Here is a 57,671-nt window from a genome sequence, read left to right on the forward strand (position 1 = left end):
TTTCCTCCGGGCTTTTCCCTTCGGTCTTGCGTTTCCGACTCTATCAGACTCTTTCGTGTCCGATTCCCGGTCGAAGCGGGCCCCCTGCAGAGCAGAAGAATTTTTACTGCGCTTTCCAGTTCTTCGCTTTCGCGTTTCCCTTTCCGGCGAGTCCGACTCTATCAGATCCTTTCGGGCCTGATTCCCAGTCAGTGGGGTTTGTCTTCCCGGCTGTTGGGCCGTTCCGACGTCCAAACTCTAGCGGATTTTCCCGGCGACTCATAATCGAGTCTTCGAAATCAATTTCGGCATGCCGAAATTTCTCCGAGTGGGAGATCGTGCTGAGTTTTGGTTGCCGCATTCGCGGCGGGATCGGTTGTCGCAGAACCGTTCCGGCTCCGTGACAACTCGAAGAACCTTACGGATCGAGGAGTGGGGTGTCAACCCAGCCAGGTCAAGCCGTTTTCCCACGTGTCGGACAGGGGTTCAGCCCAGGTCCGTGAGGCGGCCGCCGGCGTCCGGCTGGGCGTGTTCCACGCGGCGCAGGAGGCGGATCAGCATGTCGCCGAGGACGCCGCGCTCGTCGCCCGTGAGGTCCTGGAGCAGGTCCTCCTCGAAGTCGGAGGCCATGCGCATCGCCTCCAGCCACTTCGTACGGCCCTCGTCGGTCAGCTCGACGATCACGCGCACCCGGTTGTTCTCGTCCCGGTCGCGGGTGACCAGACCCTCGCCCGCCATGCGGTCGATGCGGTGGGTCATCGCCGCCGGGGTGAGACCGAGGCGCTTGGCCAGCTCTCCCGGGCCCAGGCGGTACGGGGAGCCGGCCAGGACCAGGGTCTTGAGGACCTCCCACTCGGCGTTGCTGATGCCGAGGGCGGCGACCTGGCGTCCGTACGCCACGTTCATACGGCGGTTCAGTCGGCCCAGGGCCGAGACGACCTGCTCGACCTGGGGGTCCAGGTCACGAAACTCGCGCTGATAGGCGGCGATCTGCTCGTCGAGGCTCGGCTCCTGGGGGCCGGGCTGCTCGGTGGTGTCAGACATGGCGGGCAGTATCGCACGCCCTCCAAAGCCGTCGAAGTCCTTCGGTCTGTATTGTTGAGCTTCTAACTTTAGTGCTAAAGTCTTCGGGTTCGAGTCGTTCGGATGGCTCGGTACATCGCTTCGAGACCTTGAGGTAGGTGAGTGTGACCAGGGAGATGGGTGCAGCACTGCGGCGGATCCAGCTGGGGAGCGCGCTGAGCGCGTTCGGGCTGGGGTTCACCGTTCCGTATCTGTACGTCTATGTGGCGCAGGTACGGGATCTGGGTGCCGGTACGGCCGGAGTCGTCCTGGCGGTCTTCGCTATGGCAGCGCTCGCCGTTCTGCCGTTCACCGGGCGTGCCATCGACCGGCGCGGGCCGCTGCCCGTACTCGTCGTCGCCTCTGTCGTCGCTTCCCTGGGCGCGGCCGCCCTCGGCCTGTCGTCGGATGTGACCGCCGCCGTGCTGTCGGCCGCTGTCCTCGGCGCAGGTACGGCGGTCATGCAGCCGGCGCTCGCCACCATGCTCGTGTGGTGCTCCAGCACCGCCACCCGTACACGTGCCTTCGCCATGCAGTTCTTCCTGCAGAATCTCGGGCTCGGCATCGGCGGGCTGGTCGGCGGGCAGATCGTCGACACGAACCGGCCGGAGACCTTCACCCTGCTGTTCCTCATCGAGGCCGCGATGTTCATCGTGCTCGGTGTCATCGCCTCCACGGTGCGGCTGTCCCGTACGCCTGCCTTCTCCGACGCCAGGCCCACCGACGGGTCCAAGGCGCCCGGCGGGCTGCGGGCGCTGCTCTCGCACCGGGCCATGATGCAGCTGTGCGTGCTGGGCTTCGTGCTGTTCTTCGCCTGCTACGGACAGTTCGAGTCCGGGCTCGCGGCATACGGCACCGAGGCCGCCGGGATCCAGCCCTCGACGCTCGGTATCGCGCTGGCCGCCAACACCGCCGTCATCGTCGTGGCGCAGTTCGTCGTGCTGCGTCTGGTGGAGCGCCGCAGGCGCAGCCGGGTCATCGCCTCGGTCGGTCTGATCTGGGCGTTCGCATGGATCGTGGCGGGGTACGCGGGGCTCGGGCACGGCAGCCAGACCATGGCGACGGCCGCGATGATCTCCACGTACGCGCTGTTCGGGCTCGGTGAGTCGATGCTGTCGCCGACCGTGGCGCCGCTGGTCGCCGATCTGGCGCCGGAGTCGATGGTCGGGCAGTACAACTCCGCGTTCGCCCTGTGCAAGCAGCTCGCGCTGGCGGTCGGTCCGGCCGTGGGCGGGCCGATGGGGGCGACGCTGCACGGGCCGTACATCGTGACGTTCGTGCTGTTCTCGCTGGGTATCACGGTGCTGGCGCTGCGGCTCGGCCGGCAGCTCACTCCCGTACAGGACCAGCCTTCGATCGAGACGGTGCCGTCCAGGGTGGTGGCCGTGTCACTGCCGGAGGCCGAGCCCGTGACCGCCTCCGCCGTCACCACTCGCTGAGGCAGCAGGGGCAGCAGGGGTGAGTAGGGGTGAGTAGGGGTGAGTAGGGGTGAGTAGGGGTCCTGCTTTCGGCAGGGCCCCTACTGCTACTGCGGCAGGGCGAACTCGCACCAGACCGCTTTGCCGCCGCCTGGTGTGCGACGGCTGCCCCATGACGTGGCGATCGTCGCGACGATGGAGATGCCGCGGCCCGCTTCGTCCGCCGGATCGGCACGCCGGCGGCGCGGCATGTGGTCGTCGCCGTCGGTCACCTCGATGATCAGGCGGCGGTCGGTGCGGCGCAGACCCAGACGCATCGGCGGGGTGCCGTGCTTGAGGGAGTTCGCGACGAGTTCGCCGGCGGCCAGTACGCCCAGGTCGCAGAGCTCGACCGGGAAACGCCACGACGTCAGGACGCCGGTCGCGAACGCGCGGGCGCGCGGGGCCGCCTCGATGCCACCGAGGAGATCGAGCGAGGCATTGTGGAACAGCTCCGCGTTCGCTCCCGTGCGGGCGGGGTGCTGGACCACCAGCACCGCCACGTCGTCGTCGTGTTCGGCGGTGACGCCGAGGGAGCGGATGAGGCGGTCGCAGACCACCTGCGGTGAGCCCTTGGCACCGGACAGGGCGCGTTCCAGGGCGGCGACCCCTTCGTCGATGTCCTCGCTGCGGCGTTCGACGAGACCGTCGGTGTAGAGGACGGCGGTGGAGCCGGGCGGCAGGTCGATCGTGCCCGAGGTGTGGATCCAGCCGCCGGTGCCGAGCGGCGGTCCTGTCGGGTCCTCGGCGCGGTGGACCGTACCGTCCTCGTCGCACACCAGGATCGGGAGGTGACCTGCGGAGGCGTAGACGAGCCGCCCCTCGTTCGGATCGTGGACCGCGTAGGCGCAGGTGGCGATCTGGCTGGCGTCGATCTCGGCGGCGAGACCGTCGAGGAGCTGGAGCACCTCGTGCGGCGGGAGGTCGAGGCGGGCGTAGGCGCGCACGGCCGTGCGGAGCTGGCCCATGACGGCGGCGGCGCGCACCCCACGGCCCATCACGTCGCCGATGACCAGGGCGGTGCGGCCCGCGCCGAGGGTGATGACGTCGTACCAGTCACCGCCGACCGCGGCGTCCGTGCCGCCGGGCTGGTAGGTGGCGGCGATCCGCAGGTCGTCGGGCTGCTCCAGCTCCTGCGGGAGCAGGGAGCGCTGGAGGGTGACGGCCGTTTCGCGGTGGCGGCGCTCGCTGGCGCGGAGCCGTTCGGCCGCTTCGGCGTGGTCGGTGACATCGGCGGCGTACACGAGCACTCCGCCTTCGCTGCCCTTGCTCCTGTTCTTGTTGCTCCTGCTGCTCCTGTTGCCCTTGTTCTGTTTCTTGTTCCTGTCCCCGTCGCCGTCGTCGCCGCCGCCGTCGGTTTCGCCGTCGCTGTCCCTGTGCACCGGGGTGCAGGTCACGGTGTACGAATTGCCGCTGCGGACCTTGCGGGACTTGACCGTACGGGGCGTGCCGCTGCGCAGGACCTGGTCCATGAGGGGCAGCAGGCTGAGCTCGGTGAGCTCGGGCATGGCCTCGGCGGCGGTTGCGCCGGCCGGGCGGGGTCCGAAGGCGGCGGCGTAGGCGTCGTTGACGTACGCGATCCGGTGGTCGGGGCCGTACACCAGGGCCACCAGGGCGGGCAGCTGGCCGAGGATGTCCCTGGCGGAGAGATCCTCCAGGGCGGGGCCGCGGTCCCTGGGAGGTTCGCCGTGTGTGCCGTCGTGTGTGCTGTCGTGCATGCCGTCGTGTGTGTCGCCGCTTCTGTCGCCAGGCGTGTCACTGCGCGTGTCGCCGTCCGGCGGGCAGGGCCCGGTCTCGGGCTGTGCGTACTCGGCGCGGGCCGAGGGCACGGAACTGCGGTCGTCCCGTGCGGCGGCGCGGCGCTGCGTTCCGGGTAGGCGGGCGCTCCAACGCGTGAAGTTCACGGAATTTCTGGCCTCGTGTGTCGGTCTGGTCCGCTCGGGCGGGCTGCTCACTGTCGGTCGCTGCCGGCCGGGTCACTCTGTGCAGGTGTGGGCCCACCCATGGTCACACGTCCAGTGTGACGGACCGTACTGACAGTTGTCGGTACGGCCGGGCTCCGGGCGGGTGCGCAGGCGGGCCGACGGGTGGTCAGCCGCCGTTCCTCGGCGGGCCGTCGGGCCCTGGCGGGTGGCCCGGTCCCGGCGAGCCGTCGGTGTTCGGCGGGCCGGTCGGCCTGGGACGTCTGCCTCCTGCGGCGAGTTGAAATTCGGCGCGCGGGTGTTCCAGCGAACCGAGGGAGACGATCTCGCGCTTGAAGAGCCCGGCGAGGGTCCATTCGGCAAGGACACGGGCCTTCCGGTTGAACGTCGGGACACGGCTGAGGTGGTACGTACGGTGCATCAGCCAGGCCGGGTAGCCCTTGAGTTTACGACCGTAGACGTGGGCGACGCCCTTGTGGAGCCCGAGTGAGGCGACGGAGCCCGCGTAGCTGTGCCGGTACTCCTTGAGGGGTTCGCCGCTGATCGACGCGAGGACGTTCTCGGCGAGGACCTTGGCCTGGCGCACGGCGTGCTGGGCGTTGGGGGCCGTCTCCTTGCCCGTTTCCGCAGCGGTCAGGTCGGGTACGGCCGCGGCGTCCCCGGCGGCCCAGGCGTGCTCGACCCCTTCGACGGTGAGTTCCGCCGTGCATGCGAGCCTGCCGCGCTCGTTGAGCGGCAGGTCGGTGGCGGCGAGGATCGGCGCGGGTTTGACGCCCGCGGTCCACACGAGGGTGCGGGTCGGGAAGCGGGAGCCGTCGCTCAGGACGGCGATCCGGTCCTCGCAGGACTCCAGCCGGGTGTCGAGGCGTACGTCGATATTGCGGTCGCGCAGTTCACGGATCGCGTAGGTGCCCATGGCGTCGCCGACCTCGGGAAGGATGCGGCCGGACGCCTCCACGAGAATCCATTTCAGGTCCTCCGCCTTGATGTTGTGGTAGTACCGCGAGGTGTAGCGGGCCATGTCCTCCAGCTCGGCGAGGGCCTCGACGCCCGCGTATCCGCCGCCGACGAAGACGAAGGTGAGGGCGGCGTCGCGGATGGCCGGGTCGCGGGTGGCGGAGGCGATGTCCATCTGCTCGATGACATGGTTGCGCAGGCCGATGGCCTCCTCGATGGTCTTGAAGCCGATGCCGTGGTCGGCGAGGCCGGGGACCGGGAGGGTGCGCGAGACGGAGCCGGGTGCGAGGACGAGTTCGTCGTACGGGATCTCGACGGCGCCGGTGCCGTCCTCCCCCGTGGCGAGGGTGGTGACGGTCGCCGTGCGCTTGGCGTGGTCGATACGCTGCGCCTCGCCGATCACGATCTTGCAGTGCGCCAGGACCCGGCGGAGCGGCACGACGACATGGCGCGGTGAGATCGAACCGGCGGCCGCCTCAGGCAGAAAGGGCTGATACGTCATATAAGGCTCGGGCGTGACGACGACGATCTCGGCCTCACCGCTTCTGAGTCTCTGCTTCAGCTTCCGCTGGAGACGCAGCGCTGTGTACATCCCGACGTAGCCGCCGCCGACGACGAGAATGCGCACGCCCGGCGGGGGGCCGGGGGGTGTTCCCCCGGAATCTGAAGCCATCACCACCCCATGACGCAACGTGCTCAAGGGTTTGTCCACAGCCCCGGCAAATTGTGTGACCGGAGGTTCTGGACCGGCCACTGCTGCTGATCGCGGCGACGAAACGGAAGCTGCGCAGGTCAGGGGTTGGAGTGGGGGTGGCGGGCGGGGGCCGAATCAGTGACCAACCGGTCCTTGCGCCGATCGGGGGGCGCTCCGTGCGGAACTACCCCCTTCTGAATTGACCCGGGCTCAACTATGTTCGTATGTCGTCGGGGAGGCGGGTCGGGACCATGATCCACTCTCTGGCTTAAACGGCGGGAAGTCTCCGGGGGGAGACGTCATAACCGGGGGAACAGTTATGCACATTCAGGATTCTCATTGGCAGACTGCTGCGGCAGTCACGTCCCATTCGTCCGACGGAAACGGGCGAAACGGAGCAGTGGGGACAGCGGACACGGTGGGTCCGGTGGGCACGGTCGCGGCAGCCGAAACAGGCGGCACGGCCGGAACAGCCGGGGCGGCCGCAGAGAACGGGCGCTCGGCTCCGCTTCGCGTGGACGCACAGCGCAATCTGGAGCATGTGCTGCGAGCCGCACGCGAGGTGTTCGGCGAGCTGGGATACGGGGCTCCGATGGAGGACGTGGCGCGTCGCGCCAGAGTCGGAGTCGGCACGGTGTACCGGCGGTTCCCGAGCAAGGACGTGCTGGTGCGGCGGATAGCCGAGGAGGAGACCTCCCGGCTGACGGACCAGGCGCGGACCGCGCTGGGCCAGGAGGAAGAGCCGTGGTCGGCGCTGTCGCGCTTCCTGCGGACGTCCGTGGCCTCGGGCGCGGGGCGGTTGCTGCCGCCGCAAGTACTGCGGGTCGGAGTCGACGCCGATGCCGATGCCGACGACTCGAGCGCGGTCGGCGAGTCGGGGGCCATAGCGGCTTCCGTATCGGGCTCGGGCCCTGGCAGTGCTCGGGACGAGACGCGAGTGCCTCAACAGCGGCAGGGCGCGGGTCAGGCCGACCTCCGGCCGGCCGACGGGCGTTCCGCCACGGAGACCGCCATCGAGGACGACGACACGGGAGCCGGCGAACTGCTGGAGGTCGTCGGCCGACTGGTGGACCGGGCGCGGGCAGCCGGTGAGCTGCGCCGAGATGTGACGGTGGCGGATGTGCTGCTGGTCATCGCGACGGCGGCGCCTTCGCTGCCTGACGCGGCTCAGCAGGCCGCGGCTTCGAGCCGGCTGCTGGACATCCTGCTGGAGGGGCTGCGCTCACGAACGGTCGTGTGAACGGGGTGCGCGGCGGCAGGGTGCGGTGAGCGGGATGCGCGTGCGTGCTGGCGCGAGAGCGCGCTGGCGCTGGCGCGAGAGCGCGCTGGCGCGAGAGCGCGCTGGCGCCTGAGCGCGCTGGCGCCTGAGCGCGGTGGCGCCTGAGGGCGCTGGTGCGCGGTAGCGCCTGAGGGCGCTGGTGCGCGGGCGTGTTGCGCGTGCGCGCTGGCGCTCCGGGGTGGATGGCGGGGTGAGCGGTCGGATCGGGTCGGGTGGCTGAGGTGAGCGGTCGGCGTGATTGGCCTGGCGTGAATGGGTTGGTCGTTGAGCAGTCGGCGTGGCCCGTTTCGGTGGGTCCCGCTCGGCAGCTCATCGTCACTCGTCCCCACTCGTCCGCCCCTCGCGTTCCACTTCCGCATCCGGCTTCCGCGTCTGTCCCTCTCGCTTCCGGCCTCCGCGTCCGCCCTCTCGACAGGGCCCCGACCGGGCGGCTCCGTCTGCCCGCCGACCGGCTCTCTGCGGCGCCGGCCCGGCTCTCCTCCGGCACTTTGGCCGGCACTCGGGCGCCGCTTGAATGGCTCTTGATCGGTGTTTGTCCAGCCCTTGATCGGCGCTCGATCGACGCTTGATCGGCTCTCGTCGGCGGGGCTGCTGCCCGTTGTCTGCAAACCACCCGTGCAGAAAAGCTCAATGAGCCTTCCCGAATGGGTGGCCGGTAGTGCTCACATTCGGGAAAACGCCCCGGATGAGTGGTTGCTGGGGCTGAAGGTTCGACGTGATTGCGCCATGTGGCACTCTTGCCCGATGTTCGGGTCCGACAGCGCATACGGGGGCTTCCGCGATGAGCGGTGACGGGCAGCAGGGAGAGTCGTTCGACGACGTCTCCGCCGTGGATGGTGTGCCGCAGGCCGGTTGGCTGTCCTCCCGGCAGGTACCGAGTCAGGCCGGACCCGGGCGGTCGGGTGGTGACGCCGAGGGCGGCACCGTCCTGCCCGGTCCGTGGCCGGCCCCCATCGAGGCCGGTGTCGAGCCCGTCGAAGCCGGCGCCGCGGTGCCGATGCAGCGGAAGGGCGGCAGCACCACCGCCGATGCCTCCGGTTCCTCGTTCTCCGACGCCGCGCTGATCAGACTGATGCGGGACGGCGACGATCTCGCGTACGAGGAGCTGTTCCGGCGGCACTCGGACGCGGTGCGCCGCTACGCGCGGACCTGCTGCCGGGACGCGCACACCGCCGACGACCTGACGGCCGAGGTCTTCGCCCGCACACTGCAGGCGGTACGGAGAGGCAAGGGGCCCGAGGAGGCGGTGCGGGCCTACCTCATGACGGCTGTCCGGCATGTCGGAGCCGCCTGGACCAAGACCGCGAAGCGGGAGCAATTGGTCGATGACTTCGCGGTGTTCGCCGCCCAGGCATCCCAGTCCTCCCAGATGTCGGACGCGGACACGCTCGACCTCGGCGCCGATGTGCTGGCGATGCACGACGCCGAGCAGTCGATGGCGATGCAGGCGTTCCGCAGTCTGCCGGAGCGCTGGCAGGCGGTGCTGTGGCACACCACCGTCGAGCAGGAGTCGCCCAGCGAGATCGCCCCGCTGTTCGGGCTGACCGCCAATGCCACGGCGGTTCTGGCCAGCCGTGCCCGCGAAGGGCTCAAGCAGGCCTACCTGCAGGCGCATGTGAACCAGGCGCTCACCTCGGGCGGCGACTGCGCGCGCTACGCCGACCGCCTCGGCGCATATGCCCGGGGTGGACTCCGGATGCGGGCCGAGCGCGGGTTGCGGGGACATCTGGACGAGTGCGTGAAGTGCCGGCTCGCCGCGGGCGAACTGGCCCATGTCAACGCCGGGATTCCTGCACTGCTTCCGGTCGCGGTCATCGGCTGGTTCGCCGCCGGGTACGCGCTCAAGGCTGCCGGAATCGTCGCCGGTGGCGCGGCGGGAGCCGCGGGCGCGGGTGCCGCCGCGGCGGGGACCGGGGGAAGCTCGTCCGGGGGTGCGGCCGGGGGTGCCGCGGTCTCGGAAGGGCTCGGCGCCCCGGCGAAGGCCGGTATCGCGGCGGCGGTCGCCGTGGCCGTGACGGCCGGACTGGCCTGGGCACTGGTCGGCGACGACCAGCCGAAGCCCGAGGCCAGGCATGAGGCCAAGCCGGCTGCCGTTGCGCCCGCGGTGCCGACGCCCGCACCGCCGAAGCCGACACCGCCGCCGAAGCCCGATGCACCGGCCCCGCCCGCGCCACCTGCCCCGTCCCCGACTCCCCCGCCGAAGCCGACGGCTACGCCTACGCCGACTCCGACGCCGACGCCCACCCCCAAGCCGACACCGCCCCCCAAGCCGTCGACGCCTCCCGCGAAACCGAAACCGCCCGCCCCGACCCCGCCGCCTCCGCCGCCCGCGCCGACCGTCTACCGGGTCAGCGAGCTGAGCTACTCGTTGATGGGTGACCACACCAAGCCGGAGGTGGTGATCGGTGAGAGCAACTGGGTATGGCAGCGTTCCAACCTGTCGATCGGCGGCACGCAGTACGCGCACGGGGTGACCGTCCACAGCAAGTCCTCGGTCACCATCCAGCTGAACCGGCAGTGCACGCGTTACGAGGCCATGGCCGGGGTCGACGACATGACGATGGGGCTGGGCTCGGTGCGCTTCTCCGTCTTCAACGGTGACGGGACGCGGCTGTGGCAGTCCCCGGTGGTGAACGGCGACGACCCTGCCGTACCCGTCCGGGTCGGAATCACCGGTCAGGAAAGGATCCGGCTCGTCGTCGAGCGGGTACAGCCGGGCGGCGGCGTGGCCCTCGCCGACTGGGCGGATTCGACCATCAGCTGTCGGTGAGCGGGCCCGGGGCGATGTCGTCGGGTGCTGTCACCGAGCTTCCGGGGCTTCCGGGAGTTCTGCGGAGATGCGGGTCAGGAGCTCGATGACGTCGTCGACCGTCAGCATGCGGCCTGCCGCGCGCTCCGACTCGTACAGCTGAGGTCCCAGTTCCTCGCGCGCCTGCCGCTCGGCCTCGTCCACCTCGACCTGTTGCGCCTTGTTTCTGGGGCTGGACAGGCGCCAGCCATCGGCCGCCGCCAGGATCCGTACGGCAGCTCCGTGGCGGCCCACCTTCGGCAGTACGGTCGCAACCCCGTCCGCCAGATGTCCGGTGACGAGCTCGGCGCACTGGGCGTCACGCGCCGCGCGGAGTGCGAGCGTCAGACCGCGTACCCCGGCCACCGGGCCGCCCTCGGGCCCCGGCTCGTGCACGGCGATCCGGGCGGCCAGCCCCTCGACCACCGCGGTGAAGTGCGACGGCGGGCTGCCGAGTCCGCCCGAGACCCCCGCCTCCGTGACCAGCCGTCGCGCCTCCGCGATCTCGCCGCGGTCCAGGGCCATGGTGGCGCGCAGGAAGTAGGCGTAGGCGCGGGCGTCGTACACCTGGTAGCGCTCCGCCCCGGTCTCCGACTCGGCCAGAGTCCGCTCGAAGCCCGCCATGTCTCCGGTCCGGTAGGCGAGTTCGGCGAGGCGGGCCAGAAGGAACGGTTCCTCGGCGTGCGCCCCGACCTCACGGGCGAGCAGCAGCGCCTCCTCGTACGCCGCACGGGCCTCCTCGTACCGGCCACGCATCATGCCGGCCTCCGCGGCCGCGCCCGCGACCTGTGCACGCACCCAGCGGTCGCCGACGCGGCGGCTCAGCTCGCGCAGCTCGGCGAGATCGTCGTCGACCCCGGGCATGCCGCCGGGCATGTCGATGACCATGTGGGTGCGGAACATCAGCGTGACGCCGTACTCCCAGGCGCCGCCGTGAATACGGGCGTTGGCGACCGCCGCGCCGATCATCTCGTGCGCCTCGGCGGTGGTGCGGCTCACGAACAAGGTCATCGGCCAGAGCAGTCCGGGGAAACGGGCGGACTGCGGACCGGAGGACATGAACGCGTCGGCCACCCGGCCCATCAGGGCCCGGCGACGGTCATCACCGCGGATGTCGTCGGCCGGGCGGCTCTCCACGGCAAGGAAGTACCGCAGTATCTCCAGATGCATGCGCGGCCAGAAGCGGGGGTCACTGCCGTCGGTCGGTTCCGGTCCCAGCGCCACGGCCCGCTCGGCCCAGGTGAGGCCCTCGGGACGGAAGTTCCGCAGAAACCAGAACCACCCCATGCCGAGAACCAGGCGCACCGCGTCCGGTTCGGAAGGGCTGGTGACGATGGTGCGGTGGAGGACCGCCCGGATGTTGTCGAGGTCCGTCTCCAGGCGTGCGATCCAGGGGAGCTGGTCGCCGGAGCGAAGGCGGGGCTCGGCCTCCTCGACCAGCGCGACGAAGTACGCGGTGTGCGCGCTCGCGGCGGCGGCGCGGACGTCCGGGGTCTCGGCCGCGCGCTCGGTGGCGTACTCATGGATGGTCTCCAGGAGGCGGTAGCGCATCTCACCGGAGGCGGTCGGGGTGGCGACCACGAGGGACTTGTCCACGAGAGCGCCGATCAGGTCGGCAGTGGAGTGCCGGGCGGGGGCCTCGGTGCTCGGGGCCTCGGTGGCAGGGGCTGCTCCAGCCGTGGTGACGGCTTCTGCGGCGGGCAGGTCCCAGCCGCCCGCGAAGACGGAGACCTGCCGCAGAACCGCGCGTTCGTCCTCGTCGAGCAGGTCCCAGGACCAGTCGACGACGGCGCGCAGCGTCTGCTGACGCGGCAGTACGGTACGGGCTCCGCCGGTCAGCAGACGAAACCGGTCGTCGAGCCGGTCCGCGATCTGGCGCGGGCTGAGCAGCCGCAACCGGGCAGCGGCGAGTTCGATGGCGAGCGGCTGCCCGTCGAGCCGCCGGCAGATCTCGGCGACGGCATCCGGATCGTGTGCGGCCTCCTGCTCGGGGTCGAAGTCGGGACGTACGGCGCGGGCGCGCTCAGCGAACAGCCGGTGGGCGGGGTCGGCCGGGAGCGGGCCGACCGGGCGTACGCATTCGCCGGGGACGCCGAGCGGTTCGCGGCTGGTGGCGAGGATGCGCAGCTGCGGACAGTGGGTGAGCAGGGTCTCGGTGAGGGCGGCGGCCGCGTCGATGACGTGTTCGCAGTTGTCCAGGATGAGCAGGAAGGGGCGAATGCGGGAACAGTGCGCCAGGTGCTCGACGAGGAAGTCGGTCGGGTCGGTGCGCAGCGGCTGCACGTCGCGGTTGTTGTCCCGGAGGAGGGTTGTCTCACGCAGGCCGAGAGCGGAGAGTACGGCTCCGGGGACGTCTACGGGGTCGTCCACAGGGGCGAGTCCGGCGATCCAGGCGTCCGTGGGGGCCGAGACCACCTGGCCTCCCTGGGCGGCGGCCTCCTCGGCGAGACGGGTCTTGCCGGAGCCGCCGGGGCCGGTGAGGGTGACCAGACGAAATCGGGTCAGATCGGCACGGATGGAGCGCAGTTCGGGCTCACGGCCGACGAATGAGGTGAGCCGGGGGCGGAGGTTGCCTCTGGGTGTGTTGGGTGATCCTGATGCAGCTGGTGTGGCCGGTGCGGCTGCTTTTGATGACGCGCTCGACGCAGGAGTGAGCAACTCCCGGTGAAGTGAGATCAGTTCCGGTCCGGGATCGGTGCCGAGGCCGTCGGCAAGGGCGTGGCGAGCGTCCTCGTACGCGGCCAGCGCGTCGGCCTGGCGGCCTTCGGCGCGCAGGGCGCGGATCAGCTGGGCCCGGAAGCGTTCGTCGTACGGGTGGGCGGCGGTCAGCTCCTTGAGCTCCGGTACGAGGGCGCGCGGGCCGGCAGCGGGCCCCTCGCCGACACCGGCACCGGCACCCGCACCGGCACCCGCACCGGTCGCAGCACCCCGCAGATCGGCCTCGATCCGGCGTTCCAGCGCGGCCAGGCGGTGGGCCTCCGGACGCAGGCCGTGACCGTGGTCCGGCAGGTCGGCCAGGGCCGGACCGCGCCACAGGGAGAGCGCGGTACGGAGCGTGCGGGCGGCCGCCGCGGGGTCGCCCGCGTCGAGCTCGTCGGCCCCCTGCCGGGACAGCCGCTCGAACACATGCAGGTCGACCTCGTCGGGCGCCGCCTCCAGGCGGTAGCCGCCGTGGGTGCTCGTGATCGCATCCCTGCCCAGCACCCGGCGCAGCCGGCCCACGAGGGCCTGGAGCGCGGCGGGAGCATCGTTCGGGGGATCACCGGCCCAGACGTCGTCGACGAGATCGGCGACGGGGACGGGTCGGCCCGTACGCAGGGCGAGGGCGGCGAGGAGGGCGCGCAGCCGCGTACCGCCCACGGGCAGCGCACTGCCGCTCTCGTCTCGCGCCTCGGTGACGCCCAGGATCAGGTACCGCACCCGGCCATTCTGTCCCGCGGGGCGGCCGGAAGCAGGCGCCCCCGACAACGGACACGCAACGGCGGGTACGCAGCAGTGGGTGAAGGCCGGCCCCAGGACCCCACCGGCCCCGCCCCACCCGTACCTACGGCTGCAGTGTCCGCCTCGCCGGGACGACTCCGCCCGCGACCGCACGCTGGCGGGGTGCCGCCGTGCCCGTCCAGCAGGTGCCGCGCCGCGAGACGAGGCGGCGGAGCCAGAGTTCCGTGGACGCCAGGTGCGCCAGGCCGTCCAGCGGGAGCGGTTCGCCCTCCGAGGCCGCGCGCAGGGCCTTCCGTACGACGCGGGCCTCGACCAGGCCCGCGTCCGCGAGCAGCGGTGCGTCGAAGAGGGCGATCAGATCGGGGAGGGCGGCGCGCAGGCCCGTGCGGGCGGTCGCGTTCGAGGTGGCGAGGGAGGGGGTGCCCCAGCCGGGCGGCAGCTCGTGGATGCCCGCGCCCGCGAGCACCCGGCGCAGGATCGCGGCGCGGGCGCCCGGCTGGACCCGGAGCGATTCGGGGAGCGCGCGGGCGGCGCGTACGACCTGATTGTCGAGGAACGGGGCGTGCAGCCGCTGGCTGCGGTTCTCCGCGGCCTGCTCCAGGATCCGGTGGTCGGCGGCGTATCGGGCGAGGGCCGCCCGGGCGCGGGCTTCGCCCGGGCGCTGGACGGAGGTGGGGCGGATCGCCGCCTCCTGCAGACGAACCGATACTTCGGCGAGCGCCTCCCCCGTCAGCCAGCGTGCGGCGGGCCCCGGCCGCGACCAGGCGAGGGCGGCGAGCGAGGCGTCGGCGGGCGTGTCGAGGTCGGGGGTGTGGCGGTTGGCGTCCGGCAGCCGGTCGGCCGCCGTCTCCAGGCCGGTGCGGTACGACGTACGGGACAGGCGGCGGGCCGCGCGGTAGACGGTCAGCGGGACGAAGAGGGAGTGCGCGGTCGGGCCCTCGGCCTTGGCGAGCGCGGCGACCGGGCGCAGCAGATGGCGTCGGCGCCGGTCCAGCAGCAGGTCGGCGAGGCGGGCCGGGTGGGCGTCGAGCACCTGCCGGGCTCCGCCGCCGACGAAGTGGTCGGCGCTGCCCGAGGCGAGGCGGCGGCGGTGGCGCTCGGCGACGACGAGGGACGGGGCGGGCTCATCGGTGAGCGGGCCGCCGCCCAGGTCGGCGTAGGGCAGGGCCTCTTCCCCGGCGGCGACGACGACATGGTGCAGGCGCGGGTTGGCGGCGATGACGCGGGCGCGTTCGAGTTCGTCCTCGTGTCCGCGTGTGGTGAGGTCGTTGAAGGTGACGGCGAGCAGCCGCTCCCCCGCTCCCGTGCCGTGGCCGAGGAGGGTGCCGGGCAGGCCCGGCAGTCCGGCGGCGAGCAGCGCGAGGGTGGCGGAGGCGCTGCCTCCGGAGAGGTCGGCGCCGATGCCGGGTACGGGTGCGCCGCGGGCGGCACGTCGTTCGGCGGGCCCCATGCCGGGGACCGGTCCGGGGTCGGGCGGCAGGGTTTCGGGCGCGTGGCGCGGGGCCAGCAGTCTGGCGCGTACGGCTTCGACCAGTGCGTCGCGCACCCCGTCGACGGCGCTGACCGGGTCGAGTTGGGGCGCGGCGACGGCGAGGGAGGCCACCGCCTCGTACCCGGTGATCTCGCGCGAGCCTTCGCGGAGGATGAGCGCGTGCCCCGGCGGGATGCGCTTCACTCCCGCGTACGGGGTGCCGTCGCGCAGCGCCTCCGGTGTTTCGGGGCAGGCGAGCAGGGCGGCCAGGTGGCCGATGTCCAGCTGGGCTTCGATGAGATCGGCGAGCGGGAGTGCGGCGGTGGCGTACGCCGTACCGGCGGCCCACGGCGTGTAGAAGACCGGGCGGGCTCCGGCGAGGTCCCCGATGACGGTGATCCGGCGGCCGACCTGGACGACGGTCGTGTAGCTGCCGGGCCAGGAGGTGAGATGGCGCAGGGCTCCGCCGCGGGCGGCGAGAAGGCCGGCGCGCAGCTGTTCGTCGGTGGCGCTGCAGCAGCCGAGAACGGCCATCCGGGCGGTGGGCGCGCCTTCGGCGGTCTCGACCGTGCTGATACGGATCTCGTCGGGGCGCCAGTCGCCGACGGCCCAGAGCGGATCGGGGTCGCCCCACAGGAGTTGGGATCCGACGGGGTGCATCGTGCGCCCCTCGTCACTGGCGCCGACCGCACCGGCCGTGCCGAAACTTGCGGCGATACTGCTCCACCCCACCAACCAACGCATCGCCGCCTCCACAGGCTGTGGACAAAACGGCGCAGCAGGAAAGTACCGGGAGAACTGCGGTAACGCGCGGCGCCGTTGCGAACATGCTGCCACGACAAAGGCGCGCAGGAGGGGCTACGGACGGCGCACGTCGGAAGCGCATGCGCCCCTGGCAAAGGCCGGACCGGGACGGACGGCGGCCGGGCACGGACGGACGGACGTCGGGCGGCAACCGGGCGGCGGGCTTCCCGCGGGCCGACCGACTCGCGACCCGCACGAGGCGGCTCATGCGCCAACGGGCCTACGGACTGGGCGCGTTGCCTTCCCCGTACGGGCGAGATCTACCGGCCGAAATCCAGCCACACCCCGAACCGCCCACGGACCGGTGGCGGACGGCCTCCGAACGGTCGACGGAATGTCCGCGAATCGGTCCGCCCAACCTCGGTCGACCGACGACATTCGGCCATTCTCAGAGCGCGTCGCAACCCGGCGACAGGGAACTCGGTGCATCAGAAGTCCCTTTTCGCCCCACTTCATTCCCCGATTCTTCGCGAATCCCTCCTGGAATCCTCCGCCGGCCGCAGGAGATCGCCACCGGGGTGTCGGGCGGCCCCGGCACGGGCCCCGCATCCGGCCCCGTACCGGTGTCCACGCACAGTCCGGGAGGTGTCGTTCACCTCCCGGACCGGTCCGCCGCCTGCGGGGAATGAGGCGGCAGTGTCCCCCAGCCCACTGAGTCCAATGCAGTGGGCCGACCCACGCAGCAACCATGGAAGCTCTTCCGAAACGGCCGTACGAGAGCGCACGGCCGGGCGCACGGCCACACACCAGGAGCACGTACGGGACTCGGCGGGCGGTGTCGCCGCCACGTGCGAACGGTGCCTCCGGGAGCGCACGAACGGGGCGTCGAGCGGGGTCCCGGGCCGGGTCCGAACCGGGTTGCGGGCCGATGCGCGTGGCGACCGGAGCGGCACCGCGGAGCCGCCCGCGTCCACACGGACAACAATCCCGCCATACGGACGTCTGCCCCTTAACGGTAGGGATGCGGCGAACTACGCTGGGTTTACTGAGGTTCTCGGCAGGAGGCATATTCCTCGGGGCTCGGCCATATGCGTGTGCGGCCGGAGTGCCGGGGGTCGTCCCTGGGGAGGACACGGTACGAATGCCGCGCGCCGCAACGGTGACGCGGCTGCCGTCTGTGTGTCGAGGGGTGGCGCATGTCCAGGGAGCAACGCGGACCGAACGAGAAGCTCGGAACCGTTCTCGCCCTCGCGGGAATCAGCAACGCCGGGCTCGCCCGGCGGGTCAACGACCTCGGGGCGCAGCGCGGTCTGACACTCCGGTACGACAAGACCTCGGTGGCCCGGTGGGTCTCCAAGGGCATGGTGCCGCAGGGTGCCGCGCCCCATCTCATCGCGGCGGCGATCGGCGCCAAACTCGGCCGGCCCGTCCCGCTGCACGAGATCGGGCTCGCGGACGCCGATCCGGCGCCGGAGGTCGGGCTGGCCTTCCCGCGCGATGTGGCCGAGGCGGTCCGTTCGGCGACCGAGCTGTACCGGCTGGATCTGGCCGGGCGGCGGGCGGGCGGCGGCGGAATCTGGCAGTCGCTCGCGGGCTCGTTCTCGGTGAGTGCGTACGCGACGCCCGCGTCCCGCTGGCTGATATCCCCCGCCGACCCGTCGGTGGCACGCGATTCGACAGCCGCCGAGGCGGCCATCCTCGGCACCCAGGGCGCAAGGGGCGCACGCCCCGGTGCAGGGGCGCAGAAGGTGCCGGACGCGGCGGGCGCAGCGGTGCGGAAGAGCGCGGAGGCGGAGTCCGGTGCGCCGGGCGTGGCGGGCACATCCGGCACGGCGGGCACGGCAAGCACATCCGGCACGGCGGGGGCCCTGGCCGCTCAGGGACCGCTGGGGGCACAGCCGGCACCCGGAGCGCAGACGGCGCCTGGAGCGCAGACGGCGCCTGGAGCGCAGGCGACGCTGGGAACCCTGGGAGCTCCGGGGACACAGCGGACACCGTCCATCCCCGCCCAGCCGGGCCCGGAGACCGCATCCGTATCCACACCTACGCCCACCAGCGCGACCTCGAACGACATCTCCCCACTGCGGGTCGGCCACAGCGATGTCGCCAAGCTGCGCGAGGCGGCCCAGGACGCCCGCCGCTGGGACTCCAAGTACGGCGGCGGGGACTGGCGTTCCTCCATGGTCCCCGAGTGCTTACGCGTGGACGCCGCGCCACTGCTGCTCGGTTCGTACAGCGACGAGGTGGGCCGGGCGCTCTTCGGCGCAGCGGCCGAACTGACCAGACTCGCCGGGTGGATGGCCTTCGACACCGGCCAGCAGGAGGCCGCGCAGCGCTACTACATCCAGGCGCTGCGGCTCGCGCGGGCCGCGGCCGACGTACCTCTCGGCGGCTATGTCCTCGCCTCGATGTCGCTGCAGGCGACCTACCGCGGCTTCGCCGACGAGGGGGTCGACCTCGCGCAGGCCGCCGTCGAACGCAACCGGGGGCTCGCCACGGCCCGCACCATGAGCTTCTTCCGCCTCGTGGAGGCGCGCGCCCATGCCAAGGCGAGCGACGCACCGGCCGCAGGGGCCGCGCTGAAGGCCGCCGAGGGCTGGCTGGAGCGGTCCAGGGGCGGCGATGCGGACCCGTCGTGGCTGGGCTTCTACTCGTACGACAGGTTCGCGGCCGATGCCGCGGAGTGCCACCTCGACCTGAAAGCGCCCCGGCAGGTGCGGCGCTTCACCGAGCAGGCCCTGTCCAGACCCACCGAGGAATTCGTCCGCTCGCACGGGCTGCGGCTCGTGGTGTCGGCGGTGGCCGAGCTGGAGTCGGGGAATCTGGACGCGGCCTGCGCGGCGGGCACCCGGGCGGTGGAGGTGGCGGGCCGCATCTCCTCGGCGCGGACCACGGAGTACGTACGGGATCTGCTGCACCGGCTCGAACCGTACGGGCACGAGCCGCGCGTCGCCGAGCTGCGCGAAAGGGCCCGTCCGCTGCTGGTGGCGCCCGCGTAGCCGTACCGGGCGGACCGCGCTGCACGACCCACCGCAACCTCCTCACAGCGTCGCCACGGCGTCCATGCGGCATACAAACGGTGTCCGAACGGCATCCGGGCGCCGCCAGGCGTAAGGATTCGGCGCCACGCTGGGCTTCGCTGGTTTGAGTGCGTTGTCAGTGGGTCAGTGCACTATCGGGGTGGGAGGTGGCGTGATGATGACGCACGCGGCGTACGACTGCGATGTGCTGGTGATCGGCGGCGGGATCGTCGGCCTGTCGACGGCGTATGCGATCACGCGCACCGCTCCGGGCACCCGGGTGACGGTGCTCGAGAAGGAGTGGGGCCCCGCCCGGCACCAGACCGGGCGCAACAGCGGAGTGATCCACAGCGGCATCTACTACCGCCCCGGCTCGCTCAAGGCCCGTTACGCGGTGCGCGGCGCCGCCGAAATGGTCGACTTCTGCGCCGAGCACGGCATCGCGCACGCGGTGACCGGCAAGCTGATCGTCGCGACCGAGCGGTCCGAGCTGCCCCGGCTGCACGCACTGGTCCAGCGCGGCCGGCAGCACGGACTGCCGGTGCGCGAGCTGGGGCCCGCCCAGATCACGGAGTACGAGCCGCAGGTGCACGGGCTCGCCGCGATCCGCGTCGGGACGACCGGGGTGTGCGACTTCGGGGCGGTCGCGGCACGGTTCGCCGCCGAGGTGACCGGGGCGGGCGGAGTGATCCGTTACGGGGCGGAGGTCACCGCGATCGACCGGCGCCCCTGGGGTGTGGCGGTGCGTACGGCGGACGGTCCGGTGGTGCGGGCCCGGGTGCTGGTCAACTGCGCGGGGCTGCACTGCGACCGGGTGGCACGGCTCGCGGGCGACGACCCGGGGGTGCGGATCGTGCCCTTCCGGGGGGAGTACTACGAGCTGGCGCGGCCGGAGCTGGTGCGCGGCCTGGTCTACCCGGTGCCCGATCCGGCGTTCCCGTTCCTCGGCGTGCATCTGACCCGGGGCCACGACGGCAGCGTCCACGTCGGGCCGAACGCGGTGCCGGCGCTGGCCCGCGAGGGGTACGGCTGGCCGGTCGTACGTCCCCGTGAGCTGGCGGACACCCTGACGTGGCCCGGCACCTGGCACATCGCGCGCAGACACTGGCGGTACGGGGCGGGCGAGGTGCACCGTTCGCTGTCGAAGCGGGCGTTCACGACAGCCGTGCGGCGACTGCTGCCCGAGGTCACGGAATCCGATCTGCGGCCGGCCCCGGCCGGGGTCAGGGCCCAGGCCGTGCTGCGGGACGGCACCCTGGTGGACGACTTCCTGATCCGCGAGGCCCCGCACACCGTGCACGTACTGAACGCTCCGTCGCCCGCCGCGACGGCCTCCCTGCCCATCGGGCGGGAGGTGGCACGCAGGGCACTGCTCCGGGCAGGGGGGACGGGGTGGAAGCCGCCCGCCGTAGAATCGGGGCATTGTGTCTGAGTCCTTGAACCCCTCCGCAGATCCCTCCGCGATTCCCTCCGCACCGACGCCCGGCGAGGCCGCGGCCGGGGTGAGCAGCGCCGTAGCCGGGACGGGCGCCGCCTCCTCGGCCCACGCCCCCTCCTCCGCCGCTGCCGGGATTCCGGACGATCTGCGCGCCGCCTCCTTCGAGCGGCAGCGCAGGCTGCGCCAGGAGCCGCGCTTCCCCGGCGGACCCGCGATCGATCCGGCCGGATCGCACCACGAACGCCGGATCCGCAGCTTCCAGCCGCGCCGCAGCCGCGTCACGCCCGGCCAGGAGGACGCCCTGCTGAGGCTCTGGCCGACGTGGGGCCTGGACATCGACGGGCAGCGCGTCCTCGACCTGCCCGAGCTGTTCGACGGGCTCCCTGCCGTGCTGGAGATCGGTTTCGGCATGGGTGAGGCCACCGCGCAGATGGCGGCCGACGACCCGGGTACGGGCATTCTCGCCGTCGATGTGCACACCCCGGGTCAGGGCAATCTGCTCGGTCTCGCGGACCGGAACGGCCTGTCCAACATCCGGGTCGCCAACGGTGACGCGATCATCCTCCTGCGCGAGATGCTGAAGCCGGACTCGTTGGACGGGCTGCGGGTGTACTTCCCCGACCCATGGCCCAAGAAGCGCCATCACAAGCGGCGGCTGATCCAGCCGGAGTTCCTCGATCTGGTGGCACAGCGGCTGAAGCCGGGGGCCGTGATCCACTGTGCGACCGACTGGGAGCCGTACGCCGAGCAGATGCTGGAGGTGCTGACCGCGCACCCCCTCTTCGAGAACACCCGGGCGGACGGCGGCTATGCGCCGCGACCGGCGTTCCGGCCGCTGACCCGGTTCGAGGGGCAGGGCCTCGACAAGGGCCATGTCGTGCACGACCTGCTCTTCGCCCGCCGCTGAGACCCGCGCGGAACCGGTGAGACCCGCGCGGAACCGGTGACGGGACCTGACGGACCCGTCGCCCCATGGCCAGGTGTCAGTGCTGCTCGTTAGGGTCATTGGGTGGTGTCCGACGAGTCTGTCCAGCAGCGGCAGTCGCAGCCGGCCGTCCCGCTTCTCGAGGAGCAGCGGGTCGGCGAGATCCTGGCTGCCGTGCCGGAGCGCAGGCACTGGCGCTACCGGCCGCGCCACGTCGGCATGGTGTGGCGCAGCAGGACATTCCGCATCGCGGCCGTGTTCACGGTGCTCGCGCTGTGCGGTCTGGCGATCCTGGCCCTGGTCCGCGATCAGACGGGCACCGAGGGGTTTCTCGTAGGTCTGGGTCTCGCCGTGCTGCCCGTCCCGCTCCTGATGGCGGCGTTCCGCTGGCTGGACCGGGTCGAACCGGCGCCGTGGCGGAATCTGCTGTTCTCCTTCGCCTGGGGTGCGTTCGCGGCCGCCCTGGTCGCGATCATCGCGAATTCGTTCGCGACCCGCTGGATAGCCACGGCCACCGCCGACCCGTCGGACGCCGACACCCTCGGCGCCACGGTCATAGCGCCGATCATCGAGGAGAGCGCCAAGGCCGCGGCCGTGCTGCTGATCTTCCTGTTCCGAAGACGGGAGTTCAACGGCATCGTCGACGGCGTCGTCATCGCCGGCTTCACCGCGAGCGGCTTCGCCTTCACCGAGAACATCCTCTACCTGGGCACCGCCTTCGGTGAGGACCAGCAGATAGGAACCTCGGGCGTCGTCTCGGTGACGGCCGCGACGTTCTTCGTACGGGCAGTGATGTCGCCGTTCGCGCATCCGCTCTTCACCGTGCTGACCGGAATAGGTTTCGGGCTCGCCGCCGTCAGTGCGCGGCGCCGCCGGATCCGCCGCATCGCGCTGCCGCTGCTGGGTCTCGTCCTCGCCATGGGCATGCACGCCCTGTGGAACGGGTCGGCGTCATTCGGCCCGTACGGTTTCTATGCCGTGTACGGGGTGTTCATGGTTCCGGTCTTCGGCCTGGTCACCTGGCTGGCGATCTGGTCGCGCCGGCGGGAGCTGCGTACGCTCTCCGCCGAGCTGCCCGCCTATGCGGCGGCCGGCTGGCTGACCCCCGCCGAACCGCTCGCCCTCTCCTCGATGCGGGCTCGCGGCATGGCACGCGACGCGGCACGCCGGCGACACGCCATCGCAGCTCGGGAAAGCTGGGGAAGCCCGTACGGACCGGGATACGCGCCAACATACGGACCGGGATACTCGCAGGCATACGGACCGGGATTCGGACCGGGATACGCGCAGGCATACACGCCGGGATTCGGGCCGGGGCATGCGTCGCCGAGGCGCGGGCCATCAGCCCAGGTCAGAGCGCATGCCAAAGCACAGGCCAAGGCCCACGGCAGGGCTGCCGCCCGCGCCGTCGCCGAGTACGAATCGTTCGCGACATCACTGGCCTCGCTGCGCCGGCAGGCCCGCCGCGGGGCGGCGGGCCCGGACTTCGCGGCACGCGAGCTGGAGCTGCTGCACCACCTCTGGCAGCGCAGGGACGTGGCCGCCCCCGCCCTGACATACGCGGCGCAGGCGACGGGCCGCTTGCGCCCCCACCGCCTGCCGACGGCCCCGTACACGTACCCGAACCCGTTCCCGCAGCACACACAGCACGACGGCTACGGCTACAACCCGTATCTGCACCCGCACCGGCCGCCGCCACCGCAGTAGGGCCGTTCGTGGGCGATGCCCCGCCCCAAACGCACGAACGCCCCAAGAGCGCTGCGCTCCAGAGGCGTTCGCAAACAGCGGTCCTCGTCAGGCGGATGCCTCGGTGAGGTCAGCCAGTTCCTGCTCGGTCAGCGTGAGGTCGGCGACGGCCACCAGTGCGGGCAGCTGCTCGACCGTACGGGCCGAGGCGATCGGCGCGGCGACGGTCGGCCGGGACGCGAGCCACGCAAGCGCGACGGTCGCGATCTCCGCGTCGTGCTCCTGGGCGACCTTGTCGAGCGCGGCCAGGACCTTCTGTCCCCGCTCCGACTCCAGGTACTGACCGGCCTTCTCGGCCCGCGCGCTCTCCACCGAAGCACCCGGACGGTACTTGCCGGTGAGGAAGCCGGAGGCCAGGGCGAAGTACGGGACGGCGGCGAGCCCGGCCCGACCGGCCGTGTCCTGGAGCTCGCCCTCGTACGTGTCGCGGGAGACCAGGTTGTAGTGCGGCTGCAGGGCGACGTAACGGGCCAGCCCCTCGCGCTCCGAGAAGTCCAGGGACGCCTGGAGCCGCTCGGGGCTGATGTTGGAGGCGCCGATCTCCCGGACCTTGCCCTCCTTCACCAGCTGGTCGAGGGCGGTGATGATCTCCTCGACCGGGACGGTCTCGTCGTCGAAGTGCGTGTAGTACAGGTCGATGTGGTCGGTGCCGAGCCGGCGCAGCGACTCCTCGGCCGCGGCCTTGATGTTCGCGGCGGAGAGCCCCTTGTACGAGGGGTGGGCGCCGACCTTGGTCGCGACGACGATGTCGGAACGGTTGGAGCGTGCCGCGAGCCACTTGCCGATGACGGTCTCCGACTCGCCGCCCTCGTTGCCCGGGATCCAGGCGGAGTAGGCGTCGGCGGTGTCGACGAAGTTGCCGCCCGCCGCGGCGTAAGCGTCCAGCACGGCGAACGACTGCGCCTCGTCGGCGGTCCAGCCGAAGACGTTGCAGCCGAGGGCGAGCGGGAAGACCTGAAGGTCGGAAGAGCCCAGCTTACGGAGAGAAGTCATATCTGGATCAACGGATTCCGGCGGGCCCGCTATTCCGTGTGGATCAACGAGCTCCAGCGGGTCCGCTGTCCGACAGACCGGCAGCCCTGACGTCGGGGGGTGAGCGTCAGGACTGCCGGGGTTCAACGGCCGGCGAACCGGCTCGGATCACGAGGGCCGGGAGGCGGCCGGCGGATCAGGGGTTGAGGCCCTTGTCGCGCAGCCAGGCCATCGGGTCGATGCCCGTACCGTCGGGGGTGTGGACCTCCAGGTGGAGGTGCGGGCCCGTGACGTTGCCGGTCGCACCGACCCGGCCGATGGTCTCACCGGTGGTGACCTTCTGGCCGACGCTGACGTCGATCGAGGACTGGTGGCAGAACCACAGCTCCGAACCGTCCTCGAGCTCCAGCACCGTGCGGTAGCCGTACGAACCGGACCAGCCCGCCGACTTGATGGTGCCGCCGTGTATGGCCTTGATCGGGGTGCCGGTAGGCGCCGCGAAGTCGAGGCCGGTGTGGTAGCCGGAGGACCACATCGAGCCGGCTTCGCCGAAGGTCGAGGTGATCGTGTACGAGGAGGTCGGGATGGCGTAGCTGGCGGCGAGCTTGGCGAGCCGCAGGGCCTCGGCCTTCGCCTTGTCCTCCTCCTCCGCCTTCTTCTTCTCGGCGGCGGCCTTGGCCTCGGCCGCGTCCTGCTGCTTCTTGGCCTCGGCGGCGGCCTTCTCCGCGGCCGCCTTCTCCTGGGCCGCCTTGGCCTCGGCGTCGGCGGCGTCCTGCTGCTGCTCGGCCTGCTGGAGGATGCGGGCGCGGAGTGCCTCGCCCGCGTCCGTCGTGCCCTGCTCGGCCTCGGCGGTGGTGAGGCCGGCGGTGGTGAGCGGGGCGGCAGCGGCAGCGGCCTCGACCTTGTCGGCTTCGGACTCGCCGGAGAACAGGGAGCCCACGCCGGGAAGGGACTTGGCGTCGGGAAGGTTGTCCGCGATGGAGTCGGGAAGGGAGATGGAGACCGGCGGCTTGCTCTGCGCGGTGGCCATGCCACCCGCGCCGACCGCCGCGATGACGCCGACCCCGAGCACCGTGGAGCTACGGGCAAGTCCGTTGCGCTGCTTGGCGACGCGGTGCTTGCCGCGTACGGGGCGGACGGACTCCTCGGTGGGGTTCCACTCGTCCCAGCTTCTGTCGGGCTCACCGTTGCCGTCGGCGCGGAATTCGCTGCCGAACTCACCGGCGAAGTCGCCGCCCGGCTCGGTGCCGTAATCGGCGCCGAGCGCCGTTCCCGTCCCGGCGGTTCCGTAGTCGCTTCCGTAGTCGGAGCCGAAGTCAGCGCCGAAGTCGGAGCTGAACTCGGGGTTGAACCGAGAGGGGGCCTCGGGGGCAGGCTTGTTGGACGCCACGGGGGCGCACTCCTTTCCTTCCTTCTCGCCTACCGGGTTAGCTGACGGGTTCGGAGCAGGAAGGTCTCCTACGGGCCCCTCTGTCTCTCACGAGACACAGGTGTCCGATTCACCCCATGTAGGTGGTTCCCCGGTTCCCTTGCGGAATTCGGCGCTCGCGCACGGTGCCGCCACTGACGACGGCTGGGACGACCGCGCTGCGTTATCGAACGTTAATAGACACACGGGCCTGATTCCAAGCTGTTCCCACTGATCGTTCACGTCTTTGGCCTGGACTTTACGGGACAGAACCGGCTGCAATCGGACGAGTTGATCGACCCTCAGCCATTACCCGGTTTCTGACGTTGCGTCAAATGTTATGCGGAGCGGCGCCTTTCAGTTACGTACGGTGGCATCCCGCGATCGAGGCCGCCGTCCGGACCGCACGAAGCACCCGGCCACGCACGAGTCATCCGACCCGCACGAAGCACCCGACCCGCACGAGTCATCCGCCCCGAACAATTCATCCGGGCCGCGCGAAGCGCCCCACCCCACCCGTCACGCCTCTTCCAGGGTCACGATCCTCACGGTCCTGCGCCGGTCCGGCTGTCCCTCCGCGGGACGTACGACCGCGAGCAGCGCCATGTCGTCGGTCGTCTCGCCACCCGTGTGCAGCCGTACGTCATCGGTCAGCGCGGACAGCAGTTCCTCGGGCCCCGGAAAGATCCGCCCGCGCAGCCGGGCCGCCGGGTCGTAGAAGACCCCCTCGGCGTTCCGTGCCTCGGAGAGACCGTCGGTGTAGAGCAGCAGGGTCGTCCCCGCCGGCAGGTCCCACTCGTCCGCCCGGTCGGGCCACGCCCCCAGGTCCATCCCGAGCGGCAACGCCGGCACCGTGGGCCCCAGCACATCCAGCCCCCCGTCCGGGTGCAGCAGGATCGGCTCGGGGTGACCACGGTTGACGATCCGCACCAGGGACAACCCGGCCGGGATCTCGGCCAGCACGGCGGTGATGAAGCCCTCGACCGCATCCAGCCCGCCCCGCGCCCCCTCCCGCGCCAGCGCCCGCTCCAGCCGCTGTGCCACACCCTCCAGCGAACGCTCCTGCTCGGCCGCCTCGCGGAACGCCCCGATGATCACCGCCACCGACTCCACGGCATCGAGGCCCTTCCCGCGTACGTCCCCGACCACCAGCCGCACTCCGTGCGGGGTGTCCGTCACGGCGAACAGGTCGCCGCCGACGAACTCGTCCGCCTGCGCCGCCTCGTACCGCGCCGCCACATGCAGCCCGCCGATCCGGTCGGACGGCTTCGGCAGCACCGCCCGCATGGCGGTCTCCGCGATGACCCGCGCGGAGGCCAGCTGCTCATTGCCGCGCCGCACGACCGTGTTGATCACGACCGCGAGGACCGAGACGGTGGCCAGGGTGAGCAGCTCGATCAACGGCACGACCAACGGCAACGGGTTGCTGTACAGCCGCAGCACGGTGACGGCCAGCATCGAGGCGATGCCGGTACTGATGGTGCTGGACAGCGAGAAGAACGGCGCGGCGATCAGCGGCGCCGCCACGAACAGCGGAATGGCGGTGAAGACCGGCGGGGTGAAGAGATCGAACACCAGCCCGCCGAGGATCATCAGGGCGGGCAGCGCGCGGACGAACCGCCGGGAAGGGGCGCTGCCACCCCCGGCATGTCTGCCGCGCCGCTTCAGCCGCTTCCACACCTGTGGTCTCCTGCCCGGTACGCGCGCGGCTGCGGACGGTACCGCGCCCCACCCCCAGGCTCGCCGGAGCGGAGCCGTGCGGCGACTCCTCGTCGGCCAATGGGGGTACGTGCGTGGTACAGCTCACACACCGCCCGGACCTGCTCCTTCGTGGGCCCGCAGGCCGGCCGTCCCACGTCCCGGAACGCGACGCGGAAATGAATCAGGCCCGGCACGCTGCATGCGTGCCGGGCCTGATTATTCAGTAGCGGGGACAGGATTTGAACCTGCGACCTCTGGGTTATGAGCCCAGCGAGCTACCGAGCTGCTCCACCCCGCGTCGGTAAACACAACTCTACGGCATGTCCGGCGCGCTCATGACCACTCGGCGAATCATGGCCACTCGGCGCCCGGTCCGGGCGCCCGGCGCGGTGAGGAGAACAGCGTGGTGACGACGAACAGGCGTGGCCCCCGCCCTCTCCCCCTCCCCCTCAGTTCGTCTCGGTGATACGAGGAGTGGCCTTCCCGTCGACCGCCGGCGGCTTCATCGGGTTCGCGCCGCGCTGCAGCGAGTGGAGGATCGCCAGCCCCTGGCTGACCACGCCCGCCGCCATCTCATTGACACCATTGGTGCCGTTGAGGACGGTGAGGTCGGCCCCCGCCATACCGCGGGCGGCTGCGTCGGCCAGGGCGGGCAGGTTCTCCACGATGCGGTTGGCCGCGATGAGCTCCTGGTTGCCGTCACGCAGCGAGGTGGCACGCACGCTGTTGGCGTCGGCCTGTGCCTGGGCGAGGGTGCGTTCGGTGTACGCGCTGCCGTCGGCCTCGAACTTCGCCCGGTCTCGGGCCGCTTCCGCGAGAGTGCGCTGGCGGTACGCCTCGGCATCTGCCGGACGCCGGACCTCCGCTTCGAGCCGTTGCGCGGCGAGAGCGGCCTGCCTCTCGGCCAGCGCCGTCTGCTCCTCGATGACCTCCTGCGAGGCCCTGGCCTGGGCGAGCGGCCCGGCCTGCGCGGCGCGGGCGTTGTACTGCTCGGTCTCGGCGAGGAAACCGGCCCGCTTGATCGCGGTGTCACGTTCGTACTCCGCCTTGAGCGCAGCGGCCTGCTGCTCGCGCTGGCTGGCTTCCTGGTCGGCCTTGGCCTCGGCGATCCGGGCCTGACTGGCGACCGCGGCGGCGTGCGGGGCGGCGAGGTTGTTGATGTAGCCGGTGGCGTCGTCGATCTCCTGGATCTGGAGGGCGTCCACGACGATCCCGAGCTTCTCCATCTCGCCGTGGCTGCCCGCGATGACCTCCTGAGAGACCCGGTTGCGCTCGCGGATGATCTGCTCCACGGTCAGTCCGCCGACGATGGAACGCAGGTGACCTGCGAAGATCCTGCCGGCGAGCTCCTCCATCTGCTCCTGCTCGGTCAGGAAGCGGCGAGCCGCGTTGGCGATGGACACCGCGTCGTCGCCGACCTTGAAGACGGCGACGGCCCGGACGTTGAGGCGGATGCCCTGCTGCGTCACGCAGTCTTCGGTGATCTCCGCCTCGCGCAGCGCCAAGGAGAGCATGCGCGCCTTCTGCTTCACCGGGAGCACGAAACTGCCGTGGCCGGTGACGATCCGGAACTGGGTGTCCAGCGTCTGCCCCTTGGAACCGGATATGAGCATCGCCTCGTTGGGGGCGGGAACGTGCCAGAAGAACATCTGAAGACTCCTGCCGTACGTGACTGCTCGACGCAAGTACGTCACTTGTACGTCGCTTGTACGTTGCTGCTTCGACTCAGGACGGCAGGCGTTCCACGATCACGCCACGTGCCGAGACCGAGTCGACGACAACGACGCGTACGTCCCTGTCGATCGACGTCGCCGACCATGCGGTGTAGGCCTCCGACCCACCCCGTACGGCCACCAGCACTTCGCCCGGACCATCGACCGGAATCGGCACGGTGACGCGGCCCATCGCCCCGATCGGGCTCCGGGCGGACTCATCTGCCGTGTGCATGCGCCCTCGCGGGCGTCCCTGCGTACGCCTTCTCGAACCGCCGCTCACGCCGCTTCATGAACACGAGGCGACCCCGCCTCCTGGAGGCCCGAGCCTCCCTCGACACTTCCACGGTACTCCGCACCTGCCCCGGAGGATCGCCCCACAGGGCGGCCCCGAACGACAACGAGCGAGGGCAATTATGTGGTGATATGACTGATTTATCATTCAGCCAGTCGACGCGATGAACTCGCGGTGATCGGGGAGCCGACAGTGGACAATTACCCTCTGCTCAACCTCTTCTGGACCATGCTCTGGTTCTTCCTCTGGATCATGTGGCTGTTCCTGCTCTTCAAGGTCATCGGGGACATCTTCCGCAGCGACGACCTCGGCGGCTGGGGCAAGGCCGGCTGGCTGATCGTGACTCTGCTGCTGCCGTACATCGGCGTCCTCGTGTATGTGATCGTGCGCGGCAAATCCATGGGGAAGCGGGACGTCAAGGACGCGCAGGATCGTGATGCGGCCTTCAAGGCGTACGTACGGGAAGCCGCCGGCACCTCCGACGCGAACGGCCCGAAGAAGGGCGGGCACGTCGAGGACCTGGCGAAGCTCGCCGAGCTGAAGGACAAGGGCGCCATCACGGACGAGGAGTACCAGCGGGCGAAGACGAAGCTCCTCGTCTGAGCGCACCCCCATATGCATGACGTATCCGTGACGCGTATGTCTCTCCCCACCCGGTCCGGCGAACTGGCACGGCTCCCGGACCGCGGGGAGGCTTGAGACATCAGCCCACGGTGGCCGTTCCCGCCAGGGGAGGCCCGGCGGGGTGCGGTCCCCATCTCGGCGAGCAGGGAGATGGCCAGACCATGTACGGCGCCACGCTCGAAACCCTGGACGCGATGCGGAGCGCGCTGCGCGGTCCCGTCATCGGCCCGCAGGACCCGGAGTACCGAACCGCCCGCACGATTTACAACGCCATGATCGACAAACGTCCGGCGGCCGTGGTGCGGTGCAGCGACACGGCGGACGTCATGGCCGCGGTCGATTTCGTCCGGGACGAGGGTCTCGTGCTCGCGGTCCGCGGCGGCGGACACAGCGGCGCCGGCCTGTGCCTGGTGGACGACGGCGTCACCATCGATCTGTCACCCATGCGCTGGGCGCACATCGACCCCGCCGCGCGAACGGCCACGGTCGGCGGCGGCACCACGCTCGGCGACCTCGACCACGCCGCGCACGCCTTCCAACTGGCCACCCCCGCCGGAATCCAGTCGACCACCGGCGTCGGCGGCCTCACCCTGGGCGGCGGCCACGGCCACCTCACCCGCAGATACGGCCTGACGGCCGACAACCTGCTGTCCGCGGACGTGGTTCTGGCGGACGGCACTTCGGTGACGGCGAGCGGCACCACCCACCCCGATCTGTACTGGGCGCTGCGCGGCGGGGGCGGGAACTTCGGCATCGTCACCTCCTTCACCTTCCGGATGCACCCGGTGGACACCGTGGGCGTCGCCATCACCCTCTGGCCGGTCGACCAAACGCCCGACGTACTGCGCTGGTACCGCGACTTCCTGCCGCAGGCCCCCGAGGACCTGAACGGATTCTTCGCCGCGCTGACCGTGCCGCCCGGTCCCCCGTTCCCGGAGGAGATCCACGGTCAGAAGATGTGCGGTGTCGTGTGGTGCTGGACGGGCGACCCCGACCTCCTCGAAGGCGCCCTGAAACCCGTGGACGAACCCGGCCCGCCCGCGTTCCACTTCACGGCGCCGATGCCCTACACCGCCCTGCAGTCCATGTTCGACGAACTGCTCCCCACCGGCCTGCAGTGGTACTGGCGCGGCAACTTCTTCGACCGGATCACCGACGATGCCATCGCCGTCCACGCCAAGTACGCCGAGAACCTCCCCACCGACCTGTCGACCACGCACCTGTACCCGGTCGACGGTGCCGCCCACCAACTGGGCCCCGACGACACCGCCTGGGCCTACCGGGACGCGGTCTGGTCCGGCGTCATCGCGGGCATCGACCCGGACCCGGACAACGCCGAGAGGCTCAGGCAGTGGTGCGCCGACTACTGGGAGGAGCTGCACCCGCACTCCATGGGCGGTACGTACGTGAACTTCATCGGCGCGGGCGAAACCCCGGACCGGGTACGCGCCACCTACCGCGACCACTACGACCGCCTCGCGGCCATCAAGCGCACCTACGACCCGCACAACTTCTTCCACGCCAACCAGAACATCGAACCGGCGGCCTGACCCGGCTGCCGCATCCCGCCGCCGACGGACGGGAGTGTCGCACCGTCTACATCACTGTAGACGGTCTACGTTGCGCAGACGTAAGGATGCGGCGTGAGGCCGCCACGCAGGCGCAGTCCGAGCGCGAGCAGGGCACCCGATGCCGTTCACCGCCGTCACACACCAACGGGTCGCCCACCGCCCGCGCGGTGAAGCGCCGAACGGTCGACCAGGAGTGCGCTTTGGGACAGTTGGGACAGCCGGAGTTCCTCACCGAGGTGGATAACGCCAGTGAGCGCCGGTACGTGATGAAGAAGCTCCCCGAGGTCACTCCGGCCTTCTGGACCATGAAGATCGCCGCCACCACCCTCGGTGAGACAGCCGGAGATCTGTTCTCCCAGACGCTGCGACTGGGCTACTTCCTCACCACGATCGCACTGTTCCTGGTGTTCGTGCTGACGCTGGTCGTGCAGCTGCGGTCCAAGCGCTACAACCCGTTCTTCTACTGGACGGTCATCCTGTCCACGAGCATGGCCGGCACCACCATGTCGGACTTCATGAACCGTGACGCCGGCGCCGAGTACCTCACGGCTGGCACGACCTCGCTGGGCTGGGGCCCGCAGGGCCTGGGCCTGGGCTACCCCGCGGGCGCCGCGATCCTGATCTCCCTGCTGATCGCCGTCTTCATCGTCTGGAAGCTCACCGGACAGACCTTCGTCATCCGCGACATCGTCACCTTCCGCGGCGAGGCCCTCTTCTGGTCCGCGATCCTGGTGTCGAACACACTGGGCACGTCCATGGGCGACTTCCTCTCCGACAGCTCGGGCCTCGGCTACGCCGGTGGCGCGCTGCTCGTCACGGCGCTCCTGGCCGTACTCGCCGCCCTGATGCGGGTGCCGGCCGTCCCCAATGTCGCGCTGTTCTGGATCGCCTTCGTTCTCACCCGCCCCCTGGGCGCCACCGCCGGTGACTTCCTCACCAAGCCTGCCGCCAAGGGCGGCCTCGACCTCGGCACACCGGGCTCCTCGGCCGTACTCCTGGTCGCCCTCCTCGGCCTCATGGCCTACGCCCACGCGCAGGAGCGCAAGAGCGCCGCCGCACGCGGCGAGGGCGACGCCCAGCCTTCGTAAGTGAGACGAAGCGCCCCACACAGGTCACACCGCCCGGGCTGGCCCGAGACCCCCGGTGTTGCCCCTGTCGAAACCAGGCCGAACTCGGGGCCGAACGATACGTCCGCGTTCACCGCCCGCTGCCCGGGCCGGGATCCACGTGCTCAGCAGCCCCAGGTCATGTCTTGTCGCCGTTCCGTGAGGGCCACTCCCAGGAGCATGCCGACGGCGATGGCGGTGACGGCCGTGATCATCTTCAGCAGACCGTCGAACCCGTTCACGACGGAGCCGCCCGACAGCTCCGTCAGCCCCGCATGCCGAGCGAACCCACGGTCAGGGTGAAGAACCCGGGCAGAAGCAGCACGAGTCGGGGCGGCCGTCGCGGGCCGCGTGCCAGTACGTTCGCCGCCGCCGCGAGGATCACCGCGGCGACGAACGCACCGTCACCGTCCGCGTGACGCCCCGGACGCCGGCCGTCGGCACGGCACCGTCGGGAACCAGCAGCACGGACGCCTCACCGCCACAGGCACGGTCTGCGGACGTCACCGCACGCGCGACGCTCTCGGCCCCCTCACCGCTGGAAGACAGCATGAGACGCGTCAGGCGCTCCAGGAATCCGGTGAGCTCCTCGGGACCGGCGGCCGTACGTCGCACCATGGGGCCGGCTCCCTCACCACGCCTCGCACCCGGCATTCACTGCACAGGCAGGGTCAGCGTCCTGTGCGGGCCGAGAACCGGCGCATGGGGGCGGTCCGAACGGGCGACAGTGCCGAGGGAATGCCGACCCCGCCGAGGCGAGCCCGAGACCGCCGCCGGTTCATGCTCATCGGCCACGACGCGGGCGGGGCTTCGATTGCGCCGTACCTCGTGTCCGTAAGGCCTTCTCCACAGCACCTGCTGTCGGACCGTCCGCTCGCACCCGGGACCGGGAACGACGAAGCGCCCCGCCCGGCAGAAGCCGGTCGGGGCGCCAAGCGGCAGGTCAGAGGGGTGGTCCCCTCCCCCGCCACACGTAGGCCGTGTGGGACTCGAACCCACAACCAACGGATTAAAAGTCCCGGCAGAGTCCTGCCGGGACTTCCGTCGGGCACTCCGGTGGTCCAGAAATTCCTGGTCAGAGACCTGTTCTTGACGTCCGGGTCCAGATCTGAGCGCATCGTGCCAACACGTCCGCTCACGCATCGCTCACGCATATGCTCACGCTCCCCAACTGTTCGACTCGCCCTTCGAGGCCGGTTGGGGGGCGTCCCGATCTGCTGAGGAGCGGTCAACGGCCGGGCACTGGGTGACTTGTGAACGCCGACGAATGAGACCATAAAAGACGCGGTGACGGGCTCGTTCGACGTCAGCCGCGGTGATCGATGCGGCTCACGGGGGCGGCCCGTGCCCGTACAGCCGCCTGGACTCTGCGACAGGCGTTGGCACGGACACAGCGCTGCCAAGTAGAGCCAGTCTTCGACTTGGCGTGTGCAGAGTGCGATCCCATCGCTACAGTTTCAGCAAAATCGCGGACTTCGTGGCGGGACGGTGAAGTGGGTAGGCGATTCTTCATAGCTATGGGGAGCGGTCGGTACCGCCACCTACCAGAGAACGAGCAGTTGCGCTCCGTGCCCACCGATGTTCGCGCGACGACGGAACTCTTCGCCGGATTCGGCTACGAGCCCGTACTGCCTGGACTCGGCGAATACGACGGAGCCGAGCAAGTCCGGCAGAAGTTGTCGCACTGGTCGGAGGACACCGCTCTCACTAGTGATGACGTGGTGGTCGTGTACTTTGCTGGCCACGGCTCGGTGGAGGAACGCGACCGGCACTACCTGCTCTGCTGGGACTCACGCGACGGAGACTTCGCGACCACGGCGCTGGCCACCGAGGATCTGGTGCGCATCTTGTGCCGGGGAAACCTCCGCCACCTCCTGCTGATTCTCGACACCTGTGCCGGCGGTGCCGGCGGTGGTGAAGCCTCGGCGATCGCCCTGCGGACGATCGCCTATCGGAACGCGGATGCTGACTCGACGGGCTTGTGGTTCCTTGCATCCGCCCGCAGGAAGGATGTTGCCGAGGACGGCGCGTTCGTAGCCGCTTTGACCGAGGCTGTGGAGACGACTACAGGACGCACGGGTCAGCGGCAGCAGTATCTCGACCTCACAGAACTCGTAAAAGCGGTTAACGAGCTCTTCGAGCTCGATGGGGTGGGCCAACGCGCCGAGTTGGCCTGCGGACTCGTGACCGGCCTGGCCCCGTTTCTGCCGAACAGCGGGTACACGGATGAACTGCCACCGATCGGGACGGACCTGGAGGTACAGCGCCGGGTCGCCTCAAGGGACCTCACGGAGCACTTCGGTCCTCGCTCGCGGGGCGTGGAGTTTGAGTCGGAGCAGGGACTGTACTTCAGTGGGCGGGTCCGGGTGCTGTCCGAACTCGTGGCCTGGCTGACCGCTGACGGCGGCGACGGTAGAGGAAGAGTCGTCACTGGTAGTCCGGGCTGCGGCAAGTCTGCAGTCCTGGGAAGGGTCGTTGCGCTGTCGGACAGTCGTTACAGGGACCGCCTCGACCTTGCTGACGTCGACCCCATGACCGTGGTACCTGCCGCGTGTGTCACAGCTGCCGTGCACGCCCGTCACAAGCGGCTCGAAGAGGTGGTGGAACGGCTCGCCAGTGCCCTGGAGGTCGAAGCAGACGGCGCTGCCGCCCTGCTGCAGGAGCTCACCAGAAGGGGGCGCCAGGGGCCACCGCTGGTCATTGTTGTCGACGCGGTGGACGAAGCTGGCTCGGACACCGCCGCGGATGCCGGTGGTCACGGCGAGCCCCGCCGGATCACCAGGGAACTGCTCAGGCCCATGTCCGAGATTCACGGCGTACGCCTTCTAGTCGGGACGCGCCATGAGTTGGTCGGCCCCCTGGGTCCCACATTTGTCTGCATGGACTTGGATCAGCCCCAGTACCGAGCGAGTGTGGACGATGTGACTGGCTACGTCACTCGCGTCCTTCTGGCAAGCGAGGAGGCCGAAGTACGTACGCCGTACCGCGGCTTACGCGAACACGCTCGAATAGTCGCCCGTGGAGTCGCCGAGAAGGCGGCCGGCGTCTACCTCTATGCCAGAACGACGGCGCGCACCCTGCGGTCGGACGGGACGCCGGTGGACGTCAACCGACCCGGCTGGGCGGAGCAACTCCCGAGTGAGGTAGGCGAAGCCTTCGACGACTACCTTGCCCGTTTCGGGCCGGACGAGCCACGGGTACGCCGCATGCTGATTGCCCTCGCGTTTTCGGAGGGCAAGGGGCTTCCTCGGGGCCGGACCTGGACGGCGATGAGCACAGTAATCTCCGGCGTGCGCTGCTCAGAAGAAGACGTTTCTTGGGCCTTGGACGTAGCCGAGGCGTACATCGCAGAGGTCATCGACGACGACCGGCGTTCGGTCTACCGGCTCTATCACAAAGCACTGGCTGAGCATCTGCGCGCGACGGCGGACCGGCCTCCTGAGGAGATCCAACGGTCGGTCGTCGAGGCACTGCACTCCCTCGTCCCCGTCGCTTCCGGGGGCCAGCCGGACTGGTTCGCCGCTGTCCCATACGTCCGTCAGCACCTGTCCACGCATGCAGCGGCGGCAGGGGGCCTCACCCTCCTCATCGAGGACCCAGGATTTCTGCTCGCCAGCGAGCCGCTCGCTCTCTTAAGGGCGTTCGCCTCGATCGAAGGCGATGGCCCCAGACGGATCCGCAGCTCCTACGAGCAGGTCGCGCACCGCCTCACGAGTGATCACGCCGTGGGTGACCGAGCCGCCGACCTGCAACTGTCGGCCCGCCGTTGTGAGGCCAACGAACTCGCCGACCGCATTGACGCACTCGGGGTCGCCCTCCCATGGTCTGCTCGGTGGGCGTGGTGGTCGGCCAGTGGCGTACACCGGTTGCTCCACGGCCATACCAAGACCGTCGGATGCGTCGCGGTCGGGGCACTCGACGGCCGTCCCATTGCGGTGACTGGAAGCGCAGACGAAACGGTCCGCGTATGGGACCTGGCCTCACAGCGACAGATCGGCGAACCTTTACAAGTCGGCATATCAGTGAGCGCCGTTGCCATCGGAGAGTTGGGCGACTACACGATAGCCCTCACCGGCGCAGTCGACGGGACCGTAAAAATCTGGGACCTCTCGGCCGGCCAGGAGTACGGGCGTGCTCTCACCGGGCACACCAACCGAGTTGAGAGCATCGCGGTGGGCACCGTTCATGGACGCCCGGTGGTCCTGACAGCCAGCGCGGACGGCACAGCGCGCATCTGGGACCTGATCGAAAGGCAGCAGCTCGGTGCAGAGCTCGCAGCTCACAAACGTACGGTCCGGGACGCCGATCTGGGGACACTCGATGGACGTCCGGTGGCCATCACGGGGGGCGAAGACAAGGCTGTCTACGTCTGGGACTTGAGCGATGTATTCGACGGCGGAGACGCGCACGTCGATGGGAGTCCACTCATCGGCCCGGCCGACGCGGTGACCGCAGTGTCTGTGGCACAACTAGACGGCCGGGCCATAGCACTGGTCGGGGACGCGGCTGGAATGCTCAGCCGATGGGACCTCACCGATCGTAGGCAGATCGGTGAACCGGTCATGGCGCACGTCTACTGGAGTATGAGCGGGGTCGCCTCCGCCGTGACAGGCGAGTTCGAGGGGCGCCCTGTCGCATTGACCAGCGGAGTCCACGAGGCCCGGTTATGGGATCTGCGGACACTCCAGCAACTGGCACATCCGCTGCGCGGCCACGTCGAATACATCAAGGCAGCTACTCTCACCGCCCGTGAAGGCGCCTTCCTCGCTGTCACAGTCAGCGAGGACCGTACGGCGCGTATTTGGGACCTCACCGCGGATCAACCCGACGAGGGTCACACCCGCACTGTCAGCTGCATGGCCTCCCGTGAGGTCCGTGGCCAGCCCTTAGTCGTCACCGGGGGGCAGGACGCCACTGCGAGACTCTGGGATCTGCGTACGCGCTCCCAAGTCGGCGTTCCCATGGAAGGCCATTTCGGTGAAGTCTCGGCAGTCGCTCTGGGCGGTCTGGGCGGTCGTGTGATCGTCGCGACCGGCGGGTCCGACACTTCTGTACGGCTATGGGATCCGTTCCTGGGGACGCCCTCGGGACCACCCCTCCTGGGGCATACCAACGCAGTGCGCTGTGTCGCCTTCAGTGAACTGGATGACGCACCTATCCTGGTCACTGGCAGCGAGGACGGCACAGTCCGGATCTGGGACGTCACATCGGGATCTCCAGTTGGCCATCCTCTGGGAGGGCACATCGGTGGCGTCTCCCACCTGACCGTACGTTCCGCCGCGCGTGGGATCGAGGTCCTGCTAGCGACCTCCTTGGGTCACGCATATCTTTGGGAGATAGCCGGACGCGGCACTGCATGGCCTGTCGGACCACGTACGCACTTCACGGTGGAAGACCTCAGTCCTTTTGCGCAGATCGTCGGTGTTGCGTTTCACGGAACGCGGCCCGTGATTATGTCGACCCAGGCAGGCAACGCGGTCTACGTTTACGACGTACTGGACCGCAACTTGGTAGGGGGTCCGTTTCTCGGGCACACAGCCCTGGTAATGACTGGCACGCTTGGGCATATTGCGGGAAATTCAGTCGTGGCGACGATCTCTCGTGACGAGACCACTCGCATCTGGGATCTGAAGACAGCTCAACCCCTGGGTCTCCCAATGGAGGGACACACGCGGGTGGCGTATTCGCCCCAGAACCCCTCTGTCCCAGCACCCTTGATCGCGCAAGTTGACGGAACTTCGTTGGGGGTAATTGCCACTTTTCGCGACGTGCGAGTCTGGGATTTCGCAGCTACGCGTCCTATCGGAGAGCCATTGTGCGCCGCGGAACGGGCGCACGAATTGGTGTCAGTCGACATCATAAGTTCCGATAATGGCAGCGCCAGTGTCGTCACAACCGCTGTCGATGGTGTGGTGCGCACCCATGATCTGGATGGGGGCCACCAAGTAGCAGCCCACCTCACATCCTCATTACCTACGACCTATGACGCAATGGCCATTTCCATGAATGGCGAAAATATTCTCGCTCGCAGCGGCTGGACAGATTCCGAAGTGTGGAGTCTGTCGTCCCGAATCCGTCTAGGGAGGCGCGCAGGGGTGGCCTTGCGCGCGTGCCTGCTGCCGATAGGGAACGGCGGGGCTGCCATCGTGTCTGTTGCCACAGATTTCAGGCTCGAAGTCTGGAATTTGCGCAATCAGACCCCCATATGCTCTCCGATGTCAGGTCACACAGACTACGTGAATACATTACGGTCGGGATCTATAGGTGACGTCACGGTTGTGGCCAGTGCATCCAATGACGGGACTGTGAGATTGTGGGATCCGAGCGCAGGCATTCAACTCGGTGATCCTCTCAGCGGGCACAAAATGGGTGCTTACGGCTTGGAGTTCGCTCGCTGGGGTACGCGCGACGTCGTCATCTCCGGAGCAGGCGACGGCCGTCTGCGGTGCTGGGATGCCTCACGCGCAGAAGACATCGGCGTCGATCTTGAGCCTTTCCCCTCCACGGTTCGGGCGATCCGTGCCATCGCCGTCAATGGTTCACTCACCCTGGTCGCGGCAGACCGCTATGGACTCATTCGAGTCTGGAACATGACTTCCTCGTCCTGGACCTCTGAACTCGACATCGGCAGCGGTATCAGTGGCATCGCGATAGATGCTGGCGGACGGATTTGTGTAGCAACCGACATGGGAGTAGTCGCGCTGCATCTCAATCTCGCCCCCCAGAGGGGTGTCTCGTGACCCGGGTCGTCCTCGTTCATGGCATCGCCCAGGAGATCAAGGGCCCGGAGACGCTTGCCTCCGACTGGTACCCGGCGCTAAGCGACGGCATCGCCTTGGCGACGGGTCCGAGGCTGGCTCGCAACGACGTCTCGATGGCCTTCTACGGAGACTTGTTCCGCCCCTCCGGACACCGTGGATTTGCTGAGCCTGACCTCGATGCCTTTGACGTGCAGGAGGGCCTTGAACGCAAGCTGCTCCTCCAGTGGTGGGCGTCCGCATCCGAGCAGGAGGCGCGGGTTGCCGGCCCTGGTGCCGCGACCCGATTGCGTACCCCCCTTTTAGTGCAGCGGGCCCTGAACGCGCTGAGCCACTCCTCGTACTTCTCTGGCCTCAGTGAGCGAGCCATGATTGGCAGCGCTCGCCAAGTACGGCGTTACTTCACTGAGCCGCAAGTGCGCGCTGCAGTCCAGGAACGGCTAGCCCGTCTCGTCACCAGGGACACGGAGGTGATCGTCGCCCACTCCCTGGGAACGGTCGTCGCATACGAGACGCTTTGCGCCCACCCGGACTGGCCTGATCTGACGCTGATCACTCTCGGGTCCCCGTTGGCCGTCCGTAACCTCGTCTTCGAGCGGCTTGCGCCTTTGCCTGCCGGTGGTTACGCGAGATGGCCGGCTCCGGTAAAGCGCTGGACCAACATCGCCGACGCGGGCGATGTTGTAGCCCTGACCAAGGAACTGGCGCCGTCTTTTGGAGACCGCATCCGTGATCTTCTGGTCCACAACGGCGCCAAAGCACATGATGTAAGCCCATATCTCACCGCCCGAGAGACCGGCATGGCCATGGCCGACGCTCTGCGCGACGGCAACTCCGAGGGCTCGTGGGGTGCCACGCGATGAACACGAACCATGCCCGGCGCAGCAGCGTGACAGCTGAAGGCACGAGGCTGACGTCTGTCTTGACCTCCGGAATATCCGGGCGCACCCGAAATTCACGAGACTGAACTGCTACCAAGGCGCGGCGTGAACCCCGGCCACCGTGCGGTCGAGGTCCAGGTTGTCTGGTCAGCCAGCGCGGAAGATGCGAGATTTGGACTCACCCCAGCACCAAGGGTCTTTGCGTGAAGGCGATTGGCCCGGGTAGCCATGTACGTCCGGTGATGGTGGGTCATATTCCCTGTGTGGCAGCGGGTTGACCCGGACACGAGTGCAGGAACGGTGCCGGTGATCATGTAAGTTCTGCGTCGCATGAGTACCGAGCGAGCCCGTGCCTGCACCCATATCTTCTCCCATGCCCGCCGCGCTGGACCAGCTGGCCCGGGTGGACCACGCCGTCCCCCTGCCGGATGCGGTGGATCTGTTCCGATTCCTGGTGATCGTCCCGGACCCTCGTTACCCCCGCGGTCTCTGCGCTACCTCCTGCCGGCCCTGCTCGCCGCGGCGGCCGGGGCCGTCCCGGCCGGGGCGAGGTCCCTGACCGCGATCGGCGAGTGGATCACGGACGCGCCCCGCTGGGCACTCCGCACTCTCGGGTTCCCGCCCAATGCGCTGACCGGAACGGTCCCTGTCACGCACCCGTGAACCGTCCGCCGTCTGCTGTGCCGCGTCGACGGTGACGCCTTCGACCAGGCCGTCGGCACCTTCCTCTCCGCCCGCACCCCCGGCAAGGAGCGACGGGCGATCGCAGTCGACGGGAAGAATGTCCGTGGCTCCTGCACCCGTGAGCGGCCCGGGATCACGTTGCTGGCAGCGATGGACCAGCACGGCAACGTCCTCGCCCAGCGGCAGGTGGCCGACACGAGCAACGAAATCCCTGCCTTGGCCCCACTGCTGGACACGATCGACCTGGACGGGGCCGTCGTCACCGCCGACGCCCTGCACAGCAGGCACCACCATGCCCGCTACCTCCGCGACCGCCAAGCCCACTACATCGCCGTGATCAAGGCGAACCATCTGATCCTGCACGACCGGCTCCGCAAGCTGCCCTGGAACGAGATCCGCCTGGACCACCACGAACGCACACGGGCCCACCACCGGTTCGAGATCCGCGGCCTCAAGACCGCCACGTTCACCAGGAGTTTTCGGAAGCCAAGACGCGAGTCCTTCAACGTGGCTGCTGAGGCGTGAACGCGTGAACTCCCCTAATACCGACGGCGACTGCTTGCATCGCAGAGGGTGATCAGCCTGGCGTCAGTTGCCTCGTTGTGGACTCACTGGTCTTCTTTTACGCTCAAGCCTGAGCCGCTAACCGGGTGCTGTGCGCAACCATCGTCGCCCAGGCCATCCGGAGCTCAACTCACGAGTGCTGCGATCGCGTCCCTCAGTGTCCCGGCGACTGAGACCAGAGAAGCTACCGAACCGATCGCGAGGCCCAGCATCTCCAGCGTCTCGGTGAGCCGGCGGCCGTCGGGGGCAGAGCTACGCAGTTCTTCGTCAATGCGGGCGACGGCCTGTCGGCAACTGTCAATGCTGTGTACTTCGCCCGCGTGCACGTCCAGTGCTGCGGTGAGCTCGGCAAGGCTGGCCTGCGCGGCCAGGAGTCTGTGATCGTCGGCCCCTCCGCCCGAGACGTGGACCTGACGCATGTCGCCGCCGACCCTGCCCGTGTTGACCTGGTTACCGCTGCCGGTGACGTGGGTGCCACCGCTGTCACTTCCTCGCCCAAATCGCATGATTATCCCGCTTTCTCAGTTCCGTCTGTTGGACCGGGCAAGTTGCCTTGCTGGTGCATGCTCCCGCCCAGGTTCCCGGTGTTGACCTGGTTGTTGTCGCCGCTGATGAAGTTCTGCGTGATGGCGACGGCCTGACGCTGAAATTCTCCAATGGCCAGCCCGTGGTCAGAGAGGAATGCGCCCACCGTGCTGAACATGCGTGTCTGCAGGATCGACACGTAGCGCTGTACGTCCTCCGTCTGGTGCATGTCCTCGGTCGTGACACGGCTGCAGTGCTCCCGCAGGCTCACTGGCATCCCGTCGTCCTTCTGCGGCACGATCGCGGCGGCTGTGACGACTGCACTCAGGAGCCCGAGGCCGCGCCCAATGATGTTGTAGAGCCGTACAGCCAGTTCAACAGTGTCGCCGCAGGCGTGGAGCGGAGCTTCGACCACCTTCTTCGCGAGTTCCCATCCTTTGGCGGGCCCTGCGTCCGCCGAGGGAAGCAGTGGCGCAAGGACATGCGGGCGGGTAACGAAGTGGAGGGTGTTTCCCTCCAGCGCGGCATGGGCGAAGACAGTGACGACGATCTGGCCGTCCCAGCTGACGACTTGGGCAGCGAGGTACCTGCGGGAGAAGTGTCCGGTCGGCGCCTCCCGGGCCTCGGTACACATCTCGGTCGCCTCCGGCCACTCGGCCTTGGCGCTGCCATCGACGTCGCGGCTCAGCTTCTTCCATCGGTTCTGGGGGATGCCGAGGAACTCGGCCACGTCGCAATTTGGCAGCGCGTGAGTCTCGACGAGAATCCCACTCAGGTCCTCCAGCTCGTCCCGCACCTTGTCAAGCAGTTCGTCGGCCTCGAACTTCTGGTAGCCGTTGAGGTCTGTGTCGCCGACCTCACTCAAGGGCTCCTTGCCTTCGTCGGCGGCGCGGGCTGATGCCAGCTGGATTCGGGTTGCGCCCCTCCGCCATGCGTCGAGGCCGGCGCCCACGAAGCGGTCAGCCCTTCCCTCGTTGCGGTACCCAATGGTCTGCCACCGTTCAGTGACCGCGCACTCGTCGATCTTTCTGGCTGCGAGCGGAGCCAGATTGGGGCGCTTGGCGATGTTGCGACGGCCAGGACGTAGCGACTGCAGGTAAGCGTGGCAGGCCCAGCGGTCCAGCAGATACACCGCGGTCGCAGCGATCAGCAGGTGCGGCGTGACGTGCAACCCCTCCGCCACGGCTTCACGCAGCATCGGGATACGCGGTCTGGCGAGGGTCCATAGAACAAAAACAGCCACCGCGAGAAGAGCCGTTGAAACCAGCGAGCGGAATCCCCACCGCAAGATCGCCTGGCCCCGGCGCCCCCCGATTAGCTGCCAAAGCAGCATCGCAACAGCGATCGCGGCCAGCCCTCGCGGGTGGAGAGCGCCCAGGTAGACCAGCGCTGACACCAGTGCCACGCCGCGTAGCCGTTGCTGTCGCCGTGCCGCGATGCTGTGCGTAAGCACGGGTGCCAGCCCGAACCCGAAAGATGGTGCTGGGCGCTTCCGCGCATAGAGCACGTTCTTCAAGGCCCATTGCGCAAGGAACTCGCCAGTGAACTCATCCAAGGCTCTGATAGGACGTGGCGCCCTGCCCTGCATCCTGTCCTGCCACCGCCCGAGCCAGTCCCGCGCCTGTCCTATCCGGTTGACGCGCTCATGCATAGCGCCTGCCATGCCCCGCGTCACCGAGTTGGTCGATGGGACTGGATCCCGCTGCGCGTATTCAGCTCGGACCGGCAATTGTCCAGGGATATAGGCGAGTGGCGTGCCTGTACGACTGTCCAGAGGGATCCCCGGTACGGCTTCTTGCCCCTGCGCCCCGTCGCAATTCGGACTGATCCCGTTGGGCGCCACAGCACGCCATCGCAGCAGCGGCATCTGCCACCTCCCCCGAGGAACCGCTCGTGAAGCCCTCACCCTGTGCCATGGAGCACCAGCTTCACCGGGAAACGCTTGCGTATGGCCGATTAGCGCCCTCCCATCGGCCGACACGTTGCGAATCAGGTTGTCCTTGAGCGTTCCACCAAGGACCTCCGCGCCCTCGGCCGTCAGGCTGCGGGGCTGGTTGGCACGCTTCGGAATGTGCTGACCCGTACCGGGGAAGGTCCAAGCCATGAACGGAGCACTGTCAAAGTGGGCGCGTCAGCTGGCCGAAGCTGAGCTGCGTGGGCCGCTTCCTCGTCGATGGGCGCACTCGCAAGGGGTCGCAGGGCGCGCGGCCGAGTTGGCGGAGGTCCTCGGCGATGACGCGGGCATGCTGGTTTCTGCCGCTGTGCTGCACGATGTGGGCTACGCTCCGCGGCTGGCCGTGACCGGTTTTCATCCCCTGGATGGTGCTCGGTTTCTTCGTAACGTGCATGCTGCGGATGAGCGGCTGGTTCGGTTGGTGGCGAACCATTCGTTTGCGTTGCTGGAGGCTGAGGAGCGCGGGTTGCGGGGCACGCTGGAAGCCGAGTTTCCGCTGCTCGACGACCATCGGCTCGTGGATGCCTTGGTGTACTGCGACATGACGACGACGCCCGATGGGGAACTCACGTCTGCCGAGGCCCGGCTGGCGGAGATCACGGACCGTTACGGCGCCGACAGCGTGGTGGGGCGGTTCATCCGTCGAGCATCGCCGGGAATCCTTGCCGCTGTGGAACGGGTCGTGTCGGCTCTGGCCGCTCAGCCCAGGTAGGGATACGTGCCGGCGAGGTAGTCGCCGATCTGCTGACGCATGCTGGGGTGGATGTCGTACTGGTCCAGGTCGGATGGCTGGATGTAGCGGACGCCGTCGGCTTCGTCGTTGATGGTGGGCTCGCCGCCCACCGGTCGGCCGATGTAGGTGTTCTCGTACTGCTGGCGGATCTCGCCGTCGGTGTAGGCCACGATGTGGTTAGGGTTCGTGTAGACCCCCAGGAAGCCGGTGATCTCGGCGATGATGCCGGTCTCTTCCAGGCACTCGCGCACCGCGCATTGTGCCGCAGTCTCGCCGATGTCCTGGGCGCCACCCGGCAAGGCCCACTGACCGGTGTCTCGACGGCGCTGGAGCAGGATGGCGCCGCTCTGGTCAACGACGAGCAGGTTGTTGGCGGGGATGAGCGTGTTCGCCTTAGGGGCCTTGGGATCGTTGTAGTACTCAGTCCTGCCCATAAGACGAGGACACCTCCCGGTCTGGCGTCCAAGGCCGTGCGCCGGCCCAGACAGCGTCGAAACTCTGAGCGTAGTTGTCGAACCACCCCGCAGAATCGACTCTCTTGAGATGTAACAGAGGGTTGGCGCTGGCTGGTTGACCCCAGACGTGCGGGTTGATCAGCAGGTCGTCGTCGTAGCGGAAGAGGGAGGTGTAGAGAGTGGTGTCGTGCAGCCTGACTTCGCAGCCGGCCTCGGCCACTAGGGGACGGTAGTAGGTCAGGGAGGCACGGATCTTGGCTGCGAGGGTGTCACCGATGCCTTCCTCGCGTCCTCGGATCGCCGCTGCCTGGCCATTCGAGTCGCCGAAGCAGAGCCGCACATGCACTCCGGCCGCCGAGCGTTCAGCGAGCATCTTGGCGACGTGAGGGTTGGATTGGGCGAAGAAGGTGCCGGAGAGGACGAGGACGCTGATCTGCTCCTGGGCCCCTTGGAGCAGCGAGAGCCACATGTCGCGGGGCACGCTGGCCCGGTTCTGGTAGGTACCGACCAGCTCCAAGCCTGTCCCGGCACTGGAATGTCCGGCGCTGGGCACCGGGGCCGGCCAAAGGAACAGCTCTTCCACCCGCAGATGCTGGGCAACCCGGAACCTGTGGCGCGGGTGTGGAATGCGCCCACCGAGCCATCGACTGACCGTCTTGGGGTCCACCTCGCAAACTTCGGCGAGTGACTCTGGCGAGACGCCGCGCTGGGCGAGTACGGAGTGCAATCGCTCGTTCACAGTCGCCATCCAAGCCGAGGCGGCCACGAGCGGGCAAGGACGTTACGGGACGTTCCTCAGTCCGAGGTTTCGGCCGCGGAACTTACGCTTCTCGGTATGGAGCTCATCGTCCTGTGGGATATCGACCACACGCTCATCGAAAATTCCGGGGTCAGCAAGGAGATCTACGCCGCCGCCTTTGCGGCGCTGGCAGGAGCCGGCCCGGCCGAGCCCGCGCGGACGGAGGGGCGCACGGATCGCCTCATCATGCGCGACATGTTCCAGCGGAACAGACTGCCCGAGCCCGCCTGGGCTGTTGTCGAGGCGGCTCTAGCTGGTGCAGGGGAGGAACGCCGCCACGAGCTCAGCCGGCGCGGAACGGCGCTGCCCGGCGTACGCGACGTCTTGAAAGAAGCCTCGGTGCGAGGAAGCTGGGTGTCCTCGGTCCTCACCGGCAACATCGCAGCCAACGCTCGCGTGAAGGTATCGGCCTTCGGCCTCGACCCCCTGCTGGATCTGGCTGCCGGCGCCTACGGTGCTGACTCCCTCCAGCGTTCGGGATTGGTCGCTGTTGCCCGGGAGCGCGCCCAACGTCTGCGGGGCGCGCGAAGTGACGTGCCTGTCGTGCTCGTAGGCGATACCCCGAGGGACGTTGAGGCAGCCCTCGACTCCGGATCCGGGGTCGTCGCAGTCGCCTCTGGCCTGCACGGTACCGAAGAGCTGGCCGCGGCCGGCGCCCACGTAGTACTGCCCGACCTGACGGACACCGCACGTGTCATCGGAATCCTGGAGACATTCGCGACGCACTGAAAACGTCCCAGGACGTCCTCGTAGCGTCCGGATACGCGGTGACGCGGTCCGAAGCCATTCCGCGAACATCAGGTCTCCCACCAGGCAACTGCCAGAAGGAGACCCACGTGATCGGGGAAATCACCGGGATCCGCAGGATCCGAATGCTGTACCTGCAGCTGTTGTACCGCTGCAACTTCGAATGTCTGCACTGCTTCCACGGCAAGCGGCTCCAGCACGCCGATGTCTTCACCGCGGACGAGGCAATCAACCTCATCATTCTGATGCGCAAGCAGTACGGCACCGAGGCTGTCACCCTGCTCGGCGGAGAGCCATTCGTCTACAAGGACCTCGCCCAGATTGTCCGGTACGCCAAGCAGGACCTGGGCATGCAGGTCGAGATCTGCACCAATGGCTACCGGATCGAGCGCCGGCTCACCGAGATCGCCCCCCACCTGGACTTGCTGCGGGTATCGCTGGAGGGAATCGGCTCGACCAACGACCACATCCGCAAGTTCGGGAGCTACCAGAGTGCGCTGAGCGCCCTCGACATCGCCCGGGGGCTCGGAGTTCGCACCGGCGCGACCATGACGGTCACCTCTCGCAACATCGACGAGGTTCTCCCTCTGGCGCGCACCCTCCAGCACTACGGGGTCGAGCAGTTGAAGCTTCACTGCCTTCGGCCGGTCGGCAACGCGGCAGACCACCCCGAGCTCCTCGTCACCGACTCCGCCGCCTATGTCCGCCTCCGTGACCAGCTCCAGAGCGCCGAGCTGACCATCGAGGTGATCGTCGACGAGGACTTGTCCGAGCACGGCGCCCCGGAGATCTGCGTCCCTGCGGGCGGCCCGAAACAGATCGAGCGCATCGAGGCCGATCCGCGTGGCGCACTCACCATGTCCTGCAAGGCAGTAGGCCGGGACTCACACGCCTTCTGGTACGACAAGCTCGCCAACCACATCGCCCACCACCCCTCGGACAGCGACGAACTCACACTCGCCGTCCCGGACGTGGTGTACGGACGTGCCTGACCAGGCGCCGTTCGAGAGCCTCGAAGGGCTCCGCGGCACCGGCAAATCAACCCTCGCACCCATGCTTGCTGCCGCCCGCGGAGCCGTGCTGGTCCCGACCGTGCCACCCACCCACCAAGCCCTACGGCAGGAGGTGGACCGGCTGGGAAATGTCGAAGCCCGAATGTGCTTCTACCTCTCAGCCCTGTTCACCGCGGCTGATCAGATCCACCGTTACCTGTCCGCCGGCACCCCGGTCGTCGTCGAAAGCTACTTCGCACGCTGCCTGGCCAACCACCGCGCCTTCGGGGCTGACCTCTCCGTAGCCCTGCCGGCTGACCTACCGCATCCCGTCACCTACTACCTCGTCTGCGCGGAAGACGAGCGTCAGCGCCGCCTCGCGAGGCGTGAGAAGCCCGTCTCACGTTGGGACGCCCTCGCTGAAATCGCAGCCGATCAGATCACCGACGCCTACACCTCGTTCCAGATGCACCGCGTGAATACCACCGGACTCAACCCTGCCGAAGTACTCCAGGCCGTCCTGGCCACCAACCCGCAAGGAGAGCAAGCCAGTGCAGACACCGAGCATGTGGCGGCACACCCTCACCTTCTTCCCTCAGTTCCTCGCCGCGCTGAAGGAGCGCGCGGAGCCTGACTCCACCGTGACGGTCATCGGCGCGAGTGACGGCAGACTCGTCGTGCCGCTGGCCGCCGCCGGCTACCGCGTCATCGCTATCGAGCGCGACCCGCTCGCCCTGCACGGCGGCGAGGTCCAACTTCCGGGTGATAAAACCGGTCACGCGATGGGGTTGATCGACCGCCTGAAGCACGAAGGGCTCTACGACCGCGTCCAGGTCGTGGAGGACGACTTCCTCGCAGCCGAGCCCGTCGCCACCTGCTGTGACGCGGTCTGGACGAGTTGCTCGTGGCATTACAGTGCCAACCATCACCGGCCGTTGGGCGAGTTCGTCAACCGCATGCAGCGTACGGTCCGGCCTGGCGGATTGTTCGGCGCGGAGTTCATGATGCCCATCGAGCAACGCCACCACATGCTTGAGCACTACACATCACCTGAGAGGCTCCGGCGGTACTTCATCGGTGACTGGGACGTCCTGCTCACCCTGCGGACCAACGAATTCTCCGAGCAGGCACACGTCGGACAGTTGCAGGACCACACCCACCGCATGGGTCTTCTCCTCGCTGCCCGTGCATCCGCCCCCTCCTAACTACGGGAAGAAGGACACATGAAGCACGAGTACGAGGCGAAGTTCCTCGCCATCGACGTCGCCGGTCTCCAGGCCAAGCTGACTGCCCTCGGAGCCGTCCAGGCGTTCCCGCGCACGCTCCTCACCCGGAAGATCTTCGAGAACGACGCCCTTGAAGGTGGTGCCTGGATCCGACTGAGGGATGAGGCCACCCGCTCCACTCTCACGCTGAAGCAGGTCACCGACTCCACGACGATCGACGGCACCACCGAGATCGAGACCGAGGTCTCGGACCTGCACGCCATGGCCGAGATCCTCCGCAACGTTGGCCTGCGCGAGGTCCGCTACCAGGAGAACTACCGCGAGGAATGGCGCCTGGGCGAGGTCGCCTTCGACTTCGACACCTGGCCGGACCTCCCCACATTCGTAGAGATCGAAGGACCCGACGAGGCATCCGTCCGACAGGCGGCAGACCTCCTCGACCTCGACTACTCCGAAGCTCGCTTCGGCAGCGTCGACGAGATCTACAAGAGCGAGTCCGGCCGGGACATCCTCTCTGAGCCCACTCTCCTGTTCGCCGACGCCGACAAGCAGAAGTCGGCCAAGGCAGCTGCCCCGAGCGAGTGATGTGAGTGCGGAGCTGTGTTTATGGAACTGGCCGTGACGCCTCAGGTCATACCCGGCATCGCCGACTTCGCACGGGGCGGTCTGCCTGCGGTAGCAGACACCGACGACGGCAACACGTGGACTGACGGATACTGCTGGCTCTACTGCGGCCAGCGATGGACCCGTGTTCTGTGGATCGGCCCCGTGAGTGTGGCCGGCGCCCAGGCAGCGATGTACGCCTGTGGCCCGTGCATCCGGGCCCTACAGGAGCAGGTCTGGCAGTCCATATTCCTCCACGATGAACCGACGTGTCCGCCCCCGCTGAGCACGTTCACAACGGCCGAGCAACCTGGCGGACGCCGCGTTGGGAAGCATCGCGCGCGGGGCGGCCTGTTGCGTCGTGGGTGAGGCCGACGGCGGAACTCAGTGAGCCTGCGACGCCTCTTGGCAAAGAATGCGTCGCGTACATAGGAGTTCTCCCCCGGCTGGGCCGGGCACCACGCCTAGTGTCCGGCCCAGCCGCCGTTGCCCAGTGATCTCAACCGCGACACGCTACTGCCCACCAGCTGGCTGGTACTCCCGCATCATCGTGGCCGTCGTCCTGTGCTCCGCCCGCTTTCAGCCCTTGGGCGGCAGCGAGGCAGCCCTGCACGCCTACTACCCGGTGCGAGCGCTTCCCGCCAGGGACCGACACGCGTCAAAGCTGGGGTGCGATGCCGATGGCGTTCAGAGAAGGGAATCTCCGTGAGGATCGAACCCCAGACAGCAGTCGCGGCCGCCGTCGTGGTTCAGGACAGCCGTGTCCTGCTCGTTCGGCGACGCATCGCCGAGGGAGCTCTCTCGTGGCAGTTCCCAGCCGGGAAGATCGAGCCTGGCGAAGCTCCTGAAGAGACGGCAGTTCGCGAGACCCAGGAGGAGACGGGGCTCAGGGTGGCTCCAAGCCGAGTACTGGGGCAGCGGGTGCACCCCATGACGGGGCGGGAGATGTACTACGTCGCATGTTCGCCCATCGGCGGCAAGGCGTGGATCGCAAGCGTAGAAGAGCTGGCCGAACTTGCCTGGGTCGCGCATGGCGAGATCCCGCACTACGTTCCGTACGGGCTGTACAGGCCAGTGCAGGACTATCTCGACGCGGCACTACTCTCGTGAACTCCCAAGGGCCAGCGTGCTTGAGTCCACAGAGGCGCGTACTCGTTGTCGGAGCTGAGTTGGGGCGGGACTGACTACCACCGTCGTCCTGGCCGAGGCGGCCACAGGGCTGGCGCCGACCATCATCGTCGTCGGCGCCAGCCGCATCCAATCAGCATCGAGGACGCCTCTCGGGGAATCTCACCGCCTGACAATGAGAACGCCGGCGACCGGGAGGTTCCCCCAGCATTTTCAGTCCTCGTCGGAGACGAGGAGGTAGCCGTCGGGGGCGACGAGGTCGCGCAGGCGCTCGTACTCGGTGCGGTCCTCGTCGGTCATGAGGGGCTCCACGTCGCTGACCGTGGAGCCGGTGGGGAGCTGGGCGAAGTACGGGGACAGGAGGGCATACAGGGTGTCGGGCAGCTCTGCCCGCTCGCGACGGTATGCGATTTCACGCTTGATCTGCGCTGCGGCGATCTCGAACTCGTACCGGGTGCAGCTGAGGGCGGTCTTCTGCTCCTCCTTGGTGAACGGACGGCCCTCGCGGTGCGACCAGGTGTTGGTCTCGGTCCGGTACTTGAAGTTCGAGTCGCAAATCAGGGTGATGACGTCGAGGCGGATAGCGGGCTGGGACATGCAGGGCTCCTCATGGGACAAGGGGGCTGAAGGGAGTGCGGCTGAGATGGGTTCGTGCTGCTGGGCGGGGCTCTGGGGATCGCGCTCTCCTTGTCGGGCTAGCGGCGGGGGCGGCTCGGCCGGCTCGTGGGGGCTGTGGTTGTCGTGGGCGGCTGGGTGTCGGGGGGCGGGGTGCTGACGGCTGACGCGGTGGTGCTTCGCAGACGGGCTGCTTCCGCTCGGCGATTGGGTGCGGGGTCGCGGCTGGCGTGCTGGATGCGGGTGATCAGGACGCGAGCGGGCCTGCGGGCGGTGCCGAGCTCGCGGCGAGCGGCGGCTTCTTTGAGAAGCTGATGGGGCTTGTGGCCTCCGTCTTCGGCGTCGGCAAGGACGGTCGCGAGGGCGGGCCAGCCGGGATCGGCGAGGATCCGCTCGGCATGCTCAGGAACGGCGGCGCGTACATCCCCGGCCAGGGTGCGACAGGTCTCGTCCTTGGGGCGGCGGGCTTCGAGTTCCATGAGCTTCGGAGCGAGCGCCTCGGCTGCTGCTGACTGGAGATGCTGGACGGCTTGGCGGGCGGCGTCGGCCTGGTGGGCGTGGCCCTTCGCCGCATGCCAGCGTCCGGCGAGAATGGCCGCCCAGACGAGTGCGGCGACCAAGGCTGCGAGCGTGCTGCCGTCGGGGCCGGTGACGGTGTTGGCAATGTCGCGGGCCGCGGTCCGCAGGGCGTGGGCGGCGCGGTCTTCGGCCCGGATCTGAGAGCGCTGGGCATGGGCGAATGCCGTACTGGCCGCTTGCAGTTGGGAGCGGAGGCCGACGGGGGCTTTCTGGGCGGTGGCCTCGATCAGTTCGCCCAGGGCGGTGATCTGCGCCTGTGCCTGTGCGTCCCGACTGCCGTCGGTGCTCGTGCCGGTGATCTCTGTGTGGAGGGTGTCGAGGGCTTCTGTGGCCTGATGCCAGGGAGTGGTGGGTCGGTTGCGACGGGCGGTGGGGTGTTCCTCGGGCGCGCTGGTCTCCAGGCGAGCCTTCAGCTTGGGCAAGGAAAGGTCGGGGGCGATCTTCCCGCCGGGATGGTAGATCTGCCCGCCGTCCTTGTTCAGGTCGCCGGGGCGGCCGACGGCGTAGCCGAGGAGGTCACCGGACGGCCCTCGGCGCCCCTTGACCTCGATGCCGTCGGCTTCGAGATAGGCGAGGAGTTCCTCGACGGTGCTCGCGTGGGGGATGGCGGCGCGGATGCGGCCCTGGAGCCACTCGGGGCTGGTCTGCTCCCAGCCGAGCCGGGCCGCCTTGTGCATCTCCGCTTGAGTGGGACGGCGGGAGCCCGTGCCGTCGCCCCTCTTCAACTGCCGCAGCCCGAAGTCCTTCTCGATCTTCCGGCACGCGTCGCCGACGCGGACACCGCTGCCGTGGAGTTTGGGGCGGCGGCCGTCTTCGCGGACGGTGGTCGCGAGGATGTGGATGTGGTCGTCGGCGTGACGTACGGCGATCCGCCGGCACGCTAGATCGTCGCCTGCGGGGGCGATCCCAGCGGCATGGACGATGCGCTGGGCTACCTCCCCCCACTCGGTGTCGGAGAGGTAGCGGTCTTCGGGCGCGGCGCGGACGGGGCAGTGCCAGACGTGGTCGGTGACGGGTTTGCCGAACTCGCTGTTGCGCAGACGTACGGGCTCGTCGAGATAGTGGCCGAGTTCGGTCAGGGTGGCGTTCTCGTCTCGGCCGGGGTCGGGCATGCCGAGCATGGCGAAGCCGGCGACCAGGTGCGGGTCGAGGTGTTCGTCGTGCCGGCCGGGGCCGTAGAGATAGGCGAGCAGACCGCGGGTGTTGGACCCGGCGGGCTTGATGGCGGCGACCACGCGGATCAGACCTCCCTCGGGTCGGTGGGCCGACGCAGGGCCTCGGCGATCAGGGTGAGCAGGTGGTGGAGTTCGTCGAGGCGGTGACGGATGTCGGGCGGGGTGTAGTCGCTGTTGAGCGCGCGGGCGATCTGGTTGACGTTGACGCCGACGCGGTTGAGGGCGCGCAGGACCTGGGCACGGAACATGTGGGTACGGCGCCGGTCCTCGGACAGGGGGAGGTTGCCGGTGAAGCGGCCGTCGAGGAAGGCAAGGACAACGTCGGCGGCAAAGCCGGATCCCCCCTTGTAGCCGTGCTCGACTGCGGCCTCGCGCAGACCGGTGTGCTCGTCGTCGGTGAAGCGCAGCGGGCCGACGCGCTTGATGCGCTTGTCGCCGGTGAACCGGCGGATCGTCGGCTGGACGCTCTGCACGACGGGCTCGCTGACGGCGGGGGCGTCGGTCCGCATCGGTCGCAGGATCGCTTGCTGGGCGGCGTGAAGCGTGTCCGGGTCGGGGCCGCCCTCGATCCCGACCACCTGGTCCGGCGCCCCCTGGCGCCGGGCCGTCTCCGCCACCCCCGGGGCGGAAACCCCCGAAGACCGGCCACGAGTCGGACTCGGGGTACTACTGGCTCCGCCAGGAGCAGCCCGTCCGAATGCCTGCCGCACACGTTCCGTCAGCGTAGGCGACTTCGTCAGTGGTATCGGCTCCTTGGGGTGGTGCGGATCGTGCGTCATGAGCGGTTCTCCAGACGGAGGCGGGACGGTAGGCGGGTTCTCGGGAGGGCCCGTGAGCTGCGGGTGGTCACACAGACCTGTCCACAGGTGTGGATGAGCCAGCAATGACCGGCTTGGCCGGGTGACCGGAACGGGTTCCGGTCACCCGGCAGGTTCCTGGTCAGCCGCTGGCTGGACCGCTTTCGGCAGAGGCTGTGAGTTCGTTCCGGAGGACGTTCATCACCTCGGTTAGCCGCTCACTGGAAATCGGAAGGCCCTTGTCCTCAACTGCCTTCCGGACAGTGGCCCGGGTGAGTTTTCCCTGCTCAGCACCAGCAGCCCTGCCGATCTCCACGAGTTCCCCGAGCGGTGCGCCAGGCGGACGGCCACCACGAGACTTGCTCTCCGCAACCTCCGCAGGACGTTCCGGCGACCCAGCGGACACGGCGACCGGTTGCTCCGTGAGCCCGTTGAGTTCGGCCGGCATTCCGGCGGATCCGAGAGGTGTGGTGACCGATGTCTTCGACACCTGCCCGGAACCTGCGACCGGGTGCCGGTCCACGAGCTGGTGGATTTGCCGCATCAGTACGGCGAAGGCCACCATCGCGGCTGCCGGGGGAACCGCGGCCACCACGTAGTCGAGGAACGGGACGTCGCCGGTATCGCGTGTGCCGCTGACCCCGGCCACGTTCAGAGCGATGGAGCCGACTGAGCCGATGGCGGTCACGGCGACGGCCCATCGGTCCGTCACCCTGCGCAGGCCCGCCCGGAGCATGAGCAGCTCGCCCGCGACGATGAACGCGTCCAGGGTGGCGGGCCACGCCCAGCGGCGGACCGGTGAACCTCCCAGCCCGTGCTGCCCGGCGACATCGGCCAGGTGCGCGTAGGAAAGACAGAACGCTCCGGCGGTCAGGGCGACGATGACGATGCCGGCCGCGATGAGCGCGTAGCGCTCGGCAGCACCCCGGGACGCTGCCGGCCGTCCTTCGCCCGTCCGGTCATCCGGCGGCTGGTGATGCGGGGGTGAAATGGGAGGGGTGGACAAGCGGGTGCTCCTGGGGTGGTGGTGTGGTTCGTCTTTGGCGTCTTGGCCGTTGCAAGTGCAGGTCAGGGCAGGTACGGCAGTAGCTCCGGCTATCCGTCTCGGCGGGTGCAGCCAGCGTCTTCAGCTCTGTCGCAACAGGGCTGAGGCAATTCGCCGCGCCTGAGCCCGGCCCGGAGTGGCCGTGTCCCGAGTAGGGACGACGGCATTGCGTCTTCCGTCTCACCGGCCAGGGCTGTGACCTGCACTGATACGGCTAGGACGCGAGAGACGGTGCAAGACGGATCCGGACAGCGTCTTGGGCGGCCACGCCGGTGGTCGTGATCGCGTTGCCGTCTTGGCCCCGGTCGCCGTCTCGGGTTCAGGCCGTTTGACCTGCGAGATCACGGCAGGGACGGCAGGGACGGCAACCAGGGCGGCGGGCCTCAGCCCCTGTCGGGGGCGGGGCGGGTGCCGACGGGGTGGACGGTGGGGCAGTACCGCCGCCAGCTGTCGAGGAACTTGTTGCGCGTGTAGCCCTTGCGCTGCGTTCCGTCGGCCATCCGGACGTTGCCCGGCCTGACGTCGAAGTCCCGCAGTAGCCTGCCCAGATCACGGGCGTTCAGCCCGCCGCGTCCCCACTCCGCCCACGGGCCTTCGGGGTCCTGGCGCAGGTGGTGGAGGAGTTCCTCGGTGGACAGACTGTCCACCTCCCTCTGAGCGGCGAAGATCCGGCGGATGTCGGCGAGGATCCGCGCGCCACCGGGGTGGTCCTCCTCGGCCGCCACTTCGGCGGTGACCATACGCGCGCACGCCACCCGGGCCCGGCGCGGCCAGGAACCACCGGCCAGCTCGGCGACGATCACCAAGGGCTCCCAGGTGTCGGCGGCGCGGTCCTCGACCGGCATATCTGGCTCAAGGATTGCGGCCTCCTCCAGAAGCGGCCTGGCCCACGCGTTGATTCGGTCGCGCAGATCGTGCAGGGCAGGGATGTCACGGCGGGAGCGGAAGGGCTTCACCTTCTCCCCCTCGGCCCGGCGACGCATCCGGATCACGACCGACCGGTCCATGACCGTGTCGGGCAGGTCGCCGATCCCCGCGATGGCCGCCATGGCGAAGGTGGCGAACTTGTGCGGGGTGTGGTCGTTACCGACGACCCGAGTCACGTAACGCCCTCGCTGGTGACCGGCGTTGAGCAGGCCACGCGTCTCCTCGTTCCGCTCCGCCTGCTTCGGCGTACCGAAAATGGTGTCCGCCTCGTCCACCAGAAGCGTTGGCGGCTCCTCCTCGGTGATCGAGCGGAAGATCGCCGCAGGCGTGGTGTTGATCGTCAGCATCGGCTCGTGCACCGTCTCGGTCAGCACGTCCAGGAGCCGCGACTTGCCGCACCGCTTGGCCGGCCCCACCACCGCCAGACGCGGCGCGTGCTGCCAGGCGGGCTGCAGGTGCGTGGCCACCACCCACAAGGTGATCGCATCCAGCGCCTCCAGTGATGGCGGGATCACGAACTGGGCTATCTGCGAGTGCAGTTCATCCAGAAGCACGGAGCCCTGCGTCGACTCCGCATCAGGTATGCCTTCCAGCCCGCTCGGCGCCGGCGCCTCAGCGGCGCCATGGGCAGGCGCATCGCCGGTCAGGACCAGATTGGCGTCCACGGGCTGCGCGGCGCACAGGTGGGCACCAGGCCGGCCAGGGATGGCGGTCGTGGGCCAGCTCACCTTGGCGGGCTCGGAATAGTCCTTGGGGTTCTCGGGTTCCACTGGGCAGCTCCTCGTCTGGCGGTCGCGGGCTCGCCAGCCCATCCCGCCGGGTCGGTTCTCATCGGATCGCTGGGGAGCTATGGAGCCTCCGGCGTTGCACCGCCGGGGGCTCTCCCCCTTCCCGCAGGCACTGGGGTACCGCGAGGGACCACGGACAGTACGGTCACGCCCGTCCACAGTCCAGCGTTTCTGTGTCAGCTCAGCGCAGAATCTTCTGCTACGCTCCCGCCCTCTCATGCGGCCAGGCCCAACAGGATCAGCAGATCCGCGGTCACGACCCGATAAGCGCTGCCCAGCCGCAGGACCTTGCACGGGTACTGACCGCGCTTCGCCAGCTCATAACCCTTGCTCCGCCCGAGCCCCAGGGCACGGTTGCTGGTTTCGAGGTCAACGGTCACTGGCAGGGCCAATAGATCCTCACGGCTCATCCCCTTCGACGACCCCTCCGTGGCGTTCTCGCGCATGCGCCATCCCTTTCGGTACAGCCGTCGGCGAACGCGGTCATCACGTCCAGCTCCAGGCGCCTACCAACCAGGATCCTCAAGCTAATGTGTCTGCATGACACAACACCGTGTGGATGATGAAGCGGACGACTTCCCGGAGTGGGTGGACCGGGTCCAGGCGAACGTGGCCGGTGAAGTCCGCCGCAGACGAAAGGAGATGGGGTGGAGCGCGCAGGAACTGGCCGACCGGTGCGAGCAGCTCGGGCACCCGATCCCGCGCAACGTGATCGCCAACATGGAGTCCGGCCGCCGGGCCGGTCTGCCGCTGGTGGACGTCCTGGTCCTGGCCGCTGCCCTGGAGACGTACCCGGCCTGCCTCATCTTCCCGGTCGGCTACGTCGAACAGACCCAGGAACTCCCCTTCGAGCAACTCGTGCCGACCTGGGACGCCCTGCGGCGCTTCACCGGCGAGCAGGACGTGCCGGGGCTCGATGCCGGCCTGGTGCCCGACTTCGAGGTGCACGCCAGCCTCGTGGGCACTGCCCTGGCTGCGCTCGACGAAGAAGAGCAGGCACGGTTCGCCGTCAGGGCGGCAACCAGCCGGGCTCAACAGGAAGAAGCCGAACGCAAGCGGACCGACTACGCCGACCGGGCCGTCTCCGCGAAGTACAAGCTCCGCTACCTCCGCCGAGACCTCCTCGACGACGGAGCCGTCCCGCCCGACCTCCCATCCGCACTCCACGACGTCGACCCGCCCGAATGGGCCCCCGATACCACCACGGAGGAACGCCCTTGAAGGGATCCACCCACCGCCGCTGCTACTGCCGCGACGCCGAGACCGGCAAGCCGCTCGGCAAGAAGTGCCCCAAGCTCACCAGCCGCAAGCATGGCTCCTACTCCATACGCCAGGAGCTCCCACCCCGAGCCGACGGCACCCGCCGATCCTTCAACCGCGCCGG

General features: G+C 69.0%; 43 protein-coding genes, 1 tRNA gene and 1 riboswitch (1 of these 45 running past the window's edge). Of the genes, 22 read left to right on the top strand and 22 right to left on the bottom strand.

Annotation, left to right across the window (positions count from 1 at the left end; genetic code table 11):
* Positions 1–465 precede the first annotated feature (465 nt).
* Positions 466–1,023 carry a MarR family winged helix-turn-helix transcriptional regulator gene (locus ACGFU7_RS33155; RefSeq protein WP_393700804.1) on the bottom strand — a complete coding sequence of 186 codons (558 nt, stop codon included), beginning with the start codon at positions 1,021–1,023 and terminating at the stop codon, positions 466–468.
* A gap of 155 nt (positions 1,024–1,178) precedes the next feature.
* Between ACGFU7_RS33155 and ACGFU7_RS33160 the strand changes: the two genes are divergently transcribed.
* Positions 1,179–2,480 (top strand): MFS transporter, encoded by a 1,302-nt coding sequence (locus tag ACGFU7_RS33160; RefSeq protein ID WP_393700920.1) that lies wholly within the window; start codon positions 1,179–1,181, stop codon positions 2,478–2,480.
* 86 nt (positions 2,481–2,566) lie between these two features.
* Here the strand turns inward: ACGFU7_RS33160 and ACGFU7_RS33165 are convergent, their stop codons facing one another.
* Both ACGFU7_RS33165 and ACGFU7_RS33170 read right to left on the bottom strand, forming a co-directional pair.
* On the bottom strand, positions 2,567–4,402 hold the full coding sequence (locus tag ACGFU7_RS33165; RefSeq protein ID WP_393700806.1) for a SpoIIE family protein phosphatase: 1,836 nt from the start codon (positions 4,400–4,402) through the stop codon (positions 2,567–2,569).
* A 187-nt stretch (positions 4,403–4,589) separates the two neighbouring features.
* Entirely contained in the window at positions 4,590–6,050 is a 1,461-nt protein-coding gene (locus ACGFU7_RS33170) for an NAD(P)/FAD-dependent oxidoreductase (protein WP_393700808.1), read from the bottom strand.
* Positions 6,051–6,390: 340 nt separating this feature from the next.
* On the opposite strand from ACGFU7_RS33170, the gene ACGFU7_RS33175 reads away from it, so the two are divergent.
* Positions 6,391–7,311, top strand: a complete 921-nt coding sequence (locus ACGFU7_RS33175) for a TetR/AcrR family transcriptional regulator (RefSeq protein WP_393700809.1) — start codon at positions 6,391–6,393, stop codon at positions 7,309–7,311.
* A gap of 820 nt (positions 7,312–8,131) precedes the next feature.
* Complete coding sequence (locus tag ACGFU7_RS33180; protein ID WP_393700810.1) at positions 8,132–10,120, top strand: sigma-70 family RNA polymerase sigma factor; 1,989 nt, start codon at positions 8,132–8,134, stop codon at positions 10,118–10,120.
* A gap of 30 nt (positions 10,121–10,150) precedes the next feature.
* On the opposite strand, the gene ACGFU7_RS33185 is transcribed toward ACGFU7_RS33180, so the two are convergent.
* Positions 10,151–13,558, bottom strand: a complete 3,408-nt coding sequence (locus ACGFU7_RS33185; protein WP_393700812.1) for an ATP-binding protein — start codon at positions 13,556–13,558, stop codon at positions 10,151–10,153.
* 124 nt (positions 13,559–13,682) lie between these two features.
* Complete coding sequence (locus ACGFU7_RS33190) at positions 13,683–15,794, bottom strand: asparagine synthase-related protein (RefSeq protein ID WP_393700814.1); 2,112 nt, start codon at positions 15,792–15,794, stop codon at positions 13,683–13,685.
* A gap of 1,196 nt (positions 15,795–16,990) precedes the next feature.
* Between ACGFU7_RS33190 and ACGFU7_RS33195 the strand changes: the two genes are divergently transcribed.
* From ACGFU7_RS33195 to ACGFU7_RS33210, 4 genes are all read left to right on the top strand, one after another.
* A complete protein-coding gene (locus ACGFU7_RS33195; RefSeq protein ID WP_393700816.1) occupies positions 16,991–18,793 on the top strand; it encodes a sporulation protein in 1,803 nt (600 codons plus the stop codon).
* A 196-nt stretch (positions 18,794–18,989) separates the two neighbouring features.
* Positions 18,990–20,246, top strand: coding sequence for an L-2-hydroxyglutarate oxidase (gene lhgO / locus ACGFU7_RS33200; protein WP_393700818.1), 1,257 nt, complete (start codon positions 18,990–18,992; stop codon positions 20,244–20,246).
* Positions 20,239–21,159 carry a tRNA (guanosine(46)-N7)-methyltransferase TrmB gene (trmB, locus tag ACGFU7_RS33205; RefSeq protein WP_393700820.1) on the top strand — a complete coding sequence of 307 codons (921 nt, stop codon included), beginning with the start codon at positions 20,239–20,241 and terminating at the stop codon, positions 21,157–21,159. The genes lhgO and trmB overlap by 8 nt, the downstream gene beginning before the upstream one ends.
* 105 nt (positions 21,160–21,264) lie before the next feature.
* Positions 21,265–22,884, top strand: a complete 1,620-nt coding sequence (locus ACGFU7_RS33210) for a PrsW family intramembrane metalloprotease (RefSeq protein ID WP_393700921.1) — start codon at positions 21,265–21,267, stop codon at positions 22,882–22,884.
* An 87-nt stretch (positions 22,885–22,971) separates the two neighbouring features.
* Here ACGFU7_RS33210 and ACGFU7_RS33215 read toward each other — a convergent pair whose 3' ends face one another.
* The 6 genes from ACGFU7_RS33215 to ACGFU7_RS33240 all read right to left on the bottom strand — a co-directional run bounded on the left by ACGFU7_RS33215 (position 22,972) and on the right by ACGFU7_RS33240 (position 28,951).
* Complete coding sequence (locus ACGFU7_RS33215) at positions 22,972–23,916, bottom strand: aldo/keto reductase (protein ID WP_393700822.1); 945 nt, start codon at positions 23,914–23,916, stop codon at positions 22,972–22,974.
* Positions 23,917–24,091: 175 nt separating this feature from the next.
* The gene (locus tag ACGFU7_RS33220) at positions 24,092–25,285 is read right to left on the bottom strand and encodes a M23 family metallopeptidase (RefSeq protein ID WP_393700824.1); all 1,194 of its coding nucleotides are present in this window, start codon (positions 25,283–25,285) and stop codon (positions 24,092–24,094) included.
* Between the two features lie 11 nt (positions 25,286–25,296).
* Positions 25,297–25,449: riboswitch (cyclic di-AMP (ydaO/yuaA leader) on the bottom strand.
* Positions 25,450–25,822: 373 nt separating this feature from the next.
* Positions 25,823–26,983 carry a PP2C family protein-serine/threonine phosphatase gene (locus ACGFU7_RS33225; protein WP_393700826.1) on the bottom strand — a complete coding sequence of 387 codons (1,161 nt, stop codon included), beginning with the start codon at positions 26,981–26,983 and terminating at the stop codon, positions 25,823–25,825.
* 245 nt (positions 26,984–27,228) lie between these two features.
* A tRNA-Met gene (locus tag ACGFU7_RS33230) sits at positions 27,229–27,302 on the bottom strand.
* Between the two features lie 151 nt (positions 27,303–27,453).
* Positions 27,454–28,653: an SPFH domain-containing protein gene (locus ACGFU7_RS33235; RefSeq protein WP_393700828.1), complete on the bottom strand. Its 1,200-nt coding sequence runs from the start codon at positions 28,651–28,653 to the stop codon at positions 27,454–27,456.
* A gap of 76 nt (positions 28,654–28,729) precedes the next feature.
* Complete coding sequence (locus ACGFU7_RS33240) at positions 28,730–28,951, bottom strand: hypothetical protein (protein ID WP_393700829.1); 222 nt, start codon at positions 28,949–28,951, stop codon at positions 28,730–28,732.
* A gap of 252 nt (positions 28,952–29,203) precedes the next feature.
* Between ACGFU7_RS33240 and ACGFU7_RS33245 the strand changes: the two genes are divergently transcribed.
* The 3 genes from ACGFU7_RS33245 (at position 29,204) to ACGFU7_RS33255 (ending at position 32,294) form a co-directional block, all read left to right on the top strand.
* Positions 29,204–29,614 carry an SHOCT domain-containing protein gene (locus ACGFU7_RS33245; protein ID WP_393700831.1) on the top strand — a complete coding sequence of 137 codons (411 nt, stop codon included), beginning with the start codon at positions 29,204–29,206 and terminating at the stop codon, positions 29,612–29,614.
* Positions 29,615–29,796: 182 nt separating this feature from the next.
* Positions 29,797–31,185, top strand: coding sequence for an FAD-binding oxidoreductase (locus tag ACGFU7_RS33250; protein ID WP_393700832.1), 1,389 nt, complete (start codon positions 29,797–29,799; stop codon positions 31,183–31,185).
* 188 nt (positions 31,186–31,373) lie between these two features.
* Positions 31,374–32,294, top strand: coding sequence for a hypothetical protein (locus ACGFU7_RS33255; RefSeq protein ID WP_393700834.1), 921 nt, complete (start codon positions 31,374–31,376; stop codon positions 32,292–32,294).
* Between the two features lie 399 nt (positions 32,295–32,693).
* On the opposite strand, the gene ACGFU7_RS33260 is transcribed toward ACGFU7_RS33255, so the two are convergent.
* Positions 32,694–32,930, bottom strand: coding sequence for a hypothetical protein (locus ACGFU7_RS33260; RefSeq protein ID WP_393700835.1), 237 nt, complete (start codon positions 32,928–32,930; stop codon positions 32,694–32,696).
* Between the two features lie 899 nt (positions 32,931–33,829).
* Between ACGFU7_RS33260 and ACGFU7_RS33265 the strand changes: the two genes are divergently transcribed.
* The 3 genes from ACGFU7_RS33265 to ACGFU7_RS33275 all read left to right on the top strand — a co-directional run bounded on the left by ACGFU7_RS33265 (position 33,830) and on the right by ACGFU7_RS33275 (position 41,160).
* On the top strand, positions 33,830–39,052 hold the full coding sequence (locus ACGFU7_RS33265) for a caspase family protein (protein ID WP_393700923.1): 5,223 nt from the start codon (positions 33,830–33,832) through the stop codon (positions 39,050–39,052).
* Entirely contained in the window at positions 39,049–39,933 is an 885-nt protein-coding gene (locus ACGFU7_RS33270) for a hypothetical protein (RefSeq protein WP_393700837.1), read from the top strand. The genes ACGFU7_RS33265 and ACGFU7_RS33270 overlap by 4 nt, the downstream gene beginning before the upstream one ends.
* 696 nt (positions 39,934–40,629) lie before the next feature.
* Positions 40,630–41,160 (top strand): ISAs1 family transposase, encoded by a 531-nt coding sequence (locus ACGFU7_RS33275; RefSeq protein ID WP_393700925.1) that lies wholly within the window; start codon positions 40,630–40,632, stop codon positions 41,158–41,160.
* Positions 41,161–41,324: 164 nt separating this feature from the next.
* On the opposite strand, the gene ACGFU7_RS33280 is transcribed toward ACGFU7_RS33275, so the two are convergent.
* Together ACGFU7_RS33280 and ACGFU7_RS33285 are read right to left on the bottom strand one after the other, a co-directional pair.
* Positions 41,325–41,618 (bottom strand): DUF5955 family protein, encoded by a 294-nt coding sequence (locus tag ACGFU7_RS33280; RefSeq protein WP_393700838.1) that lies wholly within the window; start codon positions 41,616–41,618, stop codon positions 41,325–41,327.
* 89 nt (positions 41,619–41,707) lie between these two features.
* Entirely contained in the window at positions 41,708–43,279 is a 1,572-nt protein-coding gene (locus ACGFU7_RS33285; protein WP_393700839.1) for a hypothetical protein, read from the bottom strand.
* A gap of 547 nt (positions 43,280–43,826) precedes the next feature.
* Here ACGFU7_RS33285 and ACGFU7_RS33290 point away from each other — a divergent pair.
* The gene (locus ACGFU7_RS33290) at positions 43,827–44,390 is read left to right on the top strand and encodes an HD domain-containing protein (protein WP_393700841.1); all 564 of its coding nucleotides are present in this window, start codon (positions 43,827–43,829) and stop codon (positions 44,388–44,390) included.
* Here the strand turns inward: ACGFU7_RS33290 and ACGFU7_RS33295 are convergent.
* Positions 44,378–44,845 carry an NUDIX hydrolase gene (locus tag ACGFU7_RS33295; protein ID WP_393700842.1) on the bottom strand — a complete coding sequence of 156 codons (468 nt, stop codon included), beginning with the start codon at positions 44,843–44,845 and terminating at the stop codon, positions 44,378–44,380. The genes ACGFU7_RS33290 and ACGFU7_RS33295 overlap by 13 nt on opposite strands.
* Complete coding sequence (locus ACGFU7_RS33300) at positions 44,832–45,605, bottom strand: XRE family transcriptional regulator (RefSeq protein WP_393700844.1); 774 nt, start codon at positions 45,603–45,605, stop codon at positions 44,832–44,834. Before ACGFU7_RS33300 ends, ACGFU7_RS33295 begins: the two co-directional genes overlap by 14 nt.
* Positions 45,606–45,701: 96 nt before the next feature.
* Here ACGFU7_RS33300 and ACGFU7_RS33305 point away from each other — a divergent pair, with 96 nt between their 5' ends.
* The 6 genes from ACGFU7_RS33305 to ACGFU7_RS33330 all read left to right on the top strand — a co-directional run bounded on the left by ACGFU7_RS33305 (position 45,702) and on the right by ACGFU7_RS33330 (position 50,343).
* On the top strand, positions 45,702–46,394 hold the full coding sequence (locus ACGFU7_RS33305) for an HAD family hydrolase (RefSeq protein ID WP_393700846.1): 693 nt from the start codon (positions 45,702–45,704) through the stop codon (positions 46,392–46,394).
* A 107-nt stretch (positions 46,395–46,501) separates the two neighbouring features.
* Entirely contained in the window at positions 46,502–47,404 is a 903-nt protein-coding gene (locus ACGFU7_RS33310) for a radical SAM protein (protein ID WP_393700848.1), read from the top strand.
* A gap of 61 nt (positions 47,405–47,465) precedes the next feature.
* On the top strand, positions 47,466–48,038 hold the full coding sequence (locus tag ACGFU7_RS33315; RefSeq protein ID WP_393700850.1) for a hypothetical protein: 573 nt from the start codon (positions 47,466–47,468) through the stop codon (positions 48,036–48,038).
* Entirely contained in the window at positions 47,956–48,609 is a 654-nt protein-coding gene (locus tag ACGFU7_RS33320; protein ID WP_393700851.1) for a class I SAM-dependent methyltransferase, read from the top strand. The genes ACGFU7_RS33315 and ACGFU7_RS33320 overlap by 83 nt, the downstream gene beginning before the upstream one ends.
* Before the next feature lie 18 nt (positions 48,610–48,627).
* Positions 48,628–49,215 carry a class IV adenylate cyclase gene (locus tag ACGFU7_RS33325; RefSeq protein ID WP_393700853.1) on the top strand — a complete coding sequence of 196 codons (588 nt, stop codon included), beginning with the start codon at positions 48,628–48,630 and terminating at the stop codon, positions 49,213–49,215.
* Positions 49,216–49,932: 717 nt separating this feature from the next.
* Positions 49,933–50,343, top strand: a complete 411-nt coding sequence (locus ACGFU7_RS33330; RefSeq protein ID WP_393700927.1) for an NUDIX hydrolase — start codon at positions 49,933–49,935, stop codon at positions 50,341–50,343.
* A gap of 231 nt (positions 50,344–50,574) precedes the next feature.
* On the opposite strand, the gene ACGFU7_RS33335 is transcribed toward ACGFU7_RS33330, so the two are convergent.
* From ACGFU7_RS33335 to ACGFU7_RS33360, 6 genes are all read right to left on the bottom strand, one after another.
* Complete coding sequence (locus ACGFU7_RS33335; protein WP_393700855.1) at positions 50,575–50,958, bottom strand: hypothetical protein; 384 nt, start codon at positions 50,956–50,958, stop codon at positions 50,575–50,577.
* Between the two features lie 98 nt (positions 50,959–51,056).
* Positions 51,057–52,790, bottom strand: coding sequence for a relaxase/mobilization nuclease domain-containing protein (locus ACGFU7_RS33340; protein WP_393700857.1), 1,734 nt, complete (start codon positions 52,788–52,790; stop codon positions 51,057–51,059).
* 5 nt (positions 52,791–52,795) lie between these two features.
* Positions 52,796–53,347 (bottom strand): MobC family plasmid mobilization relaxosome protein, encoded by a 552-nt coding sequence (locus tag ACGFU7_RS33345; RefSeq protein ID WP_393700858.1) that lies wholly within the window; start codon positions 53,345–53,347, stop codon positions 52,796–52,798.
* A gap of 322 nt (positions 53,348–53,669) precedes the next feature.
* Positions 53,670–54,533 carry a DUF2637 domain-containing protein gene (locus ACGFU7_RS33350; protein WP_393700860.1) on the bottom strand — a complete coding sequence of 288 codons (864 nt, stop codon included), beginning with the start codon at positions 54,531–54,533 and terminating at the stop codon, positions 53,670–53,672.
* A 422-nt stretch (positions 54,534–54,955) separates the two neighbouring features.
* On the bottom strand, positions 54,956–56,269 hold the full coding sequence (locus ACGFU7_RS33355; RefSeq protein WP_393700862.1) for a DUF3631 domain-containing protein: 1,314 nt from the start codon (positions 56,267–56,269) through the stop codon (positions 54,956–54,958).
* 233 nt (positions 56,270–56,502) lie between these two features.
* Positions 56,503–56,733, bottom strand: a complete 231-nt coding sequence (locus tag ACGFU7_RS33360; RefSeq protein WP_393700864.1) for a hypothetical protein — start codon at positions 56,731–56,733, stop codon at positions 56,503–56,505.
* Between the two features lie 94 nt (positions 56,734–56,827).
* Between ACGFU7_RS33360 and ACGFU7_RS33365 the strand changes: the two genes are divergently transcribed.
* Positions 56,828–57,508: a helix-turn-helix domain-containing protein gene (locus ACGFU7_RS33365; RefSeq protein ID WP_393700865.1), complete on the top strand. Its 681-nt coding sequence runs from the start codon at positions 56,828–56,830 to the stop codon at positions 57,506–57,508.
* Positions 57,505–57,671 carry the start of a tyrosine recombinase XerC gene (gene xerC / locus ACGFU7_RS33370; protein WP_393700867.1) on the top strand. It continues 1,426 nt past the right edge of the window, so only the first 167 of its 1,593 coding nucleotides appear in the window; its start codon is at positions 57,505–57,507; its stop codon lies beyond the right edge, outside the window. Before ACGFU7_RS33365 ends, xerC begins: the two co-directional genes overlap by 4 nt.

This window comes from Streptomyces sp. NPDC048473 (genome assembly GCF_043200155.1).
Lineage (GTDB): Bacteria > Actinomycetota > Actinomycetes > Streptomycetales > Streptomycetaceae > Streptomyces.

Excerpts from the sequence above, each read along its gene's own strand:
- ACGFU7_RS33155 (WP_393700804.1), bottom strand. The coding sequence starts at position 1,023 with ATGTCTGACACCACCGAGCAGCCCGGCCCCCAGGAGCCGAGCCTCGAC.
- ACGFU7_RS33160 (WP_393700920.1), top strand. The coding sequence starts at position 1,179 with ATGGGTGCAGCACTGCGGCGGATCCAGCTGGGGAGCGCGCTGAGCGCG.
- ACGFU7_RS33170 (WP_393700808.1), bottom strand. The coding sequence starts at position 6,050 with ATGGCTTCAGATTCCGGGGGAACACCCCCCGGCCCCCCGCCGGGCGTG.
- ACGFU7_RS33175 (WP_393700809.1), top strand. The coding sequence starts at position 6,391 with ATGCACATTCAGGATTCTCATTGGCAGACTGCTGCGGCAGTCACGTCC.
- ACGFU7_RS33180 (WP_393700810.1), top strand. The coding sequence starts at position 8,132 with ATGAGCGGTGACGGGCAGCAGGGAGAGTCGTTCGACGACGTCTCCGCC.
- ACGFU7_RS33190 (WP_393700814.1), bottom strand. The coding sequence starts at position 15,794 with ATGCGTTGGTTGGTGGGGTGGAGCAGTATCGCCGCAAGTTTCGGCACG.
- ACGFU7_RS33195 (WP_393700816.1), top strand. The coding sequence starts at position 16,991 with ATGTCCAGGGAGCAACGCGGACCGAACGAGAAGCTCGGAACCGTTCTC.
- lhgO (WP_393700818.1), top strand. The coding sequence starts at position 18,990 with ATGATGACGCACGCGGCGTACGACTGCGATGTGCTGGTGATCGGCGGC.
- ACGFU7_RS33215 (WP_393700822.1), bottom strand. The coding sequence starts at position 23,916 with ATGACTTCTCTCCGTAAGCTGGGCTCTTCCGACCTTCAGGTCTTCCCG.
- ACGFU7_RS33235 (WP_393700828.1), bottom strand. The coding sequence starts at position 28,653 with ATGTTCTTCTGGCACGTTCCCGCCCCCAACGAGGCGATGCTCATATCC.
- ACGFU7_RS33240 (WP_393700829.1), bottom strand. The coding sequence starts at position 28,951 with ATGCACACGGCAGATGAGTCCGCCCGGAGCCCGATCGGGGCGATGGGC.
- ACGFU7_RS33250 (WP_393700832.1), top strand. The coding sequence starts at position 29,797 with ATGTACGGCGCCACGCTCGAAACCCTGGACGCGATGCGGAGCGCGCTG.
- ACGFU7_RS33260 (WP_393700835.1), bottom strand. The coding sequence starts at position 32,930 with ATGGTGCGACGTACGGCCGCCGGTCCCGAGGAGCTCACCGGATTCCTG.
- ACGFU7_RS33265 (WP_393700923.1), top strand. The coding sequence starts at position 33,830 with ATGGGGAGCGGTCGGTACCGCCACCTACCAGAGAACGAGCAGTTGCGC.
- ACGFU7_RS33280 (WP_393700838.1), bottom strand. The coding sequence starts at position 41,618 with ATGCGTCAGGTCCACGTCTCGGGCGGAGGGGCCGACGATCACAGACTC.
- ACGFU7_RS33290 (WP_393700841.1), top strand. The coding sequence starts at position 43,827 with ATGAACGGAGCACTGTCAAAGTGGGCGCGTCAGCTGGCCGAAGCTGAG.
- ACGFU7_RS33295 (WP_393700842.1), bottom strand. The coding sequence starts at position 44,845 with ATGGGCAGGACTGAGTACTACAACGATCCCAAGGCCCCTAAGGCGAAC.
- ACGFU7_RS33305 (WP_393700846.1), top strand. The coding sequence starts at position 45,702 with ATGGAGCTCATCGTCCTGTGGGATATCGACCACACGCTCATCGAAAAT.
- ACGFU7_RS33315 (WP_393700850.1), top strand. The coding sequence starts at position 47,466 with ATGCTTGCTGCCGCCCGCGGAGCCGTGCTGGTCCCGACCGTGCCACCC.
- ACGFU7_RS33325 (WP_393700853.1), top strand. The coding sequence starts at position 48,628 with ATGAAGCACGAGTACGAGGCGAAGTTCCTCGCCATCGACGTCGCCGGT.
- ACGFU7_RS33335 (WP_393700855.1), bottom strand. The coding sequence starts at position 50,958 with ATGTCCCAGCCCGCTATCCGCCTCGACGTCATCACCCTGATTTGCGAC.
- ACGFU7_RS33360 (WP_393700864.1), bottom strand. The coding sequence starts at position 56,733 with ATGCGCGAGAACGCCACGGAGGGGTCGTCGAAGGGGATGAGCCGTGAG.
- ACGFU7_RS33365 (WP_393700865.1), top strand. The coding sequence starts at position 56,828 with ATGACACAACACCGTGTGGATGATGAAGCGGACGACTTCCCGGAGTGG.